A 57,671-nucleotide genomic window follows, 5' to 3' on the forward strand; every position below is an offset into this window, starting at 1 on the left:
TCTGGATCCAAGGGATGTAATTCTGAAAGTCACCTCAACTGCCATCTGCGGTTCCGATCTCCACATCTTAAGCGGTGCAGTTCCACAAAAAGAACCATTGGTTATGGGGCATGAATTTATGGGGATTGTAGAAGAAGTTGGTGCTTCCATTACCAATCTTAAGCGTGGCGACCGTGTAGTGGTTCCTTTTCCCATTTCTTGCGGTAAATGTTTTTTTTGTACACATGAGGCATCTCCGGCATGCGAAAATTCTAATTTTAAAAACTACGGCCCTAATGGGGATATGATGAGTCAAAAAGGTGGCGCATTATTTGGTTATACCGATCTGTATGGCGGATATTCGGGCGGGCAGGCACAATATGTACGGGTACCTTATGCAGATATCAGTCCGCGGATTATTCCGGCGCATTTAAGTGATGAGCAGGCACTTTTTCTGACCGATATTTTTCCTACAGGCTGGTCGGCTATTGACTGGGCACAGCTTAAAGGAGGAGAGGTGGTGGCCATTTTTGGATCAGGGCCTGTGGGTTTAATGGCCCAGAAAGCAGCGTGGATTAATGGAGCGAGCCGGGTAATTGCGATCGATCCCCTTGATTACAGATTGGAAAAGGCAAAAGCTGTAAACAATGTCGACATCCTCAATCCACATAAAGTTGATGTTGTAGCAGCCATCAGGGAAATGACTGGTGGACGGGGAGCAGATGTATGTGTTGATGCAGTTGGCTTTGAACCTGAACGTAGCTTTATGGATAAGGTTAAGGCAACGATAAATTTTGAAAAAGGATCAATCAAAGTCCTCGAGATGTGTTTTGAGGCTGTCCGGAGGATGGGAACCGTATCTATTATGGGCGTTTATGGATCTCCTTATGATAATTTTCCGCTTTTTAGGATATTCGACAAAGGCATTACCATTAAACAGGGGCAGGCACCGGTACTCAACTATATTGATAAGCTGATTGGGCTTGTAGATGAGGGTAAAGTAGTGCTGGACGATATTATAACCCATACACTTCCTCTCGAAGATGCCGCACGTGGCTACAAAATTTTTGATGAGAAGGAAGAAGACTGCGTTAAGGTCGTTCTAAAGCCTTAATATATAATGAAACCTGAAAGGCTGTATCATAAAATAAAATTATCACCTGAGTGAGCTTGTACTGAGTAGTCGAAGTGAAGGGCCTGATTTAGGTGCCTTACCAGGCGTTTTAACAGGTTCAATATGACAAATTAGATTGAATTACAATTTATGATACAGCCTCATTTTTTATCCTTTTTTATTCTGCTGTTTGTTTAACTGCTGTTCTCAGTATGCTGCCAATCAACTAATAAAAAGGCTTTTCGAATAAACAGAGAGCCATGAAGATTCGACTTGCTTTTTGTACTCATCTTTTTTTTCGAGACACCTCAAGCCGGTAGGTTATGGATTTGTTTTTTGCTGGTTGCTGTTTACATCCTATGAAATGGCTGTGCCTGAACACAATTATCATAGAACGGTATCTATATTTTGCCTAAAAAATTATCTTAATGATGCAATTGTCTATTTGGTTTGGATTCTACTGTATTTATACGTCATATAAGTTTACTTAAATTTAGGATTCATTGATTGGGATTGTCTTTTTTATATTGATGGGTCTATATAACTTCAAAATTGTTTCAAACATTTAAATTCTTATGAAAATTTAAAAAGAATCTTTTGGTTATGTGACTTAGTATTTGATGAAAATTCTGTCAAATATAAAAATGGCACGAGATTCTTCTTAGAATAAGGTAAATGTCATTAAAATAGCCCTTTTCTAAATAAATTACTAATTTTAAATGGCATCTAAATTAATAATTATATATTTGCAGCCTTGAAAGTAAGCAATGTCTAGTCCTATTATTCAGTGATTTGATTATTACTTATAACTGAGCCATAGGAATAAGGCTTTTTAATTTTTGAAGACAACCTAAACAACTTGAATGCTTAATTTAGTTCTCTTTGGCCCTCCAGGGGCGGGTAAAGGCACCCAATCTGAAAAACTGATTGCAAAATATCAGTTGGTACACGTTTCAACAGGCGATCTTTTTAGAGCACACGTTAAAGGAGAAACCGAATTAGGAAAAAAAGTGAGTCAATTGTTAGCTGACGGGGAATTGGTTCCTGATGCCATTACAATTGCCATGCTTGAAGAAGAGGTAGATAAAAATCCTGATGCTAAGGGATTTGTGTTTGATGGATTTCCGCGTACTGTTCCGCAAGCAATTGAGCTTGATTTATTTTTAGAGCGTAAAGGCAGTAAAATTGCTGGTGTTATTGCTTTAGATGTTGATCAGGACGAGTTAACAAAACGTATTGCTGAGCGTCATAAAACCAGCGGTCGTCCAGATGATGATGCTGAAAAACTGAAAAAGCGAATTTCAGAATACTTTGACAAAACGATCCATGTATTGCCTTATTATGAAGAGCAGGGAAAGTTGAATAAAGTAAATGGAATTGGTGAAATAGAAACAGTATACAATGATCTTTGCGCTGTAATTGATCAGTATAAAGTATAAGTTCAGGTAGCAGTATAAAGGAAAGGCGTTAATTAATTCCCGATCCGTTATTCAAAAACATAAAAGGAGTTATAATGTTAAAACATTATAACTCTTTAATTTTAAAGGCGTTGTCATTTCAACGTTCCAATAGTAAAACATTTCAATATTAAAATATGTCACAGGGTTCGAATTTCGTAGATTATGTAAAAATTTGTTGCCGTTCTGGTAAGGGTGGGGCAGGTTCGGCACATTTACATCGTGATATTTTAACGTCAATGGGTGGTCCTGATGGTGGTGATGGCGGTCGTGGCGGCCACATTATCGTTAAAGGCAGTATTCATATCTGGACATTGTTACACCTTAAATACCGTAAGCATATCATCGCGGAAGATGGTGGTGCTGGTGGTAGTTCCCATAAATTCGGTAAACAAGGTAAGGATGAAATCTTAGAGGTTCCGCTTGGAACCATTGCCAAAGATGCTGAAACCGGAGAAATCCTTTTTGAGATAACTAAAGATGGCGAAACTAAGATTTTAACGGCTGGTGGCCGTGGAGGTTTGGGTAATGCGCATTTTAAAAATTCTGTTCAACAAACACCACGCTTTGCACAACCAGGTGAGCAGGGACAGGAGGTTTGGAACATTTTAGAATTAAAAGTTTTAGCCGATGTTGGCCTCGTTGGTTTCCCAAATGCAGGAAAATCAACCTTACTTTCTGTGGTTTCGGCAGCTAAGCCAGAAATAGCCGATTATCCTTTTACTACCATCGTTCCTAATCTGGGTATTGTAAGTTACAGAGGTGGAAAATCTTTTGTAATGGCCGATATCCCTGGAATTATCGAAGGCGCATCAAAGGGTAAAGGATTAGGATACCGTTTCCTGCGTCATATCGAGCGTAATTCGGTGCTGTTATTTATGGTTCCGGCCGATACAAGTCGCTCAATTAAGGAAGAATACGAAATTCTTAAGAGCGAATTAGAATCTTACAATCCTGAATTAATGCAAAAGCCACATGTTTTAGCCATTACCAAATCGGATATGTTAGATGAAGAACTGATGGAAGAAATGAAGCAGGATTTGCCAAATATCCCGTCGATATTTATCTCATCAGTAGCTGAAAAAAATATTTTAGAGCTGAAAGATATGCTTTGGAAAGCGATTGAAGGATAAGGCAGTTCATTAGTTCAATGGTCAGTTGCTCATTAATTTCTACTGCTGACTAAAGAATCTTACTATTAACAAAACTAGGCTCTAAAACGGTCTACCGCTAATCCAATCCATTCTTTAAATAACAATTCCCATGTTGTTAAAGCCGTAGCGTTTGGAATAATTAAATTGCCCAATTCAAATTCGGTATTTCCCATAAAATGGGTCGGATAATATTCAATTTTACGCTTAGCTTGTTTATCAAAAATTAGTTTTGCCCTTGGGATGTGCCATGCACTGGTAATGACCAGAATTTTAGCATTTGGGTTGTTTTTAGTAATGAGTGCCATGCTGTACCTGGCATTTTCGACGGTATTTCTGCTTCGCTTTTCAATCAGGATTGCAGCATCGGGAATGCCGATCAGTTTTAAGTATTTAAAGGCTAAATCAGCTTCTTTTACTTGTGAGTCTATTATATTGGCGTTTCCGCCACTAATTAATATCTGCTTAATATATCCTTTTTTATAAAGTGCAATTGCCTGGAACAATCTATCTCCTGCCCCATTAAAAGCAATTTCATTATTTCGCTTATTTAAACCCGAGAAACCTCCCATTACGATGCCAACATCGTATTTTTGGGATTTTGGATAGTCGCCTGATACGTAAGCGTTTACTATTTTGCCAGCAATAAAACCATTGGAGAAAAAGAAAAAGATAATCAAGGTATATAATAAATACCTTTTCCTTTGTTTAGGTTGCTTAGATGCAAATGCAAAAATCAAAAGCACGCAAATCCAAACTATCGGTTTAATGAGGAAAAGCAGAATCTTCGAGAGGATAAAAATCATATGGAGATATTATCCCGTAAAACTAAGAAATTGTTTATAGGTAAAAAGGATTGCATGGATTAATTAATCCATGCAAATGACACATTGATCTCTTTATAACGTTATCCTTGTCCTTCCTGTACCTGACCATTTTCATGGGCATTTTCCAGAATCTCTTTCACATCTGATTTACGTTTTTTAGCAACCGTGTGTTTAAAGTGAGGCACTTCATGTTCAACAATGTCTTCTTCAATGGCTTCTACGCCAAAAACTTTCTCTTTTAACAGGTTATATTTATCTTGGAAGCCATAACGCAGGTTTTTGGCCCCGCCGGCAATTTTTCCACGCGTACCTGCACCGCTATCCGGAGCAAATAAAATACTAATTACTGCGCCAGCTGCTAAACCAGCCACTAAGGCAAGAGCTATTTTTGCACTGTTATCCGATTCGTGCTTTAAATATTTTCCGATTAACTTTCTGTATTTCATATAGTAGTGTTTTTTAAAAGCAACAATTAGCACGTTATAATGTTTCATGTTTTTTGAATTGGAATTAGCATCGTTCTTAATGCCTAACAACAAGGAGTAACTCCTGAATGAAATTAAGAATTATTGCAAATGACGGAATTGCCACTGCTGTAAATTCCAACATCTGTTTAAAAAAGACCAGACTTTTACCTAAGTTTAAAGTTAAAGCACAATATTTGAAATACTAAAAACAATTTACATGGTAAAAGCAACAATAAATAAAGAACATTATGCCTGTTCGGTAACCAATGGTTCTCATGATATTATAGTAGACGAACCTTTGGAGTTAGGAGGAACACATAAAGGTTTTGCCCCCAAAGGATTATTAATGGCCTCTTTAGCCTCGTGTGTAGCGATCACTTTAAGGATGTATGCCGATAGAAAAGAATGGCCTATTGATAAAATCGAGGTGGAAGTAAATATTGATACCGAAAACGGTGAAACAATATTTTTGGAAGAAATTACCTGTACTGGCGTGCTTACCGAAGAACAGAAAATCAGACTGGAAGAAATTGCAACAAAATGCCCTGTCAGTAAAATCCTTGCCGCTGGTCATGAAATCAGATCAAAAGTGCTTTAAGGTATGATGGTGCAAAACTCCTTTACAGATTCATAAAAAGCTTTAATATCTTTGTAATCCACAGTATTTACTGCGGTAAAAAATAATGTATGCCTACCGAAATAAAATGTCCCAATTGTGCCCATGTTTTTCCGATGGAAGAAGCCATGGCCGAAGATTATAAGAAAGAGTTACGTGAGAAAGCGGCTGCTTATGCAAGGCAGAAAGATGAAGAATATCAGCGTAAGCTACAGGTTTTCGAGTCAGAAAAACAGCAGCAGCTGAAAGCTTTTGAGGCTAAACTTAACGAAGAGAAGACCAAGTTTAAGGATAGCTTGGAGGAGAATCTGCGTAAAAGTATTTCGGCCGATTTCGAAACCAAACTGCAAATGCTGGAAGGTAATGCGAAAGATAATGCCGAAAAATTAAAGCTGGCCCGTGAAAAAGAACTGGAGTTTTTACGTCGCGAGGAAAGCCTTAAAGTAAAGGAAGAAGAAATGGAACTTGCTTTTCAACGTAAAATGCAAGAACAGCGTAATGAGTTGGTAGAACAGATTCGTAAACAAGAGGCAGAAAAGAATAGCATTAAAGATACTGAACATCAATTGCGTTTAAAGGAATTGGAAAAACAGCTCGACGATCAGAAAAAACTGGCCGAAGAGATGAAACGTAAAGCCGAGCAGGGTAGTATGCAATTGCAGGGCGAAGTGCAGGAATTGATCCTGGAAGAACTGCTCCGTGTTAATTATCCTTTTGATTTAATTGAAGAAGTTGGTAAAGGTGTACGTGGGGCAGATTGTGTACAGGTGGTGCGTAATCAATTTGGACAGGAATGTGGTAAAATTATTTACGAAAGCAAACGTACCAAAGATTTTGGCGGAGACTGGATCGAAAAACTGAAGAAAGATATGCGCAGCATGGGCATTGATGTTGCCGTAATTGTGAGTCAATGTTATCCGAAGGGAATGGACTGTTTCGGACAACGTGATGGGGTTTGGATCTGTTCTTTTGAAGAAGTAAATGCCGTAGCCTATGTATTGCGTGAAGGTATTTTACGTTTGGCAGGCGCAGTGAAATCGCAGGAAAACCGTGGTGAAAAAATGCATATGTTATACGATTACTTAATGGGTGCAGAGTTTTCTGAACAATGGAAAGCCATCAGGGAGGGTTTTATGAGCATGAAACTATCCATACAGCGCGAACGCGATGCGATGGAACGTTTATGGAAAGCACGCGAAAAACAATTGGAGAAAGTATTGTTAAACGCCACCCATATCCGTGGTTCTATAGAAGGAATCGCAGGTAGCGATAGTGTGCAATTGAGTTTAACCGACGATGACGATGATACTTTGCTTTTAGAGTAACTCACAGCACTTCATCCCGTCGTTCATCATCCTGAGGGTTAATTTATTTCATAAAAATCAATATAAATGACAGTATTATCTAGGCGTAAAAATCCCTTGAGTTAACGTCATTTCGAGCGGAGTGCAACGCAGTCGAGAACCCGAAGGCTCTGCGAAGCAAAATCTAACTAAATAGATTTCTCCATTTCGCTGCGCTACATCCGATTGCTATCAGATCGAGATGACGACCTTTCTATTGGTGTCCTGTCAATGGTAGCTTGTTTCAGTATTCATCATGCTAATTAGATCATGAGATGAACTCAGGATGAAGACTTCAGGTAAGTTTACTTCCCCCTAATTCACAGAGTCCCGCAGAAAAACAATCAATTTGCGGTAATCATCTTAAATCTGCGGGACTATTTTTTGTGTTTATAGTTTAGTGCCGGGTCACCTCAACAGATCATAACAGCTGACCGCAGAAAAATATCTTATTTTATAATATCTTAGCGAAACCGTTAAACCAAGCATTATTACCATGGCCAGAACCAAAAACCACATCGAACTTCAATTTTTAAGCGAACCCTCTGATGTTAACTATGGAGGTAAGGTGCATGGTGGGATGATGATGAAGTGGATTGATCAGGCTGCTTTTGCCTGTGCCTTGCAGTGGAGCCAAACCTATTGTGTAACGGTTTATGTGGGTGGCATCAGGTTTTTTCATCCGGTTCATATCGGGCATCTGGTTAAAATGGAAGCACGCATTATTTATACGGGTAAAACCAGTATGCATATTGCCGTTGATGCTTTTTCTAAACCAGTAGGTCAAACCGATTTTGTGAAGAACACACACTGTATTATTGTGTTTGTCGCAGTAGATGACAATGGGCAGCCAAAGGCAATTCCGGCTTTTAAACCCAAAACCGAAAAAGAAATTGCCATGCATGGTTATGCCATTAAATTAATGGAATTGCGTAAAAGCATTGATAAGGAAATGGAACCATACATCGTTTAGCGTTGGGCGGGTGGCGTTGCAATCGCCTATTGACCATTTTCTATCTCACAAATTTTCTCTGTGTCCTCTGCGTAAACTTTGCGCCCTTTGCGGTTAAAAGAAATAGAATCTACTCTGCAACTGGTAAACTAAAACAAAACTTGCTGCCCTCACCAATGGCGCTTATTACCCATATTTTTCCGTTTTCTGCTTCGATAAAATCTTTAGAAATGGCAAGCCCCAATCCGGAACCTGATTTATTCTGACCATCAGTTGGTACCTGAAAATACCTGTCGAATAGTCTTTTTTGGTATTTTTCGTCAATGCCTTTTCCAAAATCACGGACAGAGAATTCAATAAAATTGTCTTTTTGCAACACATCAATAATTACCTTCGATTTTTCTGAACTGTAACGCAAGGCATTAGATAAAAAGTTAACCATTACCCAGGCAGTTTTCTGAATATCGGCATTTACATTTGGTAAGTTTTGGTCGCAGTTAAGCACCAGTTGAATCAATTTCTGTTCAGCCTGGAATTTAACAGCATCAATCGCATAACTCACAATTTCTTCAGGTTTGGTTACAGCAAATGTGAGTTTTAAATTGCCGGTTTCTACCTGCGAAAGATCAAGCAGTTCGCTGGTAATTTTTAATAATCTGTCGCTATCCTCTTTAATGTGGTTAAGTAACTCGTGCTGCTCTTCGTTCATCATGCCCACACGCTCATCGTTGAGCAATTTCAAACTCATTTTAATCGATGAAAGCGGTGTTTTCAGCTCATGGGAAACGGTTGCAATAAAATTTGTTTTGGCTTCATCAAGCTCTTTAAACTGCGTAATATTTTTTAAGGTGTAAACGCTTCCCGCAGATTTAGATGAGGCAATTAATGTGCTATCATCCTGCTCTTCATAATTTGGGATGATGATTTCGCGATTTTCCAGCAGGAAATAAGATTCTTTATCGTCAGTATAAATTTTTAAGGTATTGTCATTGGTGTCAGGTTTAATAATCCTTTTGAGCAACTCATTTTTTTGTATCAGTTCGGCTACATTTTGACCAATAACCTTGTCTTCATCCAAACTCATCAGTTTTGCAGCCAGATGGTTTAAAAAAAGCACTTCACCTTTCTCATTTAAGCCGATAATGGCATCCTGCATTTGTGCAATAATGGCTTCAATGCGCGACTTTTCGGATTTGATTTTAGATAAGTTACTGTTTTCCCATTCATTTAATTTAACCACCATTCCGTTAAAGGAGTTGGCCAGTTCTGTAAATTCATCTTCGTTTTCGAAGTGCAAACGCTGTTTATAATTTTTACGACTGATTTGCTTAATTGCTGCACTAAACTCGGCAAGTGGATTGGCTACAAAACCCGGGAAATTGACAATAAATGTAAAAAGGATGATAAAACTCAATGTCGCGGCAATCATAATATAGAGGTTTGCCCTTGATGAGGTTTCATTAGCCAACTCATTTTTATCGTAAATGGCCTTCATATTTACCTGTTCAATATTTTGTAACGCAACACGTAAATTTTTAATGCTATTTTCTTTGATGGTTAACGATTGCTGGCTGTTTAATATGTTAAAAGCCGCTTCTAATTTCTGGAAAGCTATTTTTTCGCCGGATTCCGTAATGTTTAATCCTTCGTTTTGCAAGTTTTCTTTAAATACAGTCAATTGAGTGCTGCTTAATGGAAGTCGGTTCTGATCGATTACATTCCGCATAGCAGCAACATATTTCAATGATTTATAGTTGTCTTTAAGAATTACTTTTGATTTATTGGAAAGCTCGTTTAAGAAAAAGAGCGCAATCAATCCGAATGATAAAACGATTATAAAGAGAAACCCGAATCCGAGGCGAAGCTTGGTTTTTATTTTCATCTGTTCTTATTTGTTTTTAATGGTGATGAAGCTATCATGATTTACTTATTTATTGTGAAGTTTTGTAAATCATTGATGGTTTCATGATTTTTTTGTTTAACTGCAAAGGGCTGAGAAGTTTTCGCTATTAACGCAAGGCAATTTCTCTCTTTTTTGTGTAAAAATAGGTTATAATTAAATCTGTTTCCTGATTAACTAAATTAGATAACAAAGGTTAAATAAATAGCATCTGTTTAGCCTGTGGTCAATAGCTATGCCAGTAGATATGGGTTTTGCTTAAGTTGTTGTTTTTTAGTGTGATAAGGTGTTTTGTTATTATTTTAAGTAAAAAAACCTTTTCATTTTGGAAGGGTTTTTATCAAAATGAAATTTTACTTTTGAAAGTTCAAAGTACTGTTTTTTGTTCATAAACCTTTTTGAATGGTAGCTGCCGGTTTCACGCCGGCACTACAAACGGAGCAGGACTGATGCTCCTATGAAATGCAGGTTGGGCTTTCCAAAAGCAAAAAAAAACATTAGATCTGAATTTTGTTTTTTTGGAAACCAGGTTCGGTAGCATTTAGGTTGGTATAGTTCCCGCTGTCCGCTTTACTGCGTATCGCTTCCATCGGGTTTATGTGGCACGACCAATAATACTATTTGGGGTTGCAGCTTGCGGAAATAATGCGCCATTAAATTATTCTTTGGGTCTTACAGCACTGTTCTTTGTTTATAAACCTGATCGTAGCGAACACGGAGTGCAACGGAGTAAAGCGAAGAGCAGGGAGAGATGTTCCTATGAAACACAGGTTGGGCTTTCCAAAAGCAAAAAAAACATTAGATCTGAATTTTGTTTTTTAGGAAAGCAGGTTCGGTAGCATTTAGGTTGTTGTAGTTCCCGCTGTCCGCTTTACTACGTGCCGCATCCATCGGGTTTAAGTGGCACGGCGAGTAATAATATTGGGGGTTTAGGGCGCAGAAAAATAAATAACGACTAGAATTTAATAAACTTCTCTATCTGCTCGTTGGTAAACTTAATCGTATCTGGTTGGCTTAAGTTGCCTTCTGTATCTAACTCGGTTTTTATATTTGGAATGTGTAAACGTAAGGGTAAAACATGCAGGTTAATATAGTGGCAAACGCCTGTAAAATGATCTACTCCGCGGATATTGCCATATTTGCCAGAAGAAATTCCAACCAGGGCTGCTTTTTTATCGTAAAAACTGTCTGGGAAATTAGAGGCATCTATTAATACTTTTAATACGCCCGGGTAACTTCCATTGTACTCTGGCATAATAAACAAAAACTTTTCCGTATTATAGATCATATCCTGGATTTCCTGAAAAGCTGCTGATCTTTTACCGTACATATCCGTGTTCAAAACATCTATAGGCAAGTGCTCCAGGCTGAACAGATTGGCATCGGCACCTTTTTCTTTTAGTTGCTTTTGGTAATATTTGGCAACTTTTAGCGTATTGCTATTGGGCCTGTTGGTAGCGGCTATAATTGTGATCATGGATAATTGTTAATAAGATGTGTAAAACCCAAACACGCTTCTTGCTAAAATTGCCATATAGTTTGTATCTTAGCTGATTGTGAAAAAGGCCGTAAACAATGCAAAAATAGAACTTTTTTGCCAATTAAAGTGCATAAATAACACAGCCCAAATAAACGTTAAGTAAATTTCGGATACATAGATGAGCAAAATTATTGCATTAGCAAATCAAAAAGGTGGCGTTGGTAAAACAACTTCATCTATAAACCTGGCTGCGAGTTTAGCCGTACTAGAATATAAAACTTTACTGGTAGATGCTGATCCTCAGGCAAATTCAACTTCAGGTATCGGTTTCGATCCCCGGAATATTAAAGACAGTATTTATGAGTGTATCATTAATGATATTGACCCTTTACAGGCCATCCAAAAAACAGATACACCAAATTTAGATTTACTGCCTGCCCACATCGATCTGGTTGGTGCGGAAATCGAGATGATTAACCTCAACAACCGCGAGTATAAAATGAAAGCGGTTTTGGAGAAAATCAAAGATCAGTATGATTTCATTATCATCGATTGTTCTCCATCCTTAGGTTTAATTACCATCAATGCTTTAACTGCAGCCGATTCAGTTATTATTCCTGTTCAGTGCGAGTATTTCGCGCTGGAAGGTTTAGGCAAGTTATTAAATACTATCAAAATTGTTCAGAACCGTTTAAACCCTGATCTGGAGATTGAAGGCATTTTATTAACCATGTACGATGTGCGTTTACGTTTATCGAACCAGGTGGTAGAAGAGGTGAGAACGCATTTCCACGAACTGGTTTTCGATACCATTATTCAGCGCAATACACGTTTAAGTGAAGCACCTAGTTATGGTGTTTCGGTCATTATGCACGATGCAAATTGCAAAGGTGCCATTAACTACCTTAACCTTGCCCGCGAAATTGTGAAGAAAAACGGCCTTTTAAAGGAAGAAGAAAACATAGGAACAGCAACTTTATAAATTATAGATGACATCTTTTCAGCGAAAAACAGGTTTAGGAAGAGGGTTAAGTGCGCTTTTAGATGATAGCGAATCTGCTCATCCGCCGAAACAGCAGGTAAATGCTGTGAGCGAAACCGAGCAGATTGGCAATATCAGTCATGTAAGTTTAACTGAAGTTGAAACCAATCCATACCAGCCCCGTACCGAATTTGACCAGGTAGCATTAAATGAACTTGCCGATTCGATTAAAGTACAAGGTTTAATACAACCCATTACGGTTAGAAAATTAGGCGCAAACAAATACCAGCTCATTTCAGGTGAGCGTAGGTTCAGGGCTTCAAAACTAGCTGGTTTAACACAGATTCCTGCTTACATCCGCAGTGCCAACGACCAACAGATGTTGGAAATGGCGCTGATCGAAAATATTCAGCGCGAAAATTTAAATGCCATTGAGGTAGCATTAAGTTTCCAGCGGATGATTGATGAGGTGGGTTTAAAACAAGAACAATTAGGCGAACGTGTAGGTAAAAACCGTACCACGGTGACCAATTACCTGCGTTTGTTAAAACTTCCTCCTGCTATTCAGGCTTCCATCCGCGATCAGAAAATTACTATGGGGCACGCAAGGGCCTTAATTAATGTTGATGGTGTGGACAAACAGTTATTTATTCACCAGGAAATTTTAGAAAAAGGCTTATCCGTACGTAAAGTAGAAGAGCTTGTACGTAATCTGCAGCATATACCTTTAAAAGCCGGCGAAAAATCAAAAGAAAAAGCTGTTTCTTTTCAATATCAAAAATTACAGGATGATCTGGCTTCTAAATTTGCTACCCGTGTAAAGTTAAAAGTGAGTCAGAACGGTAAAGGGGCAATAGAAATTCCTTTTATGAGCGATGATGACTTGAACCGAATTCTAGAGTTATTAGACTGGTAATGCAAAAGACTAAACTTTTCATACTGGTTGCTGCATTTACACTTTTCCTTGTAAACTTAGCCTCGGCGCAGGTTAAGGATACGTTATTGAAACCTACTGATACTACAAAAATTAAATTATCTAAATCTTTAGATACTGCGGCTAAAAAACCGATGACGAGAAAGGATTCGATGAAAGCCAAGTATGTTAATCCTGGTAAGGTTGCTGGTAGAAAAGCTGTTTTCAGATCGATGATTATACCAGGTTGGGGGCAGTTATATAATATGCAACTGCTAAACGATGGTTATGGTACAAGAGCAGGAAAAAGCCAGTTTTTTCAAAAGCTGTATACCGGTGGCAAAATTGCGGCTATTTATGGTGGGATAACTGTGCTTACCATGTCGTACATCGAAAGTAGCAAACAATATGATCTTTACTTGACAGAGCTGCAGTATCGCAACGATCACAATGATAAACCAAATCCGGATGGCCCATTTGTCAACGCAGACAAGGTAACTACAAGGTATTCTACACAAGGAATAACAACCGGTAAAGATACCTATAGAAGAAATAAACAGATTGTCTTGTTCTCTTACGGTTTGGTTTATTTTGCCAATATAGTAGATGCCTACGTTGCAGCCCGTTTGCATTTCTTCAATATTGACGATAACCTTTCTTTTAAGGTAATGCCATCGATGATTAATACCAATTCGGTATACGGTTTCAATGCAACGCCTGCACTAAAATTATCATTAACATTTTAATGCCGAAACCGTCGTGAAAATCAATAAAAGGATATTACATTTGAAATTGTGATGATGTGGCAATTAGCGGTTAGGAATAAAAAATAAGAACAGAAACTGAAAATAACATAACGATGAAAATTGCGCTTTTAGGATATGGTAAAATGGGGCAGATTATCGAAAAATTTGCGGTGGAACGTGGCCACGAAATTGTTTTGAAAATAACGATCGATAACCAGGAAGATTTAACCAGACAAAATTTAAAATCAGCTGATGTGGCTATCGATTTTAGTACGCCTGATTCGGTTTTAAAAAATATTGATGCCTGTTTTGATGCCAATGTGCCAATAGTTGTGGGTACAACCGGCTGGTATGGCAAACTCCAGGAAGTAAAAAACGATTGCAGCAATAGTAACAATACATTGCTTTATGGGTCTAACTTCAGTATTGGCGTAAATTTATTTTTTAAGCTTAATCAAACTTTGGCAAAGTTGATGAATAACTATCCTGCCTACGAAGTTCAGGTTGAAGAAATACACCATACCCAAAAACTGGATGCGCCAAGTGGTACAGCCATTACGCTTGCAGAAGGGATTGTAGATAACCTGGAAAGAAAACAAGAGTGGTTAAACGAAGTGGTAGGAACTGACGTAGAATTGTTTCCCAAAGCAGAACAATTGTTGATAGAATCGCACAGGATAGAAAATATTCCAGGTACACACACTGTAATTTACAGTAGTGAAGTAGATGAAATAGAAATTAAACACACCGCTCATAATAGAGCAGGTTTTGCTTTAGGTGCTGTGGTAGCAGCAGAGTGGCTAAAAGATAAAAAAGGATTTTTTAATATTACTGATATTTTTGAATAAAGTCGAAAGCGTAAAGCTGAAAGACCAAAGCATAATATAGTCTGTGAAATCACTCAATCTGTGAAATCACAACGAAGGATTACAGATAACAGGTAGCCGATTAAATAAATCGCGAAACCAAAAATAAGACATATGAATTATAAATTCTGGCAACGAAAAAAAGATGCCCCAAAGAAGAAGAAAACTAAAACCCGCGAGTGGGTTGATGCAATTGTTTTTGCAGTAGTGGCTGCAACCATCATCCGCGTATTTTTTATAGAGGCTTATACCATTCCGTCCGGTTCGATGGAGAGATCATTGCTTATCGGCGATTTCCTTTTTGTGAGTAAAGTAAACTACGGTGCACGTATTCCGATGACCCCGGTTGCTTTTCCTTTCGCGCATCATACGATGCCTTTAACCACTTCTACCAAAGCTTATTGGGATGGTGTACAGTGGAAATATCACCGTTTGCCAGGTTTATCTAAAATTAAAAGAAACGACGTAGTGGTATTTAACTTTCCTGAGGGAGATACGGTTGCAGTAGAAAACCAGGCAGAAAGTTATTATGCTTTGGTGCGTAGTATGGGCCGCCAACAGGTGAGAAGCACTTACACAATAGTAGATCGTCCGGTAGATAAACGCGAGAATTTTATTAAGAGGTGTATTGGTATTCCGGGCGACGTCATTTCGATGAGCAATGGTGTTGCCAATGTAAATGGCAAAAATGAGCCTTTAAAAAACACAGGTATGATGCCATATCGCATCGAGTTTAAAACCATGGATTTTAATTATGCTGTACTTGATGAATTTAAGCTGAATTTAGGAGGAACACCTGCTATTGCAGATAAGACATACGTTGTGGATGCATCTCCGGAAATTGTGGAAAAACTGAAAACTTTTGATTTTGTGAAATCAGTTACCTTAAGTCCTGATCCTGCCGGAGACGTTCCGGGTGGTGTTTTTCCAAACGATCCAAACAGGGTGTGGAACAGGGATAACTTTGGTCCTGTTAAAATCCCTTCAAAAGGATGGACCGTGAAAATCGACAGCAATACCATGCCGCTATATTACAGAGCAATCAGAACTTACGAAGGAAATAAAGTAGAGCAAAAAGCAGGTGTTTGGTATATTAACGATAAGGTGGCCACTACCTATACTTTTAAAATGGATTACTATTGGATGATGGGCGATAACCGCCATAATTCGGCCGATTCGCGTTATTGGGGTTTTGTACCCGAAGATCATATTGTAGGAAAAGCTTTATTTGTTTGGATGAGCTGGGATAGTACCGCATCTTTCTTACATAAAATTAGATGGAGCAGGTTGTTTATGGGAATTCATTAAGAAAATATAATTCTTTAGAATGGGCGAATAATCGAAAGATTATTCGCCCATTTTGTTTATGGCAAGTTTATAATTAACTTTTAAAAAAAATTAAAAAGTATTGTAATGTTTTGAAAATATTTTTTAAGTTTGAACTGTAATCAAATATCATGTCTGTAATTGTTGAGAAAAACCAGCGCCTTAGGGCTGGTGTTATAAAGCATTTATATTATAAAAAATCGCTATCACTTACAGACTTGAGTAAGCTGACGCAAAAGAGTTTGCCTTTGGTTACCGCTGTGGTTAATGGTTTAATCGCTGAAGGATATCTTATAGAAGAGGGTTTTGCACCATCAACAGGTGGCAGAAGAGCTGCAATGTTCTTGATCAATCCAAATCTAAAAAAATACATTGTAGCCCTTGCAATGGATCAGCTTACATCCAGGTTAACCATTTACGACCTTTCGAGAACAATGGTTACGCCAATTCGGACTTTAGAGTTCGAACTTTCCTCAAAAGAAAGCAATATTGGCGACCTTATAAATTTCATCAACAATAGTATCGATCAATCTGAAATCAACAGAACAGCTATTTTAGGAGTTGGTATTGGTATGCCGGGCTTTGTTAATGCTGATGAGGGCATAAATCACTCTTTTCTTAAAGTGGAAGAAGGAACAACCTTACAAAAGTATCTTTCGTCTAAAATCAATTTACCGGTATATATAGATAACGATTCTAGTTTAATTGCGATGGCCGAATTAAATTTCGGAGAAGCAGTTAATTTAAAAGATGTAATGGTGGTTAATATCGGCTGGGGAACGGGTTTGGGAATTATAGTAAATGGTAAATTATACCGGGGCAGTAGCGGCAGTGCCGGTGAGTTTAGTCATATTCCACTATCAAACAGCGACAATTTGTGTTCTTGTGGTAGAAGAGGTTGTTTAGAGGTTGATACTTCCTTATTGGTAATGGCTAAGCGGGCAGAAGAAGCAATAGCCGGAGGCGCGGAATCGAGCATGAAAGAACTTTTTAAAGATAAAAGTAAACACCCTGCCGATCATTTCTTATACGCTGTAGGTCAACAAGACCCCGTAGCCGTATCAGTATTGGCTAAAGCTATTTTTCAATTAGGCAAAGGAGTAGCTACATTAATCCATCTTTTAAATCCTGAGTGTATTGTTTTGAGTGGAAGAGGAGCTAAGGCAGGTAAAATGCTTTTGCCACCAATCCAGCAAGCTATCCATGAGTTCTGTATTCCGCGAATAGCCGAACAAACTGAAATAAAACTCTCTACCCTGACGGATGAAGCTGAATTATTGGCTGCCGGAAGTTTAACAGTAGAGTATAATCAATTTGACTAAAGACATTCTTAAACATAAAAACAAGGCATATGCAAAAATAAAAATCAACTTATCAAGTCTCGCACTACCTTAAACTTATTTTAAACTACTAAACTAAAAATTATGAAAAAAATGTACTTAAAGTGTGTAAGTATGTTGTTGTTATGTTTTTTAACAATAACAGCATTTGCACAAAAGAATATTACCGGCACAGTAAAAGATGCGTTGGGTAATCCCATTCCAGGGGTGAGTGTTCTCGAAAAGGGAACTCAAAATGGAACTTCTACCAACGCTGACGGTAGATTTACCCTTACAGTAAAAGATGGCGCCAGATTAATTATCAAATCTATTGGTTTGGTTACTCAAGAAGTTGCTGCTTCATCAAATCCAGCCATTGTAATGTACGATGATTCTAAGGCACTAAATGATGTTATTGTTACTGGCTTTGGTGTTAAAAAAGATGTTAAAAGGCTAAGTTATTCTGTGACAGCCGTTGGTGGTACAGAATTAGCACAAGCAAATAACGCCAATGTAGTAAATGCTTTACAAGGTAAGGTGGCGGGTGTTATGATTAATCAAGGTGCCAGTGGTCCAACTTCTTCTTCAAGAATTAGAATTAGAGGTAATTCATCTTTAAGTTCAAATACGCAGCCTTTAGTTGTTTATGACGGAATATTGTTAGAGCCAGGTACATCTGGAGCAGACTCATGGGGCGATGCTGCAGATTTTGGTAATATTATGAAAAACATTAACTCTGATGATATAGAAAGTATTAGCGTACTAAAAGGAGCTGCTGCATCTGCGTTATATGGTTCTAAGGCAGCAGGAGGAGTGTTATTAATTACCTCAAAAAAGGGTAAAACGACCAAGGGTTTGGGAGTAACTGTTTCACAAACTAGCTCTTTTGATGATGCCTATAAATTTGTAGATCTCCAGAACGAATATGGGGGTGGAATTTCTCCTGTATTTGCTAAAGATGCTAACGGAGTTGATATTGTTGACCAATCGGCAGGTTATTACGTAGGTGGTTATTCTTTTGGACCCAAATTGGATGGTAGAATGGTTAAGGATTTAGATGGTGTAATGAGACCATGGGTAGCCAATAATCCATTAGATTATTTTAATACTGGAAAATTTATTAATACAAACGTATCGGTAGAGGGTGCTAATGAAAACACAACGTACAGGTTAGCCTATACTAATTTGTATAATTCAAGTGTTTTACCAGGTAATAACTTAAAAAGAGATGCTTTTGCCCTTAGGGTCACCAGGGTAATTTCAAAATCAATTTCTGTTGATGCGAGTGTAAATTATACAATGTCTAATTCATTGAATCCGGCAAGGCAAGGAAGTGCGAATAACCCTTTATTTGCATTTACTTACTATAAACCTAGAAACGTTGATTTAGAAACCTATATCAATAATAATATCAATCCGGTAACAGGAGGAGCTTTAGGTTCTAGTAATCGAAATCTTTACGATCCATACGGCATAGGTTCTTTTGCCTATGGACTTCAAAATGATAATAGAACACAAAAGGAAAATAATTTATTAGCAAATATTGATGTAAACATCAAAATTCTTCCATGGCTATCTGCTTTGGTAAGAACCAATACTAACTTTTATAATATTGCTTATGAAAGAAAAAATAGAGGAAATGGTGTTGCCTTTTCAGGTGGTGATTATGAAATAACACAAAACACTAATAAATCTTATCGAATTCAGGGACTGTTAAATGCAACAAAACAATTATCAAATGATTTCGAGTTAAATGCTTCAATAGGCGCTGAAACTTATCAAAAAAATCTTGGTAACTCTGCATTTTATAACAGATCGTATACCAATGGGGGGCTTAAAATTGCTGATGTCTACTCCATTGCAAACTCTATTAATCCTGCATCAACAACCGCCTATCCAAATTTAGGTGAACGCACGGATGCAGTTTATCTATATGGAGATATTACCTGGAAAAACATGCTAACCTTAAACTTTAGCGGAAGGAACGACTGGTCATCAGCACTTACTTATAAAGATGGTCATGGTAATTATTCATACTTCTATCCTAGTGTAGGCTTGGCATGGGTATTTACCGAATTACCAGTATTCCAAAATAATTCGATATTATCTTTTGGAAAGTTAAGAGCCTCATATTCTTATACAGGATTATCAGCTAGACCACAACTTACTAATACTGACGGTTACTATAGATTACAAGATGGTACTTTTAGTAATGCAAACGGAGGAAATCAATCAGTTTATGGATTTAGCGACAATATTCTTAAAAATAACAATTTAAAGAATGAGTTGACTAAAGAACTTGAAATTGGAACCAATTTAGGGTTCTTCAAAAACCGTTTAAGTTTCGATGTAGCGTATTATAAGAAAAATTCTTACAACCAGATTTTAAGTTTTTCTTTACCACAAGAATCCGGAGTTAGTTCACAATCTTTAAATGCGGGTAATATCCAAAATCAAGGTATCGAGATCCTGGTAACTGGTAAGCCAATCGTATCAAGAGATTTTAATTGGAATGCTTCACTTACTTTTACACGTAACCGCAACAAAATATTAGAATTGGCACCTGGAGTTGAAAACTATGATTTAGATTTAGCTTTTGGTAATGACATCACTTCAGTAGCCAGAGTAGGTGAACAATATGGTTCGTTGATTACAGGATTTGGTTATTCATATTATCAAAAGAAAGATGCAAGCGGTAATCCGATTGCCAGTCCAAATAATGGTAAAAAAGTATTAGGTAATACTGGTTATGGAACTACTGGCGGATATTATACCTATGTAAGATCGCAGGATTATGATGGTACAAAGAAAAATTTAGGTACTATGATGGAGGATTATCTTGCAAGTACAAGACAAGAATTATCTTATAAAAACTTCACATTAAGCTTTCAAATTGATGCTAAAATTGGTGGTTTAATGGCCTCTGGAACCCATCAGTATGGATCAGCTAATGGTTCGTTTGCCAATTCACTTTTTGGTAGGGATGAAGCTTCAGGTGGTGTAACTTATACCGATGCAAACGGGGTAGTACAGCATGATGGTATTATTCCTGACGGTGTATTGAACGATGGATTAAAAGCTAACGGAGTAGATTTAGGCGGAATGACCTATGCAGATGCTGTTAAACAAGGTTTATTAAAACCAATACCAGCTTATGCGTATTATGAAAACTTAAGTCAATGGTCTAGCGGTATCAGAGAATATTCAGTATTTGAAAATTCTTGGGTTGCACTTCGTGAAGTAACTGTAGGATATAACGTACCTAGTAAGTATTTAAGTAAATTAAAAATAAATACTTTAAGCTTAAATTTAACAGGTAGAAACATAACCTATTTGTATAAAACAGCTAAGGATGGAATTAATCCTGAAAGTATTTTTAGCAATAGAGCAGGTGCTTTTGCTGAATATGGAGGCTGGCCTTTGGTTAGAAGTTTAGGTTTTAATGTTAGGGCATCGTTCTAATTATTTAAAAAATACAGATATGAAGACTATAAATAAAACAAAAATATATTTCCTAATGGTTTCTGCATTGCTTGTAATGGGCGGTTGTAAAAAGGAAAGCTTTGTAGAAGCAAATTTAAATCCTTCTACACTATACGAAGTTAAACCGGAAGATCAGTTTCTTCGTGCGGCGGTGGGTTCTCAAGACGATTTCGAGTATTTTGCCGATGTTTATCGGGCAGCCAATTTATGGATGCAATACGCTACCTTAAGTACAGGAAATGGATTGAATTTTAATAATGTTGGTTCACAATTCAATACCCGTTACGGGAAAATATTTTATGGCAGATTAGGTCCGGCCTTAGTTGATGCTATAAAAAATATCGAATCAATGCCTGACGCAGATAAAAATGCGAGAGTAAATATGAAAGCAATTTCGCAGATACTTTTGTCATACTATGCATTTTATGTGAGTGATATCAATGGAAGCATTCCTTATACTCAGGCCTTTCAGGCAAGATATGGCGGTACCTCAACTCCTGCTTACGATACCCAACAGGCCGTATTTGCAAAGGTGGATGCGGAATTGAAAGCAGCGGTAGCGACTTTGAAAAGCAATGCAACCGGACAGATTAACCTTGGAGGAAATGATCCTTATTTTAATGGCGATGCAACACTTTGGGCTAAAGCAGCAAATGCTTTACGTTTGAAAATCGCTATTCGCTTAATGAAAGTTGATCCGGCCAAAATGAAAACAATCGCAACTGAAGTACTAGCAGATCCAGTACAAATGGCTGGCGTTAATGATTCATGGATGCTCAAAGTAGGGCCATCGTATGCAGATGGTGCTGGTAACTTCAGCCCAGCGAATTTCGCAGCAGGTAAGCCAGTATTGGATTTTATGGTAGCAAAAGGCGACCCGAGGTTATCGGCATTCTATCGTCCAAATGCAGCAGGAAATTATGTAGGCAGTTTTACTAGTCCGGATGAAGCAAAATTACCAGCAAATACACCAATATATTCATCTATCGATAATTTGTCACAATTACAACATAGGTTATTTACACCTAACTTTAATGAAAGTGATGGTTTAGGTGCTGGTACTGGTAAAGGATTTTACCCCGTTTTAACTTATGCTGAATATTGCTTTTTACGCGCAGATCTTGCAGCTCGTGGCGTGACCACAGATGTGGCTGAAACCTGGTATAAAAATGGAGTGTATGCTTCAGTTCAATTTTATAGTGATAGAGCTGTTGATGCCAAAGTAGCAAACTTTAATGCAGTAGCAACTTCGTCTATTGATGCCTATTATAACGAAGTTGGTATTAAATTCGATGCAACTAAAGCAACTGATCAAATTGCTTGTCAGGCTTACCTTGATTTCTTCAGGCAACCCTTAGAAGCGTGGGCATGGTGGAAAAGAACTGGCTTCCCAAATACTACATCAGTATTAGCCTGGTCTGATCTAAAAGCAAATGGTACAACGCTTGTTTTAGCACGTAGAGCTGGTATTGATTTGTTAACAACTACTAACTTAAACTATGCAAATCAACAGGCTGCGATTGTCGAAATGGCTAAAAACCCTGATTTTGGTAGCGGACCAAATGACGCCTTTGGCCGCGTTTGGTGGGATAAAAAATAATCACTAAATTAAAAGAACCCTTAGTAGCTTATTAAGGGTTCTTTTTAATTAAAAGCAAATGAAATTATTTAATGTTTTTTTCGGACTGAGTTTTTTCTTTATCGTAGCCCTTGCGCCGTTATGGATTAGAGCCCAGGAAAATTTAGTATCTGCAAAGAAATTAAAGACCATCAAATTAATAAATTTAAATGGCAGGGAAAGCGGTATTAATTTGGATAAATCAGTAGTAATTGTATTTCTGAGTCCAGAATGTCCGCTATGTAAAAATTATCTGCCTGGCTTGGTAAATCTTCGAAATTCTAATAAAAGCATCAATTTTTATGGCGTAATATCTGGTACTAGTTATTCATTAAAAGAAATAAATAAACTTAAAAATGAATATGGTATTAACTTCGATTTATTGATAGATAGAGATAAAGGTTTATCAAAATATTTAGGTGCAACCACTACACCTGAGGTTTTTTTAATCAATAAAATGGGGGCAATAACCTATAGTGGACTAATTGATAACTGGTCTTCTTCGCTTGGACAAAAACGGTTGGTAATTACCGAGAAATATCTCGAAGAGGCTATAAAAGACCTATCAAATGGTAAACAAATTTTTAAAAAGACAATTCCTGTAGGCTGCCTAATTAACGACATATAATGAGTTTGAAATCTTTACTATTATTAAAAAGTATTGCCATTATAGTGGGGGTGTTCACTATTTTGAATAGTGCAATAGCTCAAGGAATAACTTATTATAAAGATGTTGCACCCATTATTCAAAATAAGTGTCAGTCATGCCATAGGCCTGGAGAAGCTGCGCCATTTTCATTATTAACTTATGAAGATGTCGCAAAAAGAGCCTCCTTTATTAAAAAAGTAACGCAATCTGGTTACATGCCGCCATGGAAACCAGACAATCACTATCGGTTATTTAAAAATGATAGGTCTTTAACAAATGAAGAAAAGCAAACTATAGTAAAATGGGTTGATGCTAAAATGCCGATGGGAGAGGTAGCTGAAACGTCAAAAGTAGCTGTTAAAACATATATAGAAGGTACCCAGTATTCAAGAAAACCTGACCTTGTTTTAAAGGCAACCTCAGCATTTAAAGTTTTAGGTGATAACAAAGAGCGGTTTATAGTGTTTAAAATTCCTTTTGATATTGGTACAGAAAAAAATGTAGAAGCAATGGAGTTTTTTTCGTCCAATAAGAAGGTTATTCACCATGCAAACTTTGCAATTCACCCTGTGTCTAATGACATTGATATTAACCAAGGAGCTGAATTTTTAAATTTGACAGAAGATGACAGGACAAAGTACTCACAGTATTTTCCTTTCAAGAGAACAATGACCTATTACGGAGGATGGATTCCAGGAACATCCTATGAATCTTATCCAAATAATTTTGGTTGGGTAATGCCTAAACGTGGCGTTATATTATTAACTATACACTTTGCTCCAGTTTCAAAGGAGGAAGAGAATATTTCAGGCGTAAATTTCTTTTTCAAAAAAACACCAATTGGACGGAAAGTCGAGGTAATTAGCTTAGGTTCTGCTGGTGTAGGCGAAAAGTCTATCGAACCTTACTTTTTTATCCCTGCCGAGTCAGTAAGAAAGTTCGAACTAAAAATTACCACACCACAAGATCAATCCTTATTATACATTTGGCCTCATATGCATTACTTGGGTAAGATATTCAAATCATACGCAGTAACTCCTCAGAAAGATACAATACAACTCGTTTCAATTCCATCCTGGGATTTTAGATGGCAAGAAATTTATCAATTTAAAAATTTGGTGAAAATCCCTAAGGGTTCTATACTAACAATAGAGGGAACTTATGATAATACCTCAAGTAATCCTAACAATCCTAGTAGTCCACCGCGGAATGTTTATTCGGCTAACGATATGAAGTCTACTGATGAGATGTTGACGATGTTACTTGTGTTTTTGCCTTATAAAGAGAATGATGAACAAATTATCTTAAAATAAAGAGATTTACAAACGATAGTGTTTTTAATTTTTGGCTTGATTTAATAATAATTATCATGAAAATAACAATATGGTTATCTGTACTACTAAGCCCAGTGGTGACGTTTGTTGTTAAAGATGCCAACGGTCAAACATCTTTATTTACTTTATTAACGGCAAAAGAAACCAATAATAATTTTATGAATAAAGTTATCGAAACCGATTCATTACATATTATGAATTACGAATATTTGTATAATGGATCGGGTGTTGGAGTGGCCGATTTTAATGGTGATGGTTTGTCAGACATTTTTTTTTATCAAATGCATCAGATCATAAATTATACTTTAACAAAGGAAATTTAAAATTTGAAGATATTAGAAATAAAGCTGACGTAAGAGGAAATGATACATGGATATGTATCGCTGATGTAAATGGGATAGTGGATATTACAATCAGCAAATGAGAAATATGCTGCAGTTAAACGAAGGATTAGCAGAAGATGGTAATTTGCGTTTTAGCGAAATAGGACAATTAGCAGGTATTTCAAATATACATTGGAGTTGGGCACCTTTATTTGCTGATTTTGACAACCATGGCTGGAAGGACTTATTTATTTCTAACGGATATTTAAGAGACTTTAGTGATACGGATTTTCTAAAATATACCGTTGCGAATGCCCAAAAAGAATCGCTTAAGCAAGGAAGTTTAAAATTTCAAACCTTCGATTTTGCCAATAAGAAGTTTTACTTCTTTTAATTAAGCTGCTATTAGTAGACTTTATGGTGGTTATTGAAAATGGTCAGATTCAAGGTAGGAATATTGGAGCATATCAGACTGAAAAAGTTATAATGAAAAAAGATTAAGTTAAAAATAAAATAATGATGAAAATAAAATATCTCCTAATACTTGTTTTAATTACTTCGGCTAAATTTTCAAGCGCTCAAAGAAATGATATCCTCAAAGAATCAACAAAATATGAATGGCCACAAGATGAGGCAGTAAAAAAGAAGCTCGATACCTGGCAAGACCAAAAGTTTGGAATGATTATCCACTGGGGACTTTACGCTGTTCCAGGGATTATCGAATCATGGTCTATCTGCTCTGAAGATTGGATTGAAAGGGATAGTACTATCAAATACGAAGATTATAAAAAATGGTATTGGGGCCAGAGCGAAAAATTTAACCCAACAAAATTCAATCCTGAGCAATGGGCAAAGGCAGGTAAGGATGCTGGAATGAAATACCTGGTTTTTACCACCAAACATCACGATGGCTTCGCTATGTTCGATACCAAAGAAAGCGATTTCAGCATTGCAAAAGGTCCATTTGCCAACAACCCTAAAAAAGATGTTGCTAAATATGTGTTCGATGCTTTCCGTAAGGAAAATTTTATGATCGGCGCATATTTTTCTAAACCCGACTGGCATTCTCAATACTATTGGTGGGATAAATATGCCACTGCAGATAGAAATAATAATTACGATATCAGAAAAAATCCGTGGCGGTGGAATATGTTCAAAAGTTATACCCAAAACCAGATCGGCGAGTTGATGAACAATTACGGTAGCATTGATATTTTATGGTTAGATGGTGGCTGGGTTCGTCCGAGGGCAAGCGTAAACCAGGAAGTGCTTTCTTGGGGAGCGCCAATTCCGGAATGGAGTCAGGATATTGATATGCCTAAAATTGCAGCTAATGCCAGAAAAGTACAGCCTGGTTTAATTGTGGTAGACAGAACGGTACATGGCCAGTTTGAGAACTACCAAACCCCTGAACAGAAAATCCCTGAAAAGCAATTGGATTACCCATGGGAAAGTTGCATGACCTTGGGGGGCGCCTGGGGCTTTGTACCTAACGATCAATATAAATCAGCAGGAGAAGTGGTTCATAAATTGGTAGAAATTGTAGCCAAAGGCGGAAGTTTACTTTTAGGTATTGGGCCAAAAGCTGATGGAACGCTGCCTGATAATGTGATTACCAGATTAGAGGAAATTGGGAAGTGGACCAGCAAAAACGGTGTAGCCATATACGGAACAAGGATTACCAAAAATTACCATGATGGGCAAAATTGGTTTACCCAAAGTAAAGACGGTAAAACCATTTACGGCATCAGTTTAATTAACAATACGACAAACAAGGAAATTTCATGGCAAGGAAGTATGCCTAAAAAAGGAAGTCTCATTACCATTTTGGGTACCAACCAAAAGGTAAAATGGACATTGAAACACGGTAAGGTACACTTCAATTTCCCTAAAACAGAGGAGAAAATAGCTTTGACTTTTTCTTTTACACCCGAAACTAATTAGCAATGCCGAAATCAATAAAATACTTATACTTATTGCCCACACTTTTTTTCTCTTGCGGCCTTTTTGCTCAGGTTAAAAAAGGGCAAATTTTACCTTATAAAAATCCAAAATTAGGTATCGATTTAAGGGTAAGAGACCTGATTTCGAGAATGACACCTGAAGAGAAATTCTGGCAGTTGTTTATGATTCCTGGAGATGTAACCGAAAAGAATAAAGATCAGTTTAAGCAGGGTATTTTTGGTTTGCAGGTAAGTGCAGCTGCACAAGGAAGTGGTAATGCACAACAAATGTTAACTTACAATACCTCTGAAGACGGACTTTCTCTGGCTAAAAAGGTAAATAAGATTCAAAAATACTTCATTGAAGAAACCCGTTTGGGCATTCCAATCATTCCATTTGATGAGGCTTTACACGGTTTGGTTAGGCAAGGAGCTACGGCCTTCCCGCAATCAATTGGTTTGGCTGCAAGTTTCGATACTGCTTTAGTGGCCAAAATCGGTACCGCTATTGCAAATGAGGCAAAAGCACGTGGCTTGAGAGATCTTTTGGCACCTGTAATCAATATGGCAACAGATGTAAGGTGGGGCAGGGTAGAAGAAACTTATGGAGAAGATCCATATTTAACAACTGTGCTGGGACATGCTTTTATGAATGCTATAGAAAGGCAGAATATCATTGTTACACCAAAGCATCTTATTGCCAATGTAGGCGATGGTGGGCGCGATAGTTATCCTATTGAAATGGATAAACACTTTTTAGAAGAAATCCACTTTCCAGCATTTAAAGACGGAGTTAAAAATGTGGGCATCCGTTCATTAATGACTTCCTATAATAGTGTTTTTGGTACGCCTGCAACCTCTAATAAATGGTTGCTTACCACTAAATTGAAAACGGAATGGGGCTTTAAGGGCTTCGTGATTTCTGATGCAGGTGCAGTCGGAGGTGCCAATGTTTTACATTTTACGGCCAAAGATTATAAAGATGCCACAGCACAGTCAATTAACGCAGGCCTTGATGTAATCTTCCAGGTAGATTATAACCATTATAAACTTTTTCTACCTGCATTTTTAGATGGTAGTATTCCAAAATCGAGAATAGATGATGCATTGTCAAGGGTTCTGAAAGCTAAATTCGAGCTGGGTCTGTTTGAGCATCCTTACGTGGATGAAAGTATTGCTGAAAAGATGTTAAGCGATCAAAGTAATCGCAATCTGGCCAAAGAAGCGGCTTTGAAATCTTTTGTATTGCTAAAAAATGATAACAATACACTTCCGTTAAAAAGTGTAAAACAGATTCTACTGGTAGGGGAAGATGCCATTGAAGCCAGATTAGGTGGCTATAGCGGCACTGGAAACAATAAGATAAATATATTGGACGGCTTAAAAAATGCAGTAGCCAATAACGTTAAGGTTAATTATGTAAAAGGCAGTAGCCGGGAATTGCAGTCTTATGTTCCTATAGACAGCCAGTTTCTTTCTGTTAATCAGAAAGCAGGATTAATGGGAAGCTATTATAAAGGGTTTCACTTCTCGGGGAAACCCGTTAAAGAAGTAAATGATAAGGCAATTAATTTCAGCTGGACCTTATACCCACCAGATGACCAGCTTCAAGTGGATGATTATGCTGTGAGGTGGACTGGTAAAATTAAGGTGCCGCAGAATGCCGATGTTAATATCGGATTAGAGGGAAACGATGGTTACCGATTATATTTGGATAACCAATTGATGATCGATAACTGGGATAAAAAGTCTTTCAGTACTAGGACAGTTCCGTTTCATTTCGAGAAAAATAAGGAGTATGCCATTAAGGTTGAATTTTTTGAATCTAAAGGCAACGGTAAAATCAAACTGATCTGGGATTATAATATCAGGAAATCAAACGAAATAGCTGATGCAGTGGCTGCGGCAAAGAATAATGATGCCATTGTATTCGTTGCAGGTATAAAAGAAGGAGAATTTTTGGATCGGGCAATGTTAAATCTGCCCGGTAACCAGGAATTGTTGTTGGAAGAACTCGAAAAAACAGGAAAACCGATTATCGTGGTATTAACTGGTGGAAGCGCCATTAATATGCAGCCCTGGTTAAATAAAGTAAGCGCGGTTTTAAACGTGTGGTACCCTGGCGAAGCAGGAGGCGCTGCTGTTGCCGATATCTTGCTCGGAAAAGTAAATCCATCAGGTAAACTTCCAATTACTTACCCGATTGACGAATCGCAGTTGCCTTTGGTTTACAACCACAAACCTACCGGAAGAGGCGATGATTATAACAACTTAAGCGGCGAACCACTTTTTCCATTTGGATATGGATTAAGTTATACCAACTTTTCTTACAACAATTTGAAGTTTAACCGCAAAAGCATCGCTAAAAATGAAACCGCTACTGTAAGCTTCGAACTTAAAAATACAGGCAATTACGATGGTGAAGAAGTGGTACAGCTGTACATGAGACCTTTGTTAAGCAAATTAGCTCAGCCAGTTCTTGCACTGAGGGCTTTCCAACGGATACATTTAAAGGTTGGTGAAACAAAGATAGTTTCATTTAAGCTAGATAAGGAGGTATTGCAAACACTTGATATCAATAATGTATGGGAAGTAGCTCCGGGGGAATACAGAATTATGATCGGATCATCAAGTAAATCACTTTACTTAAAAGATAACTTAACTGTTAAGCCTTAAAAAAAATACCTTCTATTGTTGGGTATAAACCATATTATTAATAATTGCCGCAGATTTAAACAGAATCTGCGGCTTTTTTTTAAATATTAATCTAATCCATAGTTCTTGAATGCAATGGAAACAAAGCCATTTTGTACAGACATGTTAAGATTAGAAAAAGTAATTGTTTTATCGGTAGCATTTATAACACCATTAATTCTTGAGCCATTGTTAGCACTTGCTGTGGCAGACACCGGTATATATCCTGAACTTATTTTTACCACTAGCGTCGAGCTTGGATTATAACTGTTAATGTTATAAACATAGGTTGAGGTAGCATTTACTGGTGGAGTAGAAATTGTTGCTGCAATATAAGTTCCATTTAATATTAATCCATAATAAGTTGGTGTATTACTCATGGTCGTAACCCTGAAGGAGTAAGTATATGTTGGATAACCATATAAATAATTTAAAGCAACGATATCATTTGTGTTAAAAGAACGATCTACACCATTATTGCAGGCAAGCATAAATGAATTGGGCTCGGCAGAAGCTGGAGTTCCAGGTATTTGAATAGCGCCCGAGAAGTTTTGAATATCAGAACTATTATAGCTACTACCTTCATTTCCACCTCTTGAGCAGCTATAACTCCGGTCGTAATAGTCAGTATGTCTTAGACCTATGCAGTGACCTATTTCATGCTGAATTACAGAGGTGATGTAGCCTACATCTGGATTTGTACCGAATGCAGCAGGATTTGTATTTAATCCAATTTGATTAAATGGATTTCCGGAAAAAGGAAAACCACCATAGCCTAACTTGGTGCCTGTAGGAGTTGGACCTTCATTAAAGCCAATAATTTCAATATTTCCGTTGCTGCTAACCAGTTGGAAATTGATTTTCAAATTTAATGAGTTATACCTTCCAACAGCATTACTGGCTGCTGTTGAATAAACAGCGGGTAAATTTGAAACAGAAATTGTTACTGTACGCGGTAAGTTTTGAACCAGATTATAGGTTTGGTACTGTTCTGATTTAGCAATGATTAAGTTTGAAGAGTTTGTGGCCTTACCTAGAGAAGATTTTGGTATAAAAATATCTCCCTCCACAATATATCCATCTTTCATAATTGTTATGCCGTTGGTATTAAATCCCATTTCTTTAATACTAGCTAATACTGATTCAGGTATTTTAGTGTTTTGTTGGGTTTCTATATTTTGTTTTTTAGCACATGAATAAATCATGAAAATAAATGAAACAGCAAAAAAGCGAATAAAGATTTTTTTTTTCATAGTTTGAATTTGGTTTGTATGTTTAGAATTACGGTATATAAAGTCTAATATACATAGAAAATCTATTAACTATTAATAAATTGTCTGGTATTTCGGATTATAGGAAAAGATAAATCTTATCAGAAATTAGTTCCTGATTTAACCGTTCCAAGTTTCAGAGAAGTTAAAATAGATTGTTTATTTGTCCATTTCTGTAATAATAGAAAAGATCTCTCCACTCGCGTCGCTTCGGAGATGACGATTTTTCTATTGGAGTCTGTCAAGTCGTGAGTCGAAGGATCTTTACGATTGAAAATGGAATTGCTACACTCCAACTTTGCGAATTTAGTGCTTTCTTCTCAGCGCCCTTTGCGGTTAAAAGGAGCTATTTTAATTCTTCTATACCCAATTTCACAGCAAGTTCATTCAGATCCTTTACCACCACATCAATGATCGGAATACCACTGATTTTTCTTTCCTGTTCAAATTCATGCTCCGGTTCGCCCGGGATGATTACCTTTTTATCAGGATCTATTGTTTTTGCACTTTTAAAGCGATCTACCCAGTTATCTAAATGGTCTTTAAAGTCTGCGGCTGGTCTGAAACCATCTACGCGCATAGCGCCTAAAAAGTGGCCAAGTCCTTCGCCAACCGGATTTGCCGATGGCTCTAAAAAAGCCACAAAAGGCGGCACCCAAGGGCCGTAATTTGCGCCGGATAACACTGCCGATAAAATGTCGACAGTAGCACTTAACCCATAACCTTTATGGCTACCATGATCTTTATCGCTTCCCAAAGGCAAAAGCGAACCGCCGTTTTTTAATTCGTTAGGGTCTGTAGAGTTTTCGCCGCTTTTATCCTGAACCCAGCCATCAGGAATGCTTTTATTGGCACGTTGAGCAATTTCTAATTTACCATTAGCTGCGGCCGCTGTAGCCATATCTACAATTACCGGTGGATATTTTCCTGCCGGGAAAGCATAACACATGGGATTGGTACCCAATAAACGTTCATTGGCATAAGTAGGTGCAACCAAGGGGCTGGCATTGGTCATACTGATGCCGATCATATCCTTTTCAACCGCCATCAAAGCATGGTAACCGGCAATTCCAAAATGATTGGAGTTTTTAACTGAAACCCATCCGCTACCATATTTTTCAGCTTTTTCGATAGCAACTTTCATAGCGAATGGTGCAACCACCAAACCTAAACCTGCATCACCATCAATGGTGGCAGTGGTTGGTGTTTCGTGTACGATTTTGATATCAGGCGTGGCGTTGATCCTTTTCTTTTCCCAAAGACGAACGTACCCACTTAATCGTGCAACACCGTGCGAATCGATTCCCCGCAAATCTGATCGGATTAACACATCGGTTGCTAAATCGGCATGCTCATCAGAACAGCCCATTTTTTTAAAAACATTATAAGTAAAAGCCCTAAGGTTGGTTTCGGTAAAAGTAATGAAGTTCATTTTGTTAGTATCAAGTAGTAAGTATCGAGATTGGGCGCTTTGGGGTATCGGCTTCCGACTCCGGACTCCCGACTTCGGACTAGTATTACGGTAATAAAACAGTGAAATCGCCACCCAATGGTTCAAAGTTTTCTATGCAGGATGAAAGAAAATCTTCTCCGTAATTAACATACATGGGCGCTATATTTAAAGTACGCTCCTGTAAACTTCCATTAGGGAAAAGCCTTTTTTTGACATTATCAATTTGTAATAACGCCATCTCATGTTTCCGTTTTTCTGCCCTGAAAAGTTTTTTTTCAAGGTTGGCCAATAAGTGATTGGCCCGCTGTTTTGCCGTATCAGTTGATACAGAAAGCGTTTTGTCTATTTTATAGGCATTTAGCTTAATCTGATCGAAAATGCTGTTAATGGCTCTTGTTTCGTCAGCTAAACTCAATTGAGCGGTCGTATTCCGTTTTACCCAAATGTTTTTTAGTTCTTCAACCGGCAGGAAAATGTCTTCCAAAGAAAAACCTAGATGGTATAAATTCTGGGCACTGCGTTTATCTATCAGTAAAGCCGAATTACGCAATAGTAAAACCGGGAAATCGACCTTGTATAAATCGAAATTTGCTTTTAATTGCATCCAGTAAGCTACCTCTGCACCACCACCTATATAAGCGATATTAGGTAAAATAACCTCCTGGTACATTGGCCGCATCACTACATTCGGACTAAAACGTTCAGGATGCGATTCGATTTCAGCTTTTAGTGTTTCTTCTGTAAAACTGATATCGGTATGGTTTACAATATATTTTCCTTTTTCAAAGATCAAACGCTCTCGTAAATTATCTATAAGGTAAAAGAAATTAATGTCGCGACCGTTAACCTGGGTTTTATAGCCAAATTCTTCCAGGCTTTTCGAACTTTCGTCGATGTTTTTAGCGCTATTGTGTTGAATAATATCTTCAGTTATGATATTGGCAAATTGTTTTTTTAATCGCGCATCATCTGCATTCACGATCACCAGGCCATATTTCTCGAATAAATTGTTGACCAAAAACCTGGTGGCATCGGCTAAATTATCGTGCTGCAAATAGGCCTGTTCTACCAATTTGGCAATCCGTTTTCCGTTTTTGGAAATGCCTAAGTAACCCTTGTATGCCGTTACCGCAGCAGCAACGGTTTTGGTGCTTAATCTTCCGGTGGCACCGTTGGTCTGTTGTATCCAGCTGATGTTCTTTTCATCAACACTTACATGGTTAATTTCATCAAAATCGTGATCCTCTGTTGCCATCCAATAAACCGGAACAAAGTTTTTATCCGGATGGGCCATTTTTAACTCAATAGCTAAATTTATGGTCGTTACAATTTTATAAATAAAATAAAGCGGACCAGTAAATAAGTTTAACTGGTGACCAGTAGTTACAGTAAAAGTATTATCTAAGCCCAAAAGTTCGATATTTTTCGTAACCGATTTATTCGGTTGTAAATGCCGGTACTGATCTTGCAAAACCTGCACTAAGGTAGTCCGGTCTCCAGGGAAATTTCTATGCTCAATTGCGCTGGCTAAACCAGCCATATCAGGGCGGTAACTGTAAAAAGCTTTAAGCTGCTCTTCGTCGTTAATATAATCTAAAACCAATTTTGAAAATGAACCGGTTTCCTGATAGGAAATGTATTTTGCCTGCATAATGAGCGAAAGTAGTGCAATTTAAGGATAAATATAAAGCTACATAACTATTTTACAATTGTTAAATAATTAAAGATTGCTTTCCTTAATGCTAAATTTACAAAATAGACTTTTGTGTCAATATCTGCTTAAAAAAGATCTATTATTAAGAGATACCGCCTGTAATTCTGCAACTGTAAAATCCAGCCGTTTTTAAATTATCGTATTAATTTCTTTTTCAGATAATCAACTTTTATCCAGCTGAATGCATCATCCATAAAAGAAATTTATTTCAAAAAGAGTGTTTTCATAGTAGGGAGAAACGTTATTTTTTATAAATTTATGATGCGCATCGGTCATGAAATAATCTAAACACCTTGGAAAAAGTAACTTTATTTTACCTGGAAAAGCCTGATATTAAAATATCTATGGAGTTATATTTTAATGAGAACGATCAATTATACTTTGACGGATATGATATTGGTAAATCGGTAAAAGAAATATGGGGAGATTCTGATTATGAGTATTGCTATTCCATTGAATTGGAAGAAGTTGCTAAATTTTACGAAATATTCAATTTAGAGCAGGGTGACAGGTCTGGTTTGCTACAAGCTTTGAAGCTTCAGTTTAGTGGAAATAAGGCTTATTCATTATTTGGCGAATTTATGGATGCTGAGAATATTAAGTATGATCGTTTTTCCTGGGCCTGACAGTAGTTTAAATTTACTAAACTGAATTTTAAACCGCATAAAAAAAACCGGCCTCGAATAAACAAGACCGGTTTGTAAAATATTTGGTTTAGTGATTTACCATTTTTTTCTGCGTTCACCGCTTCCGCCTTCACGACTTCCACCTTCTCTACGTCCGCTACCACCAGTGTTTCCACCTTTTTCGTCACGACTACGACCAGAGAAATCTCTGAAACCGCCACCGCTGTTTCCGCCTTCACGTCTTCCGCTACCGCCAGATTTTCTATCACCTCCGCCACGGTAACCACCGCCACCACCGCTTCTGCGTTCTCCTCCGAAACCGCCGCCGCCGCTACGTCTTTCACCGCCACCGCGTCTTTCGCCAGCGCCTTCACCACGACCACCATCTCCGCTTTTCTCGATACGTACCTGACGACCGTTAAACTCAACAGATTTAAAACCTTCAAATACGGTATCAGCAACAGCATCTTCCACTTCAAAGAAAGAGAAAACACCTTTTAAATCAATTTTACCAACGCTTTTGCCACCAATTTTACCATTGTTACAGATAAAAGATAACATATCGCCGCGGGTAAATTCATCTACTGAACCTAAGTTGATAAATAAACGAGTGTAACCTTCGCTACCACGTCCGCGTCTTTCGCCACGCTCACCTCTTTCGCCACGATCGTCACCAACCGCTGCATTTAAATCAGGTGCTTTAGAATAGTAATCTAAGAAACGGTTAAATTCTAATGAAGCAAAACGTTTGATTACATCCTCTTTAGATAAATCTTTAAATTCATCCATTATACGAGGAATGTATTGATCAATTTGCTCTACATTAACCTCTACGTTATGTACTTTATGTACCAAAGAGAATAATTGTTTTTCACAAACGTCAAATCCTGTAGGTAACTCAGCTTTGGTAAATTGTTTACCAATGATGCGTTCCAGCTGACGGATTTTTCCAACTTCTTTAGAGTTGATGATACAGATAGAGATACCAGTTTTACCAGCACGGCCGGTACGACCAGAACGGTGGGTATAACTTTCAATTTCATCAGGTAAAGAGTAGTTAACTACGTGTGTTACGTTGTTAACGTCGATACCACGTGCAGCAACATCAGTAGCAATTAACAACTGCATGTTACGTTCGCGGAAACGTTGCATTACCTTATCACGTTGTTGTTGCGATAAATCGCCGTGTAAAGCATCAGCATTGTAGCCATCTTTAATTAAATGCTCTGCAACATCTTGTGTATCCAATTTGGTTTTACAAAATACTACGGCAAAAATTTCAGGGTTGAAATCTACAATACGTTTTAAGGCAGCATATTTATCGCGTGCACGAACAATGTAATATTCGTGTTCGATGTTTACGTTACCTGTATTTTTTGTGCCCATGGTTAATTCAACAGGATTATCCATATAGTTTTTAGCTATACGGCGAACTTCTGCAGGCATGGTAGCCGAGAATAACCAGGTTTTTTTGTCATCAGGAGTAGTTGATAAAATGTCGTTAATGTCGTCCTGGAAACCCATGTTCAACATCTCGTCAGCTTCATCAAGCACAACATATTTAACGTTTGAAAAATCAATCGCCTTACGGCCAATGATATCCAACATACGGCCGGGCGTGGCCACTACGATCTGAATTCCCTGACGGATTTCGCGTAGTTGTTGCATAATGTTCGCGCCACCGTAAACGGCAACAACGTGGGCATTAGCAATGTTTTTAGAAAAGTTTTTAAGGTCGTTAGCGATTTGCAAGCATAACTCACGGGTAGGGCATAAAATCAATGCCTGTGGTTTGTTAACTTTAAAATCGATTAGTTCTAACAGCGGCAAACCAAATGCGGCTGTTTTTCCTGTTCCTGTTTGGGCCAAACCAACAAAATCATTAGTGCCTTCTAACAGTACAGGAATACTTTGCTCCTGAATAGGTGTTGGAGTTTCAAATCCAAGATCCTTTACGGCATTAACGACGTCATCACTTATCCCCAATAATTGAAATGGGTTTGTCATTCGTCTTTTTATTTTTAATTGAGCCGCAAAGGTAAGGTTAATATTTCGTATTTTACAGATAATCAAGTAAATAGTTTTTTAAGCTAAATATTTGAAAATAAGGAAGTAAGAGGGGATGTGAAATGGATGATGGAAAATGACGGATGGAGGAGGTTTAAATGGAGGTCGTGATTGCGATAGGGATGTGTGTTTTTTACTTGGAAAGCAGTTGAAGTGGTCTTAGGTTGCATTAGTCCCGTTTTCTGTTTCAATCTTTTTCAAACCTTTCAGGTTTATCAAAAGGATTTTCACTCCAACCGGGTTTAGGTGGCGGGGCAATAGCAACTATTTGCGTTTGTTTTTGAATAACCACTTGGGTAACTCGTCGGTTAATATTGCGGGAGCAAAAATATCGTTATGGGCCAGATTGTCGAATTCCCAAAACCTGGTTTTGTTTTTATAGCTTACCTCTTCAAAGAATTGCTTGTCGCTATTGAAAGGGTTTTCGGTGTCTATATTGCCATGGATCAGCCAGATTGGAATGTTTGCAAGTACATTTACCTGGTTAAATTGAGGTATGCCAGAAATACTGACCCCTGCGGCAAATACATCTGGTTTTAATGCTAAAGCATTAATCACCGAAGATGCACCCATCGAAAAACCGATGAGGTAAATTCTTTTCTCATCAATGTTTAAAGTGTTTTTTAAGCTGTCGATCAGCTGTAAGGCAGTTGTTAAACAGGGTTGTGGTACCGAAGTCAATACATTTCTGCTTCGATCTAAAACATAATTCGACGAACGTGAAGGGAATTGTGGTGCTAAAATAAAAGCAGGATATTTCGCCTGTATTTCGTCGCTTGCAAATAGTTTTGCCAAAATACCCAACTGACTGGTATTATCATTTCCAACTGCGTTTGATCCATGAAATACAATCACCAATGGAAGTTTGCTCTTAGTGTGATTGGGTTTTAATAACCGGTATACAATTGCTGTATCGGCAGTGCCTTTGAATGATGCTTTCGTAAAAACATCGGTATTTAAACCTTTGATATCTGTTATTCTCTGCTTAAGATAGAGTGAATCGGCACTTTTATCGATTTTGGTTTTTCCGAAAGTGTTAATACGCTTGCTGCAAGATAAGATTCCGCAAATCAAAACCAACGAAAAAGCATAAACGGCATGATTTAACTTAATTTGCATGGTCGGTAGCTGATTTTTCTGCTGAAATTAAAGAATTATCGCAATCTTTCTGCCGAGCGGATTAATCTTTCATCTTTATTGATGCCGAAAATGCCCAATACTACAAATAAGATAGCTAGAGCAGGCAAGTAGGCGCCAACACCAAAACTTGCACCTTCAATACCCCCAGGTAATTTTTGGGCATAAACACTGCACCAGAAAGCAAAGCCGATAATTAATATGATCGAAACAATGGCGAAACGTTTCTGAAAGCTACGTTTTCTGAAGTTGAAAATATTTACAAAACAGATAATGGCAATGGCAATATTGGTAATTAACAGGGGTAAAAAGGAGAGTATTTTAAAAGGCGAACCTGCTTTTCCTGCAATAATCTGAAATAAACCGCTCGAATATACTGCTGATTCTGTTCCCGCTATTTCTTTGCTTGCAATGGGTAAAAACAACATTAAAATCAAGGTTAAAGCCGCTAAAAAAAACCAGATCGATTGTATTCTTTGTATCATGAATGTAAAATATATAGCAACAAATCTAGCCTTTTTTGAGAAAAGAAAGAAAGATTAAAGTTCCCAAATGGTAGTATAGCTTGATAAGCAGCATAATTTCCGGTATGAAAATAAAATTTGAGATGGAAACTAAACGCTCAACGCCAAACGCCCTACTCAACACTTTGCCCTTTGCGCGTTAAACTGTACTTTTGCATCGCTTTGAGTAAAAAAAGGTATTTCATCAAGATCGCTTACGATGGCAGCTTGTACCATGGCTGGCAAACACAACCTAATGCAATCACCGTTCAGGAATTGTTAGATAAGGCGATGTCTGTTTTTTTTAGGCAGCCTATCGAAACTTTGGGTTGCGGTAGAACCGACGCAGGTGTACATGCAACTGATTTTTATGCCCATTTTGATGTTGAAGGTGTAGAAGAGGCTAAGGTTTTAAGCGCAATAGCCGGTATTAATGCTATGCTGCCCTATCAAATCGCAGCAAAACAAATTATTCCGGTGCATGATGATGCCCATGCCCGCTTTGATGCAACCTCCCGCGCTTACAAATATTACATTCACTTTGAAAAAAATCCTTTCAAACTTAACCGGTCATGGTTGGTTAAAGATAAACTGGATGTTGATGCGATGAATGAGGCGGCGGTACTTTTATTAAATTATACCGATTTTTCGTGTTTTAGTAAGTCGAATACCCAAACTTTTACAAACAACTGTAAAATAACTAAAGCTGTTTTCGAACAACAGGAAGATGGACTGGTTTTTACCATTCAGGCCGATCGTTTCTTACGCAATATGGTAAGGGCAATTATGGGTACTTTAGTGCAGATCGGTAAAAAAGAAATAAATTTAACGGAGTTTAAAGCAATTATAGAAAGTAAAAATCGTAGCAATGCCGGTCAATCGGTGCCTGCCTGCGGTTTGTACTTAGTGAAGATAGAATACCCTTATATAGGGTAGAAGGCAGAAGGGATTAAGGTGGAGGGTGCAGCGACCGCCATAGAAAAAGTGAATTACAACAAAAAAGATAGTATAATTTAAAATTTTTAAGACGGTGCAAGGCCTTATACCCTAAACCTTACACCTTAAAGCATAAGCATGGCAGTTACAGGCGACGTATATAACACCGGATTACTGAAACGTATTTTTCAATACGTAAAGCCTTATCGTGCCGTTTTTGTATGGTCGGTTATTTTAACCATTTTGCTTGCTGCTATTTCTCCGGTACGTCCGTTTTTAATTAAGTATACCCTCGATCATTATATTTTAGCTGGCAATTATTCTGGTTTGGTAAATATGACCATGCTGATGATCTTTATGTTGATTTTACAGACTTTGATCCAGTATAACCATACGCTTTTAACCAATACACTAGGTCAGTCGGTTATCCGCGATCTTCGGATCAATGTTTTTAATCACATTACCAAACTCCGTCTAAAATTCTTCGATAAAACACCCATCGGACAATTAATTACCAGAACGGTTTCAGACCTGGAAACCATTGCAGATATCTTTTCTGAAGGTTTAATTTCCATGATCGGCGACAGTTTGCAGGTGGTGGTAATTGTATGCGTAATGTTATACACAGACTGGGAGTTGAGTTTAGTGGTGCTATTGCCCATCCCGTTGCTAATCATGGCTACCCGGAAATTCCAGAAAGCGATTAAAGTAGCCTTTCAGGAAATCAGGAATGAGGTATCGAACCTGAATACCTTTTTGCAGGAACACATTACAGGTGTTTCTATTGTGCAATATTTTGCTAGAGAGAAACAGGAGTACAGAAAATTTTACGCCATTAATAAGCGTTACCGCGATGCCAATATCCGTTCTAACTGGTATTACTCTATCTTTTTTCCGGTTGTTGAGTTAATTTCGGCTATGTCTTTAGGTTTGTTGGTATGGTATGGCGCTAAAAGCATTCTTTCCAAACCACTGGATGTAACGCCTGGAACCATTACACAGTTTATTATTTACCTGGGTATGGTATTTACACCAATCCGCCAACTGGCAGATAAGTTTAATACGCTGCAGATGGGAATGGTGGGCGCCGAACGTGTTTTTAAAGTTTTAGACACTGATGAAACCACGCCAAATACCGGAACGCAAAAGCCAGCTAAATTAGATGGAAATATCAAGTTCGAAAAAGTTTGGTTTGCCTATAACGACGAGAACTACGTACTGAAAGACCTTACATTCGAAGTGAAGGCCGGCGAAACCGTTGCTTTAGTTGGTGCAACCGGGGCAGGTAAATCTTCTACCATTAATATCCTGAACCGTTTTTATGAAGTGAAAAAGGGGGATATCACTGTAGATAACATTCATATTGAAGATTTTGAGTTGGATTATTTAAGAAGCAATATTGCCACTGTACTTCAGGATGTTTTTTTGTTTTCAGACACCATTTTAAATAATATTACACTAAATAATGCTGAAATTACCATCGAAGAAGTGGTAAATGCTGCCAAAAAAGTTGGTGCACATGATTTTATCGAACGTTTACCTGGTGGCTATCAGTATAATGTGATGGAAAGAGGTGCCACGCTCTCGGCTGGTCAGGCACAGTTAATTTCGTTTATCCGTGCACTGGTGCACAATCCTGCTATTTTGGTTTTAGATGAGGCTACCTCTTCAGTTGATACCGAAACCGAATTATTGATCCAGAAAGCCATTGATAATTTAATGGAAGGCAGAACTTCTATCGTAATCGCCCACCGTTTATCTACCATTCAAAAAGCCAATCAGATTATTGTGCTCGATAAAGGTGAGATTAAAGAAAAAGGCACGCATCAGCAGTTGTTAAAATTAAATGGTTACTATAAAAAGCTTTACGATCTGCAGTTCTCATCCAAAGGGATAGCTAAAGTTTAAACTCCACAAATTGCATAAGCGGTCGTCATCCTGAATTTATTTCAGGATCTTTCACGTAATAGAAGATGCTGATCACGTAGTAGCTACAAGACAATTAAAAATACTATTTCTACTTGTAAAACGAGTTCAGCATGACATGGTGGCACTGAAATATGCAATTTGCAGCAATCCCTGGCTAAAGTTTAAACGCATTTATTTTCAAGGATTTTCTTAATTTAACAACTTCTTAAACCCAATAGGAAGATGAAACGGTTAAAATTATTTGCCTTATTCTTGTTTTCGGCTTTAGCTTTGCAGGTTTCTGCACAGCAGAAAAAATACGTAATGGTGATTCATGGTGGTGCAGGCACTATTCTCAAAAGAAATATGAGTCCCGAAAAAGAGGCTGCTTATATTGCTGCCTTAACAAAAGCATTAAATGCGGGTTATGCAGAAATTAAAGCAGGCAAATCGAGCCTTGATGCTGTTGAAGCAACCATTCATGTTTTAGAAAACGACCCTCATTTTAATGCTGGTAAAGGTGCTGTTTTTACGCATGATGGCAGAAATGAACTTGATGCCGCAATAATGGATGGAAAAACCTTAATGGCAGGATCTGTTGCCGGCGTAACTACCATAAAAAATCCAATTTCTGCAGCCAGAGCCGTGATGGAAAAATCAGAACACGTAATGATGGTGGGATCAGGTGCCGATCAATTTGCAAAAGAAGCAGGGCTGGAAATTGTTGATCCTAAATATTTCTGGACTCAGGAACGTTGGGATGGCTTACAACAGGCAATTAAAGAAGATTCTACCAAAGCGGTGTTAGATCATGGAAGTAAGAAATCAGAGTTATTTGGAATTAAAAACCACGATTACAAATTCGGTACAGTTGGTTGTGTAGCGTTAGATAAAGCAGGCAACTTAGCTGCCGGAACTTCAACCGGAGGTATGACAAACAAAAAATACGGACGGGTGGGCGATGCACCGATCATTGGGGCAGGTACTTACTGCAATAATGAAACAGCAGGTATTTCCTGTACCGGTTGGGGCGAGTTTTATATCCGCAATGTGGTGGCCAAGACGATTTCCGATTTAATGGAATATAAGGGACTATCTGTTGCAGAGGCATCGAAAATTGCCTTAGATAAAGTAGGTAAAATGGGTGGCGATGGTGGTTTAATTGCATTAGATAAAAAAGGAAATATGACAATGCCCTTTAATACCGAGGGAATGTATAGAGGCGCAATTACTGCGGACGGGAAAATTGAAGTCAGTATTTATAAATAAAATTATTTTAAAATTACGCTGTTCAATATTCAATAGCAAGCCAAAACACCTAAAAAAAATAAAGGATGACATTTATAGAATTTTTAAAGAAAATATTCTCCAATTTAACCTTTCAGGTTTTAATTGCCATTATCATTGGGATAAGTGTTGGTACTTATTTTCCTGGTTTTGCGTCAACTGCTAAATTAATCAGTGAGGGTTTTATTAACCTGATTAGCATGTTAATTGCCCCGATTATATTCTTTACCATAGTTTTAGGAATCGCACATATGGGCGATATGAAAAAGGTAGGCCGGGTAGGTGGCAAAGCACTGTTATATTTCGAAGTTGTAAGCACAGTAGCGATTGCAATTGGTTTATTGGTCGCCAATGTTTTAAAGCCCGGTGCCGGAATGGTAGCCAAAGCTGGTGATGCCACAAAAATTACCGGTTATGCAGAACAGGCGAAGGATATGAATTGGGCCGAATTCTTCCTCCATATTATTCCACATAATGTGATTGCTGCTTTTGCTGAAGGAAACATTTTACAGATTTTGCTATTTGCCATTCTTTTTGGTTATGGTCTGAATAAATTGGGCGGAGAGGGAACAAGCGTTTTAAACGCCTTCGATAAAATATCGAAAGTACTCTTCAAAATCATGAAGGTGATTATGCGTTTAGCGCCAATTGGGGCTTTCGGAGGGATGGCTTTCAGTATTGGTACGCATGGTTTGGAAAGTATAGTGGGCATGGCAAAGCTAATGGGCTCAGTTTATTTGACCTGTATCCTTTTTATTTTTATCGTTTTAAACGGAATCTGCAGGTACTATAAATTTAGTCTTTGGCAATACCTGAAATATATCCGACAGGAAATTTTAATCGTGCTGGGTACTTCTTCTTCCGAATCGGCCCTGCCGAGCATGATGCAGAAAATGGAAGCCCTCGGTTGCGATAAATCGGTTGTTGGTTTGGTTATTCCTACCGGCTATTCTTTTAATCTTGATGGAACTGCAATTTATCTGGCCATGGCTGTTATATTTCTTTGTCAGGTTTTTCATGTCGATTTATCCTTAGGGCAGCAGATTACCGTTTTAGGTGTGCTCATGGTTACTTCTAAAGGTGCCGCAGGCGTAACCGGAAGTGGTTTTATCGTTTTGGTATCAACTTTAACTGCTTTGAAAATTATGCCGATAGAACATATTTCCATATTAATCGGTTTAGATCGTTTTATGAGCGAGGCCAGGGCCATTACCAACGTAATCGGAAACGGAGTAGCTACCATCGTAATTGCTAAGAGCGAAAACCAGTTTGACCAGGAGAAATATTTGAAAGCGATTCAACCTGCAACGATAGAAAAAGCAGAGGAAGTTTAGTTTGGGGTCGAGCGTTTGGCGTAAGGTGTTCAGGGAGTCGAAAGCAAATGGTTAGTTTGGAGTTATCCTCGAAGCGTCACCTGATCCGATAGCTATCGGATTCATTTCAGGGTCTTAATAGCAGGAAAGTGCTGAACTAAATTCAGCATGACGATTCTCTTGATCTCTTGTAATTAAAGCCATGTTTTTAGGTGCATTAGAACCTCTTCTGTCCTCAACCTTCACGCCTTCAACCTTTTTTATGTATCTTTGTAGCAGAAACATGCACACAGCTTGTTTAATTAATCCATAGCACATTGGCTCAAGAAGAACAAAATAACCGCAAAGAAAAAAGCGAGTTACACCCACGCAACAAACACCGTTCGCGTTACAATTTCAAACAACTTATTGCAACTTCAAAAGAATTAAGACGTTTCGTTTTTAAAAATGAACATAACGACGATTCTATCGATTTTGCAGATCAAAATGCCGTTAAAGCACTAAATAGGGCTTTGTTGAAATATTTTTATGATATCCAGCAATGGGATATTCCTCAGGATTTCCTTTGTCCGCCTATTCCGGGCAGGGCAGATTATATCCATTATGTAGCCGATCTTTTGGGGTCGAGTAATAAAGGAAAAAATCCAAAAGGCGCTAAAATTAATGTACTCGATATCGGCGTTGGTGCCAACTGTATTTACCCGATTATCGGTCACCAGGAATATGGCTGGAGCTTTGTAGGTTCAGAAATAGATCCACTTTCAGTTGATTCGGCAAGACGTATTATCGAAGCCAATAAACCCCTGCAGGGAGCTGTAGAAATTCGTCAGCAATCATCAAAACTGGGTATTTTCAGAGGGATTGTGGGTAGAACAGAGCGTTTCGATGCCGTGGTTTGTAATCCGCCGTTTCATTCTTCACTAAAAGAAGCCGAGCAAGGTACCCGTCAGAAATGGCGTAACCTGGGTGGTAACGAAAAAGAAGTAAAACATGTGTTAAACTTTGGAGGGAATAAGGCCGAACTTTGGTGCCCTGGTGGTGAGCGTGCTTTTGTAGAGCAGATGATTATTCAGAGCGAGCAGATCAAAAATCAGGTGTTATGGTTTACATCATTGGTGTCAAAAAGTGCCAATTTGAAAAGTATCTATAGCACATTGGTTAAAGCAAATGCTTTTGAAGTAACCACTGTTCAAATGAGCCAGGGGCAAAAAATAAGCCGCTTTGTAGCCTGGACTTTCCATGATGAAGTTGCACAGGCGGAGTGGGTAAAAGGATGGAAAACTGAAACTAAACCAAAAACAGATAAGCCCAAAGCTGAAGGCAAAAGTCTTTAGTTTGATAAATAGTAAAAGCAAAGCCGGATTAATGTTAAAGTTGGTCCGGCTTTTCGTTTGTATCTTTTTTTGGGATTGTTTCTGGATACTTCGTTAGTCGGGATTTGTAATCCCGATTCAAGAGCTAAGGATTTGCAATCCTTTAGATAAAGCCAGCAATTGCTATTTTTTGAGGACAGATTTAGTAAACATACACACAATAAGCAACTACCTACTGGAACTATAAAACGGCCTGGTATAGAACTCTGCCAACTGAGAATTGTAAACCAATCTTCTCTTAATCCTGCTTTTACCGAATATCATCATTTCTTTTCATAAACAATCAGAATAGTCAAATCATTACCTGCATTTGGGGCAATACCATGCGAACTGCCCGGACGGGTTAAAATGGCATCACCAGGTTTAACCGCAAAGGTTTTTCCGTTCATCTGCATGGTTCCGTTTCCACTGATCACATAATAAATCTCATCTTCCTTCTGCAAATGGTAACCAATGGAAGAGCCTGGCTTCAGAATCCTTTTGCGGAATGCTGTTTTGAGGCTTTTCGCCTCCCCGAAAAAGTTAAAGCCGATGGTTTTACCTCCACCATTATGTGTTCCTGGTTCTTCTTTGGCTACTTCAACATCGTTTTGGAGGATATATTTAGTGGTATCGCCATTTTGTGCAGATGCTTTAAACGAAATGAAGGTTGCAGTAATAACGATTAAAATTAATATGGATTTTCTCATCTTTATATTATTTAGCTTTTTGCTTCGGTCTTTAGTCTTTCCGCTTCAAAAGTAAATTTAGGCGTTTTGCATGGATGTTGCCACAGGAACCAGCACTTTGTTACTAAACGCGATCGCAGTGGTTCCTCCCGATTTTACATCGGGATTCATCGGAAAGAACGGGGAGCGGGAGTGCAGCCCTCCAAAAGCGCAGAACTGCTCATTTCCTAATCCTAATGTTAATGTTTTGATTTGAAAACGAACGTTTTGTAGTGCTTAGGACAGGTTCTGTCCCGCCATCCACTATAGCTCCTATAGAAAAATCGGAGGCTGCCGTTCCTGTCGGGTTTATACCGAAAGGCTTGCACCTGGTATAGCGCTAAAAGGTATTGATTGCTTAAATCTAAACCCTTGCTAGCAAGCAGTTAATGGAGATGGAATGCTTTTAGTCGCAGCAACCCTGAATTTGCTGTCATGCTGAGGTACGAAGCATCTGTTTCATCGGCTGCAGATGCTTCGTACCTCAGCATGACAGTGGTTAATTCTCGCCTCGTACTTTTAACTTTAGTCTCTCCGCTTTAGTCTTTAGTCTTTCCGCTTTGGTCTTTCTTCACTAAAGTAACGTTTCCTTACATTTTCCTGAAAAAACGGACTAAATAATATGGTTTTAGATTTGAATTCCAGTTCAATAATATTAGCTTTGCACAAAAAAAATATTGATACATGAGCGTTTTAGTAAATAAAGATTCTAAGGTTATCGTTCAGGGTTTTACCGGAAACGAAGGAACTTACCACGCTGAGCAGATGCTGGCCTATGGTACAAACGTAGTTGGTGGTGTAACGCCTGGCAAAGGTGGGCAATTGCATTTAGATAAGCCTGTTTTTAATACTGTTAAAGATGCCGTTGATCAAACGGGTGCAAATGTATCTATTATTTTTGTGCCACCAGCTTTTGCTGCTGATGCAATTATGGAAGCTGCCGAAGGTGGTATTAAAGTTATTGTTTGTATTACTGAAGGTATCCCAACTAAGGATATGATTCAGGTTAAAGAATATATTGCTGATCGCGATGTTACGCTTATCGGCCCTAACTGCCCGGGTGTAATTACTGCTGATGAAGCTAAAATTGGTATCATGCCAGGTTTTATCTTCAAAAAAGGTCATGTAGGTGTGGTTTCTAAATCGGGAACTTTAACTTATGAGGCGGTAGATCAGGTTGTTAAAGCTGGTTTAGGTATTACAACAGCTATCGGTATCGGTGGTGACCCAATTATTGGAACACCAACTGTAGAAGCAGTTAAATTATTAATGAACGATCCTGAAACTCACGGTATCATCATGATTGGTGAAATTGGTGGTGGAATGGAAGCAGAAGCTGCCCGTTGGATCAAAGAACATGGTACTAAACCAGTTGTTGGTTTCATCGCTGGTCAAACTGCGCCTCCAGGACGTAGAATGGGCCACGCTGGTGCTATTGTTGGTGGTGCTGATGATACTGCAGCTGCTAAAATGAAAATCATGCGCGAGTGTGGTATTCGTGTAGTAGAAAGTCCTGCTGAAATCGGCGCTGCAATGGCAGAAGAATTAGCAAAATAAGATTTAAAAATCTCGTTATAGAAAAGCGTTTCGATTAAGTTCGGAACGCTTTTTTTGTTTTTTTTACCGCAAAGTTTGCGAAGAATACGTTCGACCACTAAGGCGCAAAGCACACCAAGTTTGGCTTTATTCTTGTTTTTTGTTTTCGTTTCGTCATTCCTGCGCAGGCAGGAATCTTAATGCCTTTGGTTAAGCTTAAATTTGGGTTTAAACCACTTCACTTTGTATTCTTCTCCTCCAGGAGAGGAACAGCACAAAAGGCAATACTCGTCAAACTTTGTCAGGGTGAGGTAAACACTACTCCATTCTCTCAAACCAGCAAACCAAAACAAAATCTATAGCGTATATTGAGGTATGAAAACGATGTTAAATAAACTATTTTTGCTTTCTGCTGTTGTTTTAATAACAGGTCTTTCTGCTTGTGCCCAAAAGCAAGATAAGAAAGCTGTAAAACAATCCACGGAAACAGAACAAATCATACCAAAGAAAAAAATGAACTGGAATCCACTAACACCCGAAGAAGAAAGAGTAATTGTAAATAAAGGTACAGAATATCCTGGTACAGGTAAATACGAGCATACAACAGATAAAGGAACTTACACTTGTAAACGTTGTAATGCGGCCTTATATCGTTCAGAAAGTAAGTTCGATGCACATTGTGGATGGCCTGCTTTCGATGATGAAATTAAAGGTGCTGTAAAGCGTATTCCTGATGCTGATGGTTCCCGTACAGAAATAGTTTGTGCCAATTGCGGCGCGCATCTTGGTCACGTATTTTTAGGCGAAGGATTTACCAATAAAGACACCCGTCATTGTGTAAATTCCATCTCGATGAATTTCGTGCCGGATCAAAAATAAGGTTGATGTAGGAGGGTTAGGTAGAGGCGTACGGCGATAAGCTGTACGCCTTTTTTGATGCACAAAACCAGGCTGTTTTTCCACAAATTATTGATTATAAACTAAATGCTTATATTTGCAGGCTCGATAAAGAAAATTTAGCCTATGAAGTATCTGCTGTTATTAAGTTTTTGTTTCCTGTTTTTACAAGGTAAAGCACAAGATTCTGGTTCATCAAATGAACCGGATAGTATCAAAAAAACAGTTCTCGCTACTTATTATCACAGAAAATTTGAAGGCCGCCGCACCACCAGCGGCGCCAAATACCGGGCAAAAAAACTAACGGCTGCCCATCGCACCCTACCATTCGGAACCATGATTACAGTAACCAATCCTGATAACGGAAAATCAGTAGTAGTAAAGGTAAATGACCGTGGTCCTTTCTCGAAAAGATTGGCCATAGATTTGTCTGAACGTGCTGCCAAACAGATTGGTATCTATCGCAAAGGTATAGCGAAAGTAAGCCTCAGTTATACAGTTGAGTAATACTCCTTTTAGCTCTTTTTAGGGCTTAAAATACCCCTCAAATTTAAGTTATTAACACTCATTTTGGTTTGCTAAACCCTTGAAAAGAAACGATTAGCTTTTTTTTCGCTTGAAAATGATATTTGGCTGATCGTTTTTCCCCAGCAATTGGGTGGGGTGTTAACAACTTTGGTACACTAAAAAGGGCTGCCGTATATATATTTGTTACAACAAAGTTCTTTAACTTCTTGCGCTTGAAAACAAATATAAAAGCTTAGTTTTTAGTAATTTAGACGTATATCACTCTGGTTGAAATTTTAAATTTTCCTAACTAAAATCTCAGTTGTTTGTCAGGCAATAGGGTTAGCACTTTCACAACAGCGTTTTGATAAAAGACATTACAATCATCATATAAAATTGATGAATGCGTGTCTTTGTCGGCTCTGTTAAAATAGAATTAAAAATATCAGCGTATGGAACAGGAATTATTACTACAAGAAAACAAAGACAGATTTGTGCTTTTGCCAATTAAGTATCCGGCAATCTGGGAAATGTATAAAAAGACCGAAGCTAGTTTTTGGACGGCAGAAGAGATTGATCTTTCTGACGACCAGAAACACTGGGACAATTTAAATGATGGCGAAAGACATTTCATTTCGCACATCCTTGCTTTCTTTTCTGCTAGTGATGGTATCGTGAACGAAAATCTTGCTGTAAACTTCATGAGCGAGGTTCAACTGCCGGAAGCACGTTGTTTTTATGGTTTCCAGATTATGATGGAAAACATTCATGCTGAAACCTACGCCCTGTTAATCGATACTTATATTAAAGATCCTGAAGAAAAAGACCGTTTATTCCATGCTATTGATACTGTTCCTGCAGTAAAAAGAAAAGCAGAATGGGCTTTACGCTGGATTGAAAACGGAACTTTTGCCGAACGTTTAGTGGCATTTGCTGCAGTTGAAGGTATTTTCTTCAGCGGAAGTTTCTGCTCTATCTTCTGGTTAAAAAAACGTGGCTTAATGCCGGGATTAACTTTCAGTAATGAGTTGATCTCGAGAGACGAAGGCTCTCACTGCGAATTTGCTTGTTTATTGTACAGCATGTTGAGCAATAAATTGAGCGAAGAAGCAGTTCATGGTATCATTAGCGATGCGGTAGAAATTGAAAAAGAATTTATTACTGATGCATTGCCAGTTGCTTTAATTGGGATGAATGCAAAATTAATGAGCCAGTATATTGAATTTGTGGCCGACAGATGGTTACAGGAACTGGGTTACAAAAAAATCTACCATGCAACCAATCCATTCGATTTTATGGAAATGATTTCATTACAGGGTAAAACCAACTTCTTCGAGAAACGTGTAGGCGATTATCAGAAAAGCGGTGTATTAACCTCTGCTGATAATAACAAACAGGCGTTTTCTTTAGATGAAGACTTCTAAGGAGGAAGGCTAAAAGGTAGAAGGCAGAAGTTTTTAATCCTGATACCTGATACTCACTACTTGATACTAATAAATAACAAAATACAAAAGTGATGATTAAGTCTTGATACTTGATACTCACGACTTAACATAAACTTAAATCTCATAAAATATGTTCGTACTAAAAAGAGATGGCCGCAAAGAAGCGGTGCAATTTGACAAAATCACAGCCCGCATTCAAAAGTTGTGCTATAGTTTAAATTCAGACCTTGTAGACCCGATTGATGTAGCCAAAAAGGTAATCGAAGGTTTATATGATGGGGTTACTACATCAGAGCTTGATAACCTTGCTGCAGAAACTGCAGCATCGTTAACTACAAAGCACCCTGATTATGCACTGCTGGCATCGCGTATAGCGGTTTCGAACCTGCATAAAAACACCACTAAATCATTCTCGGGTACGATGAAAATGTTGTACGAATATTTCGACCCGAAAGCGCAGAAAGCAGCACCACTTATTGCTGATGATGTTTATGAGATTATAGAAAAAAACAAGGATATTTTAGATAGTTCTATCATTTACGACCGCGATTTCGGTTTCGATTATTTCGGGTTTAAAACGTTAGAAAAATCTTACCTTTTAAAAGTTAACGGTCAGATTGTAGAGCGCCCGCAACATTTGTTTATGCGTGTTTCTGTTGGTATCCACAAAGAAGATATCGAAAGTGCCATCAAAACCTATAACTTAATGAGCGAGCGTTGGTTTACACATGCTACACCAACTTTGTTCAATGCCGCTACACCAAAACCTCAAATGTCGTCATGTTTCTTGTTAACCATGCAGGATGACAGTATTGAAGGTATTTACGATACCTTAAAGCAAACCGCTAAAATTTCGCAAAGTGCTGGTGGTATTGGTTTAAGCATCCATAACATCCGCGCAACAGGATCATACATTGGTGGTACAAACGGTACAAGTAACGGTATTATCCCTATGTTACGTGTATTTAACGATACTGCCCGTTATGTAGATCAGGGTGGAGGTAAACGTAAAGGTGCTTTCGCAATCTATCTAGAGCCTTGGCATGCTGATGTTTTCGAATTCTTAGACTTACGTAAAAACCACGGTAAAGAAGAAATGCGTGCGCGCGATTTGTTCTATGCCCTTTGGATTAACGATTTGTTTATGCAACGTGTTAAAGATAATGGTGAATGGACGTTATTCTGCCCGCACGAAGCACCAGGTTTAGCAGATTGTTTCGGTAAGGAATTCGAAGATTTATATACTAAATATGAAGCTGAAAACCGTGGTCGTAAAACCATTAAAGCTCAGGAACTCTGGTTTGCAATTTTGGATTCGCAGATCGAAACCGGTACACCTTACATGTTGTTTAAAGATGCTGCTAACAGTAAATCTAATCAGCAGAATTTAGGAACCATTAAAAGTTCTAACCTATGTACCGAAATTATCGAGTACACTTCTAAAGATGAAGTTGCCGTTTGTAACTTAGCTTCTTTGGCATTGCCTCGTTTCGTAATTAACGGTGCTTTCGATCACCAAAAATTATACGATGTAACTTATCAGGCTACTTTAAACCTGAACAAAATCATCGATCATAACTATTATCCTGTACAGGAAGCAGAAAATTCAAACATGCGTCACCGTCCCGTTGGTTTAGGTGTACAAGGTTTGGCTGATGCCTTTATCTTAATGCGTTTACCTTTCGAAAGTGATGAGGCTAAACGGTTAAATAAAGACATTTTCGAAACGATTTATTTCGCTTCAATGACGGCTTCACACGATTTAGCTGTGAAAAATGGTCCTTACCAAACTTTTAAAGGTTCTCCGTTATCGAAAGGTAAATTCCAGTTCGATTTATGGAATGTAACACCAGATAGTGGCCGTTGGGATTGGGATGCATTACGCAAAAAAGTAGTTAAAGATGGTGTGTACAACTCATTATTGGTTGCACCAATGCCAACTGCCTCTACTTCGCAGATTTTGGGTAACAACGAATGTTTCGAGCCATATACTTCAAACATTTACACCCGTCGTGTATTAAGTGGAGAGTTCGTGGTGGTAAATAAACATTTGTTGAAAGATTTGGTAGCATTAGGTTTATGGAACAATGATATGAAAAACCAGATCATATTGGCTAACGGTTCAATCCAGGCTATTGATACGATTCCTGATTACATTAAAGAATTGTACAAAACCGTTTGGGAAATCAAGATGCGTAACATCATCGATATGGCTGCCGACCGCGGTGCTTATATCTGTCAATCGCAATCGTTAAACTTGTTCGTAAATGCACCAAATACATCAAAATTAACTTCAATGCACTTCTATGCATGGGAGAAAGGTTTAAAAACCGGTATGTATTACCTGCGTACACAAGCAGCTTCGCAAGCGGTTAAATTTACAGTAGAAAACCAAGGTGGTAAAGCAATTGAAGCCGTTATTCCTGCTGAAATGACACAAGATCAGGTGGCAGAAGAAATCGTTGACGGACCAGTTTGTTCAATGGAAGAAGGCTGTATCAGCTGCTCTGGATAAACTCCTAAATCCCCTAAAGGGGGCTTTTAAGAATCTAATAATATCGTAAGGTTTTGGGCAAACGCTCAAAACCTTATTTTTTGTCCTTACTTTTGTATCATAATAGGTTAAACCTTACCCCTTATGCCTTCAACCTTGAAACATAGCAAACACGAAATCATTCCTTGCGAGCGATGTAACAGTGCTATTGAGTGCAAGGCAAATTCATATACCAAATGCCAGTGCAGTGTGGTGCAGCTTAGTATTAACGAAGTACAGTACATCTCCGAACTGTATGATGGCTGCCTCTGTGCAAAATGCCTGTTCGAATTACAGCAGGAATATAGGGAAGAGATTGGCGTGTAACAATTGTGATTTTCGTGCCTTTTTATTTAAAATCATTTGAAAAGCAGGTTCCTCCCGCTTTTCCTTCTGCCGATTAGAAGAAATCGGGCATTCGTCCAATCGGGTTTAGTTAACCTGGGTTCTGCTCTTTTTTGGGAACACATTTATTTCAGGTCGCTTATATTAAATAAATCACTAAAATTGATTTATTGGTGTATCTCAATTCGGACAGTTGTATAGGTCTTAAAAAGGACATATTTTTCTTATTAATTGTAATTTATACAATTAAAATTCCTACAGGTATCAATCAAAACCTAAACGGTTAGTTTTTGGCCTTTATAAGCGTTCAGTCAGGGTATTCTCCAAAATGTCATCTGTAGGTGGAATTTCGCTTTTGCTAGATCCTAAGTCATTTTTGAGGCCTTAAATTCAATAAAAAATAGTTTAAAAATAAGTGTTAAAAATGGTAACAAAGCACGCCGTTTGATATCTATATCGTGCTTGATAAATGGTTTATCAGGTTAAAAAAATAGAAAAATACAAAACATTATGGAAGCGCTCATTTCTAATTACTGGTGGGTTTTAGTGGCACTGTTGTGCATCGTTTTATACAAATATATTTTACGTTTCTTATTCGGGATGGTCATCGTACCTGAAGACAGAATCGGCTTGATTACCAAAAAATTCGTGCTCTTCGGTTCAGACCGGGAGCTGCCCGATGGGCGCATTATTGCGGTTAAAGGAGAAGCCGGTTTCCAGGGAAAAACACTGGCGCCAGGATTGTACTTCGGAATGTGGTTCTGGCAGTACAGCGTAACGATGGAACAGTTTACCATCATTCCTGAAGGAAAAATCGGACTGATTATGGCCAAAGATGGTTCGGAAATCCCAACGGGAAATATCCTCGGGCAGCGGGTAGAATCTGATAATTTTCAGGATGCCGTGAAATTTCTTGATAATGGTGGTCAGCGAGGCCGGCAAACCTCTTATATTACGTCAGGTTCCTATCGTATCAATACGATGTTATTCCAGGTTTCGGTTACCGAAATGATCCGCATTCAGGAAAGCATGGTGGGCATTGTAACCACTCTGGACGGTTTACCGATAGAGGCCAATCAGATTGCGGGCAAGCTTGTTGATGGCCACAACAATTTTCAGGATTTTGATGCCTTTATAAAACAAGGCGGTAACCGTGGGTTGCAGCCTCAGGTAATCCTGGCAGGATCTTACAACCTTAATCCATGGGCAATCCAGTTGGAGGAAATCCCTATGACCGAAATTGCAATCGGTTATGTTGGCGTCGTGATCTCATTTATTGGTACCGATGGAAATGACTTAACTGGTGCTGATTTTAAACATGGCAACATTGTTGGTAAAGGCTCGAAAGGCGTTTGGTTAGAGCCACTTGGTCCTGGTAAATATCCGATTAACAAATACATTATGAAGGTAGAGTTGGTACCCACAACCAATTTGGTGTTAAACTGGGCATCTGCACGGAGTGAGGCGCATAATCTGGACAAAAACCTCTCAACCATTACCGTACGTTCTAAAGATGGTTTCCCTTTCAATTTGGATGTAGCGCAGATTATCCACGTACCTACTACAGAAGCACCAAAAGTAATTGCCCGTTTCGGTAATATGGTTAACCTGGTTTCGCAGGTTTTAGAACCCACAATTGGTAACTATTTCCGTAACTCGGCGCAGGGAAGTGATGTGATTGCTTTCTTGAGTACACGTAAAGAGCGTCAGGAATCGGCAAAGGAACATATCCGTAAAGTGCTTGATGAATATAATGTAAATGCGGTTGATACATTGATCGGTGACATTGTTCCGCCAGAATCGTTAATGAAAACCTTAACCGACCGTAAAATTGCAGAAGAGCAAAAAGTTACTTACGAAACCCAGAAACAGGCACAGGAAACCCGCCAGGGGATGGAGAAAGAAACTGCCATCGCAGATATGCAGAAAGATATTGTGAAAGCACAACAAAGCGTAGAGATTGCTGAGCGTACTGCTAGTGCAACGGTAAAAAAATCGGAAGGTGATGCCGCTGGTGTAAAACTTGCTGTAGGAGCAGAGGCAGAGGCCACTAAAATGAGGGCACATGCCGAAGCTGAAGCCACCAAAGCAAGGGCTCAAGCCGATTCGGAAGCGATTAAGTTAAGGGCATCGGCAGAGGCCGAACAGATTTCCTTAACTGGTAGTGCCGAAGCAGGTAAAATTTTAGCTGTAGGTAAATCAACCGCCGAAGCTTACGAGCTTGCTGTGAAAGCTTTGGGTGGCGAAAACTTTACCCGTTACAAAATTACTGAAGAATTATCAAAAGGTAATGTGAAACTGATCCCTGATGTACTGATTGGCGGTAATGGTGGTAATCATGGAGGATCAGCTATGGATGGCTTATTAGGCTTAAAACTGATGGAATTAATGGATCCTCAGGCACGTAAAGAAGTGGTAGCGGTTGCAGAAATTGTAGAAACTAAAGCTAAACCTAAAAAGGATAATATCAACCCTTAATTTGGTTAATCAGATTGGAAAGCCTCGATGAAAATCGGGGCTTTTTCTTTTTATTAGTTAATGATCCTGGTTGGTGCTTTGTCGGTTGGTGGGTTAACGTTAATAGTTGCAATAACCATGCTATCTAAACGGGATAGAAATGGCAGCCTCCGATTTAAGCACTTATCTTTATTGTTTTATGGCGTGCTTGCTTGTTTCACAGGTTTCATCGGAGCTATAATGGATAGCCCGACTGACAAACGTTTGAAATGCTGCTTTTGCTTTTCCTATAAATAGAAAAACAATTACATAATTATGCCGTTCTACTTTTAAACAAAATAGTAACTTTGCAACCTAATTTAGAATGACTGAATTTTTAATGATTGAATGATGTGAAATTCACTCATTCTACCATTCTCTCATCCAATAATTTTAAGAAATGAAGAAAGTAAAAGTTGGCTTAGTGCAAATGAGTTGTACTAAAGATAAGCAAGAAAATTTAGATAAAGCGATTGCGAAAGTAAGGGAAGCAGCTGCAAAAGGTGCGCAGATTGTGTGCTTGCAGGAGCTTTTTACTTCTTTATATTTCTGCGATGTTGAAGATTACGACAATTTTGACCTGGCAGAAGCTATTCCTGGTCCTTCTACAGATGCTTTGCAGGTTGTAGCTAAAGAATTGGGTGTGGTAATTATCGCTTCATTGTTTGAGAAACGTGCCGAAGGTTTGTATCACAATACCACCGCTGTTTTAGATGCTGATGGTTCATATTTAGGTAAATACCGTAAAATGCATATTCCTGATGATCCTGCTTTCTACGAAAAATTTTACTTTACCCCAGGCGATTTAGGCTATAAGGTTTTCGAAACCAAATTTGCTAAAATCGGTATCCTGATCTGTTGGGATCAATGGTATCCTGAAGCTTCGCGTATTACAGCCTTAATGGGTGCCGATATCATGTTCTATCCAACTGCAATTGGCTGGGCTACTGATCAGGATGAAGAAACGAATCAAGATCAATACAATGCCTGGCAAACCATTCAACGCTCACATGCAGTGGCGAATGGAGTACCGGTGGTGAGTGTAAACCGCGTTGGTTTTGAGCAAGATGGCGCTATGAAATTCTGGGGCGGAAGTTTTGCTACGAACGCACAGGGCAAATTGCTTTACTTAGGATCGCACGATTTAGAGGAAACTGAAGTAGTTGAACTGGATCTATCAGAATCTGATTTCTTCCGTAAACACTGGCCTTTTTTAAGAGATAGAAGAATCGATTCTTACCAACCGATTACAAAAAGATATATTGATGGGGATTAAGCGGAAAGGGTAAAGACCAAAGCTTAAAGCGAAAAACTATGGATGATAGTTTAATTTTATTAATAGATCTCTCCATTGCGCTGCGCTTCATCCGATAGCTATCGGATCGAGATGACGACCATCCAAATCCATGGTTCGTGTCCTCACGGACCATTTATTTATAAATTAAAATTAGATGTCAAATTTTCCTCCTAAAAAAGATTTAAATATCAATCAATTTGATTATTCCCCGAAGAAGCAAGGTTATGCTTTTCCTGCCGAGTGGGCTAAACATGAGGCAACCTGGTTAAGCTGGCCCCATAAAGAAGCCTCTTGGCCAGATAAAATCGAGACTATTTACGAACCATATTGCCAATTTATCAAAGCTGTTGCCGAAGGCGAGAAAGTGCGTATTAATGTTAAGGATGAAGAAATGAAAGCTTTTGCTGTTTCTGAATTAACGAAAGTAGAAGTTGATTTAAATCAGGTTGAATTTTATTTCAATGAAACCAATGATGCCTGGTGCCGCGATCACGGTCCAGCATTTTTGCTAAAAGGAAATGAAAAGGCTATTATAGATTGGGGTTACAATGCCTGGGGTGGAAAATATCCTCCATTTGACCTGGATGATGTAATTCCGACGAAGATTGCCAAACATTTTAATCTCCCTTTATTTACGCCAGATATTGTAATGGAAGGTGGTTCGGTAGAGTTTAACGGCGCAGGTACGGTTCTAACCACCACAGCTTGTTTGTTGAATGAAAACCGCAATCCGCATTTAACCAAAGAGCAGATCGAAAAGTATTTGCTTGAATATTATGGACAGGATCAGGTTTTATGGTTGGGCGATGGGATTGTAGGTGATGATACCGATGGCCAT

At 38.3% G+C, this 57,671-nt stretch carries 46 protein-coding genes (2 of these 46 cut by a window edge); 35 read left to right on the top strand and 11 right to left on the bottom strand.

Annotation, left to right across the window (positions count from 1 at the left end; genetic code table 11):
• The 3 genes from IM793_RS08460 to obgE form a co-directional block, all read left to right on the top strand.
• Positions 1 to 1,093, top strand: partial view of a zinc-dependent alcohol dehydrogenase gene (locus IM793_RS08460; protein WP_193420578.1) — the 3' portion only. It extends 65 nt beyond the left edge of the window; only the last 1,093 of its 1,158 coding nucleotides appear in the window; its start codon lies beyond the left edge, outside the window; it ends in the stop codon at positions 1,091 to 1,093.
• Between the two features lie 863 nt (positions 1,094 to 1,956).
• Positions 1,957 to 2,532: an adenylate kinase gene (locus IM793_RS08465; protein WP_121283653.1), complete on the top strand. Its 576-nt coding sequence runs from the start codon at positions 1,957 to 1,959 to the stop codon at positions 2,530 to 2,532.
• A gap of 155 nt (positions 2,533 to 2,687) precedes the next feature.
• On the top strand, positions 2,688 to 3,683 hold the full coding sequence (gene obgE, locus IM793_RS08470) for a GTPase ObgE (protein ID WP_029277724.1): 996 nt from the start codon (positions 2,688 to 2,690) through the stop codon (positions 3,681 to 3,683).
• 74 nt (positions 3,684 to 3,757) lie between these two features.
• Here the strand turns inward: obgE and IM793_RS08475 are convergent, their stop codons facing one another.
• Both IM793_RS08475 and IM793_RS08480 read right to left on the bottom strand, forming a co-directional pair.
• Positions 3,758 to 4,507 (bottom strand): YdcF family protein, encoded by a 750-nt coding sequence (locus IM793_RS08475; RefSeq protein ID WP_193420579.1) that lies wholly within the window; start codon positions 4,505 to 4,507, stop codon positions 3,758 to 3,760.
• Positions 4,508 to 4,608: 101 nt separating this feature from the next.
• Positions 4,609 to 4,974 carry a YtxH domain-containing protein gene (locus tag IM793_RS08480; RefSeq protein WP_132400671.1) on the bottom strand — a complete coding sequence of 122 codons (366 nt, stop codon included), beginning with the start codon at positions 4,972 to 4,974 and terminating at the stop codon, positions 4,609 to 4,611.
• A 238-nt stretch (positions 4,975 to 5,212) separates the two neighbouring features.
• Here IM793_RS08480 and IM793_RS08485 point away from each other — a divergent pair, with 238 nt between their 5' ends.
• From IM793_RS08485 to IM793_RS08495, 3 genes are all read left to right on the top strand, one after another.
• Positions 5,213 to 5,593, top strand: a complete 381-nt coding sequence (locus IM793_RS08485) for an OsmC family protein (RefSeq protein WP_138818194.1) — start codon at positions 5,213 to 5,215, stop codon at positions 5,591 to 5,593.
• 89 nt (positions 5,594 to 5,682) lie between these two features.
• A complete protein-coding gene (locus IM793_RS08490) occupies positions 5,683 to 6,936 on the top strand; it encodes a DUF2130 domain-containing protein (RefSeq protein ID WP_193420580.1) in 1,254 nt (417 codons plus the stop codon).
• A gap of 514 nt (positions 6,937 to 7,450) precedes the next feature.
• Positions 7,451 to 7,927 (top strand): acyl-CoA thioesterase, encoded by a 477-nt coding sequence (locus IM793_RS08495; RefSeq protein WP_121283650.1) that lies wholly within the window; start codon positions 7,451 to 7,453, stop codon positions 7,925 to 7,927.
• A gap of 109 nt (positions 7,928 to 8,036) precedes the next feature.
• On the opposite strand, the gene IM793_RS08500 is transcribed toward IM793_RS08495, so the two are convergent.
• Together IM793_RS08500 and IM793_RS08505 are read right to left on the bottom strand one after the other, a co-directional pair.
• On the bottom strand, positions 8,037 to 9,788 hold the full coding sequence (locus tag IM793_RS08500) for an ATP-binding protein (protein WP_193420581.1): 1,752 nt from the start codon (positions 9,786 to 9,788) through the stop codon (positions 8,037 to 8,039).
• A gap of 973 nt (positions 9,789 to 10,761) precedes the next feature.
• Positions 10,762 to 11,283, bottom strand: a complete 522-nt coding sequence (locus IM793_RS08505; protein ID WP_193420582.1) for an NADPH-dependent FMN reductase — start codon at positions 11,281 to 11,283, stop codon at positions 10,762 to 10,764.
• A gap of 181 nt (positions 11,284 to 11,464) precedes the next feature.
• On the opposite strand from IM793_RS08505, the gene IM793_RS08510 reads away from it, so the two are divergent.
• The 14 genes from IM793_RS08510 to IM793_RS08575 all read left to right on the top strand — a co-directional run bounded on the left by IM793_RS08510 (position 11,465) and on the right by IM793_RS08575 (position 29,464).
• Positions 11,465 to 12,268 carry a ParA family protein gene (locus IM793_RS08510; protein ID WP_055912555.1) on the top strand — a complete coding sequence of 268 codons (804 nt, stop codon included), beginning with the start codon at positions 11,465 to 11,467 and terminating at the stop codon, positions 12,266 to 12,268.
• A 7-nt stretch (positions 12,269 to 12,275) separates the two neighbouring features.
• A complete protein-coding gene (locus tag IM793_RS08515; RefSeq protein ID WP_193420583.1) occupies positions 12,276 to 13,184 on the top strand; it encodes a ParB/RepB/Spo0J family partition protein in 909 nt (302 codons plus the stop codon).
• Positions 13,184 to 13,927 carry a DUF5683 domain-containing protein gene (locus IM793_RS08520; RefSeq protein WP_193420584.1) on the top strand — a complete coding sequence of 248 codons (744 nt, stop codon included), beginning with the start codon at positions 13,184 to 13,186 and terminating at the stop codon, positions 13,925 to 13,927. Before IM793_RS08515 ends, IM793_RS08520 begins: the two co-directional genes overlap by 1 nt.
• Before the next feature lie 113 nt (positions 13,928 to 14,040).
• Positions 14,041 to 14,775, top strand: coding sequence for a 4-hydroxy-tetrahydrodipicolinate reductase (gene dapB / locus IM793_RS08525; RefSeq protein ID WP_121283645.1), 735 nt, complete (start codon positions 14,041 to 14,043; stop codon positions 14,773 to 14,775).
• 132 nt (positions 14,776 to 14,907) lie between these two features.
• A complete protein-coding gene (gene lepB / locus IM793_RS08530) occupies positions 14,908 to 16,101 on the top strand; it encodes a signal peptidase I (RefSeq protein WP_132400504.1) in 1,194 nt (397 codons plus the stop codon).
• Positions 16,102 to 16,250: 149 nt separating this feature from the next.
• Complete coding sequence (locus IM793_RS08535; RefSeq protein WP_193420585.1) at positions 16,251 to 17,441, top strand: ROK family protein; 1,191 nt, start codon at positions 16,251 to 16,253, stop codon at positions 17,439 to 17,441.
• A 102-nt stretch (positions 17,442 to 17,543) separates the two neighbouring features.
• Positions 17,544 to 20,900 (top strand): SusC/RagA family TonB-linked outer membrane protein, encoded by a 3,357-nt coding sequence (locus IM793_RS08540; protein ID WP_227256182.1) that lies wholly within the window; start codon positions 17,544 to 17,546, stop codon positions 20,898 to 20,900.
• Positions 20,901 to 20,919: 19 nt separating this feature from the next.
• A complete protein-coding gene (locus IM793_RS08545) occupies positions 20,920 to 22,521 on the top strand; it encodes a SusD/RagB family nutrient-binding outer membrane lipoprotein (protein ID WP_193420586.1) in 1,602 nt (533 codons plus the stop codon).
• 58 nt (positions 22,522 to 22,579) lie between these two features.
• Positions 22,580 to 23,167, top strand: a complete 588-nt coding sequence (locus IM793_RS08550) for a redoxin domain-containing protein (RefSeq protein WP_193420587.1) — start codon at positions 22,580 to 22,582, stop codon at positions 23,165 to 23,167.
• Positions 23,167 to 24,501 (top strand): cytochrome c, encoded by a 1,335-nt coding sequence (locus IM793_RS08555; protein ID WP_193420588.1) that lies wholly within the window; start codon positions 23,167 to 23,169, stop codon positions 24,499 to 24,501. The genes IM793_RS08550 and IM793_RS08555 overlap by 1 nt, the downstream gene beginning before the upstream one ends.
• Before the next feature lie 56 nt (positions 24,502 to 24,557).
• Entirely contained in the window at positions 24,558 to 24,845 is a 288-nt protein-coding gene (locus IM793_RS08560; protein WP_193420589.1) for an FG-GAP repeat protein, read from the top strand.
• A gap of 97 nt (positions 24,846 to 24,942) precedes the next feature.
• Positions 24,943 to 25,239, top strand: coding sequence for a hypothetical protein (locus IM793_RS08565; RefSeq protein WP_227256183.1), 297 nt, complete (start codon positions 24,943 to 24,945; stop codon positions 25,237 to 25,239).
• A gap of 122 nt (positions 25,240 to 25,361) precedes the next feature.
• The gene (locus IM793_RS08570) at positions 25,362 to 26,789 is read left to right on the top strand and encodes an alpha-L-fucosidase (protein WP_227256184.1); all 1,428 of its coding nucleotides are present in this window, start codon (positions 25,362 to 25,364) and stop codon (positions 26,787 to 26,789) included.
• Between the two features lie 2 nt (positions 26,790 to 26,791).
• Positions 26,792 to 29,464: a glycoside hydrolase family 3 protein gene (locus IM793_RS08575; RefSeq protein WP_193420590.1), complete on the top strand. Its 2,673-nt coding sequence runs from the start codon at positions 26,792 to 26,794 to the stop codon at positions 29,462 to 29,464.
• Positions 29,465 to 29,550: 86 nt separating this feature from the next.
• Here the strand turns inward: IM793_RS08575 and IM793_RS08580 are convergent, their stop codons facing one another.
• The 3 genes from IM793_RS08580 to bshC all read right to left on the bottom strand — a co-directional run bounded on the left by IM793_RS08580 (position 29,551) and on the right by bshC (position 33,857).
• Positions 29,551 to 30,735: a M57 family metalloprotease gene (locus IM793_RS08580; RefSeq protein WP_193420591.1), complete on the bottom strand. Its 1,185-nt coding sequence runs from the start codon at positions 30,733 to 30,735 to the stop codon at positions 29,551 to 29,553.
• Positions 30,736 to 31,099: 364 nt separating this feature from the next.
• A complete protein-coding gene (locus IM793_RS08585; protein ID WP_193420592.1) occupies positions 31,100 to 32,185 on the bottom strand; it encodes an Ldh family oxidoreductase in 1,086 nt (361 codons plus the stop codon).
• 85 nt (positions 32,186 to 32,270) lie between these two features.
• A complete protein-coding gene (gene bshC / locus IM793_RS08590; RefSeq protein WP_193420593.1) occupies positions 32,271 to 33,857 on the bottom strand; it encodes a bacillithiol biosynthesis cysteine-adding enzyme BshC in 1,587 nt (528 codons plus the stop codon).
• A gap of 356 nt (positions 33,858 to 34,213) precedes the next feature.
• Here bshC and IM793_RS08595 point away from each other — a divergent pair, with 356 nt between their 5' ends.
• Positions 34,214 to 34,546 carry a hypothetical protein gene (locus IM793_RS08595; RefSeq protein ID WP_193420594.1) on the top strand — a complete coding sequence of 111 codons (333 nt, stop codon included), beginning with the start codon at positions 34,214 to 34,216 and terminating at the stop codon, positions 34,544 to 34,546.
• Positions 34,547 to 34,642: 96 nt separating this feature from the next.
• Here the strand turns inward: IM793_RS08595 and IM793_RS08600 are convergent, their stop codons facing one another.
• The 3 genes from IM793_RS08600 to IM793_RS08610 all read right to left on the bottom strand — a co-directional run bounded on the left by IM793_RS08600 (position 34,643) and on the right by IM793_RS08610 (position 38,235).
• The gene (locus IM793_RS08600) at positions 34,643 to 36,553 is read right to left on the bottom strand and encodes a DEAD/DEAH box helicase (protein ID WP_193420595.1); all 1,911 of its coding nucleotides are present in this window, start codon (positions 36,551 to 36,553) and stop codon (positions 34,643 to 34,645) included.
• 324 nt (positions 36,554 to 36,877) lie between these two features.
• Entirely contained in the window at positions 36,878 to 37,732 is an 855-nt protein-coding gene (locus IM793_RS08605; RefSeq protein ID WP_193420596.1) for an alpha/beta hydrolase-fold protein, read from the bottom strand.
• Positions 37,733 to 37,767: 35 nt separating this feature from the next.
• Positions 37,768 to 38,235 carry a DUF4293 domain-containing protein gene (locus IM793_RS08610; RefSeq protein ID WP_121283633.1) on the bottom strand — a complete coding sequence of 156 codons (468 nt, stop codon included), beginning with the start codon at positions 38,233 to 38,235 and terminating at the stop codon, positions 37,768 to 37,770.
• 201 nt (positions 38,236 to 38,436) lie between these two features.
• Here IM793_RS08610 and truA point away from each other — a divergent pair, with 201 nt between their 5' ends.
• The 5 genes from truA to rlmF all read left to right on the top strand — a co-directional run bounded on the left by truA (position 38,437) and on the right by rlmF (position 45,031).
• Positions 38,437 to 39,189: a tRNA pseudouridine(38-40) synthase TruA gene (gene truA / locus IM793_RS08615; protein WP_193420648.1), complete on the top strand. Its 753-nt coding sequence runs from the start codon at positions 38,437 to 38,439 to the stop codon at positions 39,187 to 39,189.
• A 138-nt stretch (positions 39,190 to 39,327) separates the two neighbouring features.
• On the top strand, positions 39,328 to 41,097 hold the full coding sequence (locus tag IM793_RS08620; RefSeq protein WP_193420597.1) for an ABC transporter ATP-binding protein: 1,770 nt from the start codon (positions 39,328 to 39,330) through the stop codon (positions 41,095 to 41,097).
• Positions 41,098 to 41,340: 243 nt separating this feature from the next.
• Entirely contained in the window at positions 41,341 to 42,366 is a 1,026-nt protein-coding gene (locus IM793_RS08625; RefSeq protein WP_193420598.1) for an isoaspartyl peptidase/L-asparaginase family protein, read from the top strand.
• Between the two features lie 65 nt (positions 42,367 to 42,431).
• A complete protein-coding gene (gene dctA / locus IM793_RS08630) occupies positions 42,432 to 43,718 on the top strand; it encodes a C4-dicarboxylate transporter DctA (RefSeq protein WP_193420599.1) in 1,287 nt (428 codons plus the stop codon).
• A gap of 296 nt (positions 43,719 to 44,014) precedes the next feature.
• A complete protein-coding gene (gene rlmF / locus IM793_RS08635) occupies positions 44,015 to 45,031 on the top strand; it encodes a 23S rRNA (adenine(1618)-N(6))-methyltransferase RlmF (protein ID WP_193420600.1) in 1,017 nt (338 codons plus the stop codon).
• A gap of 302 nt (positions 45,032 to 45,333) precedes the next feature.
• Here the strand turns inward: rlmF and IM793_RS08640 are convergent, their stop codons facing one another.
• Entirely contained in the window at positions 45,334 to 45,759 is a 426-nt protein-coding gene (locus tag IM793_RS08640; RefSeq protein WP_227256185.1) for a cupin domain-containing protein, read from the bottom strand.
• A gap of 702 nt (positions 45,760 to 46,461) precedes the next feature.
• On the opposite strand from IM793_RS08640, the gene sucD reads away from it, so the two are divergent.
• The 9 genes from sucD to IM793_RS08685 form a co-directional block, all read left to right on the top strand.
• Entirely contained in the window at positions 46,462 to 47,334 is an 873-nt protein-coding gene (gene sucD / locus IM793_RS08645) for a succinate--CoA ligase subunit alpha (protein WP_132400548.1), read from the top strand.
• Positions 47,335 to 47,688: 354 nt separating this feature from the next.
• Entirely contained in the window at positions 47,689 to 48,192 is a 504-nt protein-coding gene (locus tag IM793_RS08650) for a methionine-R-sulfoxide reductase (protein ID WP_193420601.1), read from the top strand.
• 144 nt (positions 48,193 to 48,336) lie between these two features.
• Positions 48,337 to 48,717, top strand: coding sequence for a septal ring lytic transglycosylase RlpA family protein (locus IM793_RS08655; RefSeq protein ID WP_121283623.1), 381 nt, complete (start codon positions 48,337 to 48,339; stop codon positions 48,715 to 48,717).
• Positions 48,718 to 49,169: 452 nt separating this feature from the next.
• Complete coding sequence (locus IM793_RS08660; protein ID WP_132400557.1) at positions 49,170 to 50,141, top strand: ribonucleoside-diphosphate reductase small subunit; 972 nt, start codon at positions 49,170 to 49,172, stop codon at positions 50,139 to 50,141.
• A gap of 151 nt (positions 50,142 to 50,292) precedes the next feature.
• Positions 50,293 to 52,677 (top strand): ribonucleoside-diphosphate reductase subunit alpha, encoded by a 2,385-nt coding sequence (locus IM793_RS08665; RefSeq protein ID WP_193420602.1) that lies wholly within the window; start codon positions 50,293 to 50,295, stop codon positions 52,675 to 52,677.
• 123 nt (positions 52,678 to 52,800) lie between these two features.
• Entirely contained in the window at positions 52,801 to 53,022 is a 222-nt protein-coding gene (locus IM793_RS08670) for a cysteine-rich CWC family protein (RefSeq protein ID WP_083505315.1), read from the top strand.
• A 528-nt stretch (positions 53,023 to 53,550) separates the two neighbouring features.
• Positions 53,551 to 55,518, top strand: a complete 1,968-nt coding sequence (locus tag IM793_RS08675) for an SPFH domain-containing protein (protein WP_132400563.1) — start codon at positions 53,551 to 53,553, stop codon at positions 55,516 to 55,518.
• Positions 55,519 to 55,936: 418 nt separating this feature from the next.
• Entirely contained in the window at positions 55,937 to 56,812 is an 876-nt protein-coding gene (locus IM793_RS08680; RefSeq protein ID WP_187591473.1) for a carbon-nitrogen hydrolase, read from the top strand.
• Between the two features lie 175 nt (positions 56,813 to 56,987).
• A protein-coding gene (locus tag IM793_RS08685; protein ID WP_193420603.1) for an agmatine/peptidylarginine deiminase crosses the window boundary here: on the top strand, positions 56,988 to 57,671 show its 5' portion. The gene runs 393 nt beyond the window's last position; 684 of the gene's 1,077 nt are visible here — the first part of the coding sequence; the start codon lies at positions 56,988 to 56,990; its stop codon lies beyond the right edge, outside the window.

Origin of the sequence: Pedobacter sp. MR2016-19 (genome assembly GCF_014947265.1) — a bacterium.
Taxonomy (GTDB): Bacteria; Bacteroidota; Bacteroidia; order Sphingobacteriales; family Sphingobacteriaceae; genus Pedobacter.

Bases quoted from the DNA above. Each gene is read 5' to 3' on its own strand.
- IM793_RS08465 (WP_121283653.1), top strand. From the start codon at position 1,957: ATGCTTAATTTAGTTCTCTTTGGCCCTCCAGGGGCGGGTAAAGGCACC.
- obgE (WP_029277724.1), top strand. From the start codon at position 2,688: ATGTCACAGGGTTCGAATTTCGTAGATTATGTAAAAATTTGTTGCCGT.
- IM793_RS08475 (WP_193420579.1), bottom strand. From the start codon at position 4,507: ATGATTTTTATCCTCTCGAAGATTCTGCTTTTCCTCATTAAACCGATA.
- IM793_RS08480 (WP_132400671.1), bottom strand. From the start codon at position 4,974: ATGAAATACAGAAAGTTAATCGGAAAATATTTAAAGCACGAATCGGAT.
- IM793_RS08485 (WP_138818194.1), top strand. From the start codon at position 5,213: ATGGTAAAAGCAACAATAAATAAAGAACATTATGCCTGTTCGGTAACC.
- IM793_RS08490 (WP_193420580.1), top strand. From the start codon at position 5,683: ATGCCTACCGAAATAAAATGTCCCAATTGTGCCCATGTTTTTCCGATG.
- IM793_RS08495 (WP_121283650.1), top strand. From the start codon at position 7,451: ATGGCCAGAACCAAAAACCACATCGAACTTCAATTTTTAAGCGAACCC.
- IM793_RS08500 (WP_193420581.1), bottom strand. From the start codon at position 9,788: ATGAAAATAAAAACCAAGCTTCGCCTCGGATTCGGGTTTCTCTTTATA.
- IM793_RS08505 (WP_193420582.1), bottom strand. From the start codon at position 11,283: ATGATCACAATTATAGCCGCTACCAACAGGCCCAATAGCAATACGCTA.
- IM793_RS08510 (WP_055912555.1), top strand. From the start codon at position 11,465: ATGAGCAAAATTATTGCATTAGCAAATCAAAAAGGTGGCGTTGGTAAA.
- IM793_RS08515 (WP_193420583.1), top strand. From the start codon at position 12,276: ATGACATCTTTTCAGCGAAAAACAGGTTTAGGAAGAGGGTTAAGTGCG.
- IM793_RS08520 (WP_193420584.1), top strand. From the start codon at position 13,184: ATGCAAAAGACTAAACTTTTCATACTGGTTGCTGCATTTACACTTTTC.
- dapB (WP_121283645.1), top strand. From the start codon at position 14,041: ATGAAAATTGCGCTTTTAGGATATGGTAAAATGGGGCAGATTATCGAA.
- lepB (WP_132400504.1), top strand. From the start codon at position 14,908: ATGAATTATAAATTCTGGCAACGAAAAAAAGATGCCCCAAAGAAGAAG.
- IM793_RS08535 (WP_193420585.1), top strand. From the start codon at position 16,251: ATGTCTGTAATTGTTGAGAAAAACCAGCGCCTTAGGGCTGGTGTTATA.
- IM793_RS08540 (WP_227256182.1), top strand. From the start codon at position 17,544: ATGAAAAAAATGTACTTAAAGTGTGTAAGTATGTTGTTGTTATGTTTT.
- IM793_RS08545 (WP_193420586.1), top strand. From the start codon at position 20,920: ATGAAGACTATAAATAAAACAAAAATATATTTCCTAATGGTTTCTGCA.
- IM793_RS08550 (WP_193420587.1), top strand. From the start codon at position 22,580: ATGAAATTATTTAATGTTTTTTTCGGACTGAGTTTTTTCTTTATCGTA.
- IM793_RS08555 (WP_193420588.1), top strand. From the start codon at position 23,167: ATGAGTTTGAAATCTTTACTATTATTAAAAAGTATTGCCATTATAGTG.
- IM793_RS08560 (WP_193420589.1), top strand. From the start codon at position 24,558: ATGAAAATAACAATATGGTTATCTGTACTACTAAGCCCAGTGGTGACG.
- IM793_RS08565 (WP_227256183.1), top strand. From the start codon at position 24,943: ATGAGAAATATGCTGCAGTTAAACGAAGGATTAGCAGAAGATGGTAAT.
- IM793_RS08570 (WP_227256184.1), top strand. From the start codon at position 25,362: ATGATGAAAATAAAATATCTCCTAATACTTGTTTTAATTACTTCGGCT.
- IM793_RS08575 (WP_193420590.1), top strand. From the start codon at position 26,792: ATGCCGAAATCAATAAAATACTTATACTTATTGCCCACACTTTTTTTC.
- IM793_RS08580 (WP_193420591.1), bottom strand. From the start codon at position 30,735: ATGAAAAAAAAAATCTTTATTCGCTTTTTTGCTGTTTCATTTATTTTC.
- IM793_RS08585 (WP_193420592.1), bottom strand. From the start codon at position 32,185: ATGAACTTCATTACTTTTACCGAAACCAACCTTAGGGCTTTTACTTAT.
- bshC (WP_193420593.1), bottom strand. From the start codon at position 33,857: ATGCAGGCAAAATACATTTCCTATCAGGAAACCGGTTCATTTTCAAAA.
- IM793_RS08600 (WP_193420595.1), bottom strand. From the start codon at position 36,553: ATGACAAACCCATTTCAATTATTGGGGATAAGTGATGACGTCGTTAAT.
- IM793_RS08605 (WP_193420596.1), bottom strand. From the start codon at position 37,732: ATGCAAATTAAGTTAAATCATGCCGTTTATGCTTTTTCGTTGGTTTTG.
- IM793_RS08610 (WP_121283633.1), bottom strand. From the start codon at position 38,235: ATGATACAAAGAATACAATCGATCTGGTTTTTTTTAGCGGCTTTAACC.
- IM793_RS08620 (WP_193420597.1), top strand. From the start codon at position 39,328: ATGGCAGTTACAGGCGACGTATATAACACCGGATTACTGAAACGTATT.
- IM793_RS08625 (WP_193420598.1), top strand. From the start codon at position 41,341: ATGAAACGGTTAAAATTATTTGCCTTATTCTTGTTTTCGGCTTTAGCT.
- dctA (WP_193420599.1), top strand. From the start codon at position 42,432: ATGACATTTATAGAATTTTTAAAGAAAATATTCTCCAATTTAACCTTT.
- IM793_RS08640 (WP_227256185.1), bottom strand. From the start codon at position 45,759: ATGAGAAAATCCATATTAATTTTAATCGTTATTACTGCAACCTTCATT.
- sucD (WP_132400548.1), top strand. From the start codon at position 46,462: ATGAGCGTTTTAGTAAATAAAGATTCTAAGGTTATCGTTCAGGGTTTT.
- IM793_RS08650 (WP_193420601.1), top strand. From the start codon at position 47,689: ATGAAAACGATGTTAAATAAACTATTTTTGCTTTCTGCTGTTGTTTTA.
- IM793_RS08655 (WP_121283623.1), top strand. From the start codon at position 48,337: ATGAAGTATCTGCTGTTATTAAGTTTTTGTTTCCTGTTTTTACAAGGT.
- IM793_RS08660 (WP_132400557.1), top strand. From the start codon at position 49,170: ATGGAACAGGAATTATTACTACAAGAAAACAAAGACAGATTTGTGCTT.
- IM793_RS08665 (WP_193420602.1), top strand. From the start codon at position 50,293: ATGTTCGTACTAAAAAGAGATGGCCGCAAAGAAGCGGTGCAATTTGAC.
- IM793_RS08670 (WP_083505315.1), top strand. From the start codon at position 52,801: ATGCCTTCAACCTTGAAACATAGCAAACACGAAATCATTCCTTGCGAG.
- IM793_RS08675 (WP_132400563.1), top strand. From the start codon at position 53,551: ATGGAAGCGCTCATTTCTAATTACTGGTGGGTTTTAGTGGCACTGTTG.
- IM793_RS08680 (WP_187591473.1), top strand. From the start codon at position 55,937: ATGAAGAAAGTAAAAGTTGGCTTAGTGCAAATGAGTTGTACTAAAGAT.